The following is a 57,671-nucleotide window of genomic DNA, read 5'->3' on the forward strand; positions in this document are numbered from 1 at the left end:
AGTCACCACAGAGCCGTCACGTTGGGAACCTCAGCAATCTCAGATATGGCAGATATATCAGCAAGGGAAGTCGGCCACCATTGAGCTATCTATCTCATTCCCAGATACCTCAGATACATCAGTCATCTCAGTTTCACTACTTACGGACCAGCTATCAGTTATCTCAGATACCGTAGTGAGATGCCGTGTTTACGGGAATAGTGTTAGATGCGTCAGATATCTCAGATACACCAGATAGGTTCCTCCCAAGAACTTCTCAACCTGTCTCATCCCTCGATCAATCTTCTCAGATACGTCAGATACAGCAGGTACGTCTGACAAACAATTATATCAGACGCCTCAGATACATAGGTCATATGACGCAGATAATCGCCATCTCAAATCAAGCAGGTGGGGTCGGAAAGACCACTACCACCATCAACCTCGGTGGTGCGCTCGCGAACCAAGGCCACGATGTCCTCCTCATCGATGCCGACCCGCAGGGAACCCTCACCGAAGGCACGGGCTTCCGTGACCTCTACGATCAGAAGATCCCGTCTCTCCACCAAGTGATGGTCGAACCAACACGCACCGAGGAGATCAATGAAATTATCGAGCATCACGACGAATTCGACGTCATTCCGTCCAATAAAGCAATGGACGGGCTCAAAGATATGCTCGTCACTCAGGTCGCAAACAGCGAAATGCGACTCAAAATTGCCGTCGACGAGCTTGACCACGACTATGACTTCATCCTCATTGACTGCCCGCCTGATCTCAGTCAAATCCTTGATAATGCCCTCCTCACTGCCGAACAAGTCCTCATCCCCGTTGAACCAACCCGACGTTCCATCCGTGCGATCGAGAAGATGAACGAAGAGATCGCCTATCTCTCAAACAGTTTCCCGGGCCAGATCGATACCATCGACATCCTTGGGATTGTCATCAACGCTGTCGAGAGCGTCCAGAACAACGATACCAAGCAGATGATCGAGTTCTTCAATGACGCTCCATACGACGTCTTCCAGGTCCCTGAGCGCGTCGCTATCCGGCGTGCTTGGAACAACGGCGTCTCTATCTTCCTTCACGAGGACGACGCGAAGACCGAGGACGCACGCGAAGCCTACACCGAGATCGCGAAAATGCTCGAACGTCACACTACGGAGGTGGAAGCATGAGCAGCAATGACGGCGACGACGAACTCGAGGAGCGGAAAAGCGACGTTTGGAGTATGGACGAAGTTCGAGGCGGCGGTACAAAGACGAAAGACACAGAAGATACCTCAGATACAGCCGACGAAGAATCGGCATCCATTACGTCCAATACTGCGGAAGACGCAGACGCCCCAGATACGTCAGATACTTCAGATATAGAAGATACCTCTGACGACGAATCCTCGTCCGCCACGTCCGATGTCGAAGATGCTGAAGATACGGCAGATACCTCAGATATACCAGACACGGCAGATGAGATCGACGACACTGCTATGCAAGCCGAGGGGGAGACTGTCCGGCAGATGGCCCTTGACGCAGACGCGAAGGGTCTTGTTGTTCGCGACCTTCACAATGTGAACGTCTATCTCTACGAAAGCGTCTATCAGGAGATGCGTGTGAAGTACAAGGAGCTCGATACCGAGTATTTCGCCGCACATGGCGAGGATCTCTCGAAGAACAAGGACTTCTTCAACGCCGTCTTTCGGGCCGGACTCCAGAGCCCTCAGCTGAAAGAAGAACTAGAACTCGACTAACTGTCGCCGGCACTGCTTTTTGGCAAAGCAACAAAAGGGATTCAGCCGGTATCCCTCAGACCAGCGAGTCCGTATATCGGCCAAATAAATAGACTATCAGACAGATATTTACGGATTTAACGAGTTAGTACCTCATATCCGATTATGGCCAATCCCAACCGTCTGCTGCTGTTTATGATAGCAGTAGAGGTATTTGGCATTCTTTCGATTCTTGGTGGTATTATGGATCTTCTCCCAGATAAAGGCCTGATCAGCGCGTCTGTTTTGATCAATATAGGCGCGATCCTCATAGCACTCGGTGGCCTTGGTGTCGCCAAGATCTACGATGGAGAGACGTTGCTTGGAGATGGTGGCTACCCAGAACCAACGGGTGGCACTACATCTGGTACTCCAACACATACTCCTGCAGAAGTGGACGCCGAAGAAGGTGACGAGCAAGAAATTGAGGAGGAGAACCTCAGACCATATGAGGAAAAGCAGTCCATCTCCTCAGGGTCCGGCGCAACTCCGCGATTTGTGGTTAAAGCCGCCGTGAAGGAGCAACTGGCTGGTCACAACGTGTCCGCTGACTTCTACGAGGCCCTCGATGAGGAAGTAGCCGAACTGATAGAGCAAGCTGCGCGACGTGCAGAAGAAGATAACAGGAAGACAGTCCAACCGAGGGACCTTTAGAAATCCATCACCACGAGTGCGGCAGCCTCTTCCAATAAGAGATTGCAGGGTGGATCAAGCTCGACATCGACAGTTGTATCGGTCTTAGCGGTTCTAAAAGCGAGAAGAGAAAAGCTGGGAGAATGTGTGAGTACTTATTCCGATCTCTATTCGTCATCGACCAACACCGCCCCTGCGAAGAGGCCCTCAAGATCCTCTCGCATCTCCTCACGGCGATGCCGGCGCTTCTCCGCTTCTGAGAGGTAGTTATCCAAGACGACTTCCGCCGACTTCGACCCCTGCTCCTCAGCGACATCCGCAAACCGCTCGGCCACCCGGCGTACCGCCTCTCCGTACGCCGTGTACCAGTATCGTCGCCCCATCTTCGGCGTCGGAACCTCCCCATCGACAGTCACTCCAGCGCGTTCTGCGAGGTTCTTGAATCGACGTCGAACCGTCGACGTCGATAGGTGCCCGCTCTCCGCAGATGAAGACGGGAACACAGAGCCCATCCAGTCGTCGCCCGCCTCCTCAACGACGGTGTCGATCCGTGCGGTTGCATCTTCAACACCCGTGAGGAGTGCGACCGTCCCGGGTCCGTTTTTCCGCTCACTCCCGAATTCGATGTACGGTCCGGCCTCAGTGTCGTCTTCTGGTGGATCGAGAACCAGCTGGTCAACGCGTAGCGACGCAACCTCGCTCGGTCGAAGCCCCCACCCGCAGACCCCAATCACGATGAGGCGGTCGACCGGATCGGTGGCTGTCTGATAGAGTGTTCGTATCTGATCAGCCTCAAGAGCCTGATTGTCCCACTCAGGCGTCGAATCCCACCCAAAGCGACGTTCCAGCTGGTCGGTCGGGTTGTGACGTGCGCCTTTGAACGTCACCTGATGGGTGTAGAACTGCCGAACTTCTTGAACATACTTCCGTCGCGACGCGTGCGTTGTCAGCGTATCCTCGCGGCGACGCAGGACGTCGAACGTATCCGCGACACGATCCATCTCGTCGGCCCGCGCAGCGTCGTCGTGAAGTGGTTCGAGCAGATCATCGGTGCCATTGACGTCCTTGTACGTCCGGACGTACAGGCGGAGCGCAGAGCGGCGTGTGGCGACCGTCGACTCCGCCCGTCCCTGCCGATCGCGCAGCTCGACGAGATAGTCCTCGAGGGCTGCACACGTCTCGTCGTCGTCGACGAAATCAAACGGCCCCTCCTCCGGCTTGGACTCAACCGGAACGTCGATCTTCTCGTAGAAGTCACCCGGTGAGAGGTCGAATCGCCGCGAGAGATGTTTGATGAACCCCGGAAAGTGCGATTCGAGCCACGAATAGGTAGGGGCTTCGTGCTCAGGAGCAAGTGCCTCAGCGCGCATCTGCGGCGTGATCTCGTCGTGGTAGAAGGCCTCGGCGTCCTCGAGATCCATCGTGCTGTAGCGTGGGGTGTCGGTCGCCTCGGTCATTGGTGTGGGTCAGGGACTTGAGCCGCTCATACACCATCTTCGCGAAATCGCTTCACAGTCACGTCGACGTCGTCGAAATCGTCGTCAGCACCCGTGTAGGCTGTCGCCTCTTTCATCGCTGCTGTGGCTAGCGTAAAGGCGTCTCCGAGTGCGACGTTGTAGTCGCGTTTGTAATCGGCGGCCGATTCCCAGACGTCTTCGGCGGTAACGACATCACACCAGTTTCGAATCCGAGTTACGTATGCCTGCGCCGTCTGCGGGTCGTCTCGTCCGCATACGTATCGCACTTCGGTGCACGTCACCGTATTCACTGACCCCTTCAGCTGGCCGTCTTCTACGCGGTCGATAATCGCTTCGACGGCATCACTCCCAGGCTCGTCCCAGTAATAGGCAATCAGCGGTTCTGCGTCGAATACGACGTGATCCATTAGTTGTCTCTCTCGAGGCGTTGACTTCGCTCCTCGTCGGCCTTCCGCTCCTCACGAAGGATGGCCGTCCCGCGCTCTGCCGTGGTTGCGGCTCCACGGAAGTCTTGGAGGCTGGGGAGTGGTTCAACGACGATCTCTCCCTGCTCGTTTTCGCGGATGCGGACCCTGCTGCCCGGTTCGATTCCGTGCTTCTCTCGAAGTTCTTTGGGAATCGTCGCCTGGCCTTTCTGACTCAGGTTCACGATTCGGCCTTCGTTGGTTGTACTCATTATAGTATTACTATTCGATGTACTACCTTGAACCTTTTCCCAGTCGTGTTTTGAATCTCGCTCATCCCCGCTCGGCGTTAACCGCCAGTAGGAGCGGACGTGCTCCGTGCGGTAGCGATTCTAAGTCAGGTGGTTTCGGTGGATAGAGCGTTTCGTTCGATTTACTTATAGGTTGTCCTGTGCTGTTTTCTGCGTGAGAAAACGACAACCGGACAGTAACCACCAGAATAATGTTCTGTGGGAATAAACCATATACCGCTATATCTAAATTCAGCCCTGTGGTTCCCACAGTTTCGGAGGATAGGCTAGATTTGGCTCAAATCTTCGTCGACTCGTGATTCTTCTCACGGTTATGGGTCGATATCGAACCTTCACGGGCGCAACTAACGGATAGACGTGAGAAATTGCATGGGTTCACGCGCTGCTGAATAGTGTCGCCACTCCTAAGCAGCAGACTCAACGAGGACTCAGCCGGTTAGTCGGGTGGGATCAACACCGAAACGACGATCTCAACACACTCACCTGCCGTCAGTACGGGCGCGTAATTCATTTCTCCGTCGACGCCCGCTTTCAGGAGAAAGTCCGTCAGCCGCCAGATGTTATACAGCAACACCGCGAACACGAAATAGAACAGCCGTACACGATAGTCCTTCGAGGACGTCTTCGCAAGGAAATCACCCTTGATGCTCTTGTACTCGTTCTCGATTTGCCAGCGACGACTGTACCGGCGACAGAACGTTTCGGCTTCATCCGGTCCTACTCGTAGGTTCGTTGCGAAGACAGTAGTTCCCTTACCACTCGTCGACGGGACGTACAGGAACTGGATCGGGTGTGACCCTGCCTCCACATGGACGGACGCCGATTCAACAGCGACTTCCTGATCGTCCTCGTCCATCTGCTCTATCACCTCGCGTTCGGCGCTGGTGATCCGCTTGGGAATGAGATAGTTGACATCAAGGTTCGAGAGAGTCTGGAAGACGCGCATGGAATCGAACTCCCGGTCACACAGGACCGTCTCGATGGGAACGTGCTCTTTCGCCCGCTTGACAAGCCGACGGACGACCCGGTGAATTTGGTTCGGCGGGTTCTCGTCCCACGCTGAACTCTCTCGCACCGGCTCGACAGCCAGGACGAGTGGGATATTCCATCCGACAATCGAGAGTGTGGCGAACTTGAACGCGCGACTCCCATCATCTTTCGTCCCGCTCACCATCGGCATCTCCTCGACACCGCCGTAGTACGGAATGGTGGTGATGTCGATCGCAGCGGTCACTGGCCGGCGGAACGAGGCTTCCGAGGCGATGACCGAGAGCAAGCAATCAGTCGTCTCATTGAATCCGGTCACGAGTTCCTCGGGAGCGAACTGTTTGACTGCACGGAGGTGGGTATCGCCATGCGGGCCGTAGTCTGCGCCTCGTCGATACTGGAAGCGGGCAGCGCCTTGGGCGGTTCCACATCCAACCATCCCCATGAAGGTCTGTAACTCGAAAAACCGCGTGTCCTCGTAAGATGCGTTCGCGGCCCGGCCAGACTCGAAGTAGCCAAAAGCGTGATCACGGGCGAGTCGCGTCGTCTGAAGAATCTCGTCCTGGGAGAACGACTCTTCTTCTACTGAGTCCTCCTCTACTGAAGGCTCGTCGACGATTTCTGCCTTGGGGCGCACTTCGGGTGCAGGGATGTCGAAATCGTGGACCTCTTTGACGACGAAGTGAGCCGCAGTCTGCACGTATTCCTGGACAGCATCGTCGAATCGATTGCGCCACGCCCGCGAGAAGGCCGAATCATCAGGCACACGGCTGAACCCAAGAAGATTGACTACTTCCGGTTGCTGCTTCAGTCGTCGGGTGAAGGCTGCGTACGAGTCGCCCGTGATCTCCATGAAGATGAACGAGAGCACCATCGCGCGTAAGGAGAGTGGGGCAGGATGCCACGCTGGATACCCGTCTTCGATAGCATCAATCGACTGATCGAGGTTCTCGAACGCCGTAACGAGGTCGGTGCCTTCGAGTTCATTGCGGATGGCAATCCCAAGTTGGTACGCTTCACACAGGTAGCGCATACGAGGACTCGAGTTAGTACGGGGGGTCTCAGAACCACTCATACAAGACTGCGATAGCGATGACAAAATCAGCGTATCGAGATCTTGATGATGGTCAACAGCTGGTCTGGAGCTAAGCGTTTCAGGTAACTGTATTGCCCCTCAGCAGAAAATTATGGAAACTACTTACGATCAAAAAGAGTGGGAGTTCAGTACTGCCCCGCAACAACGCCCCTTCGGGAGATGAGATCGACTGCTCAATGCGTGTGATGACAGTCGCTGATCTGTGAGAACAAGATGTGAGCGTTAACCACCCTGACTGTATCGAAATCCCAGAGGCGATAGACGAGCGCGTGGATATGGGTAGCTCGTCCCACCAGAAGACGGCCTACAGACTCCATTCCCTGTCGTTGGAGTAGCACGTCGTCGTGATGATTCCCTGGAACTCATCGCGGACCACACCACGTCGAAAAATGAGACTAAGCGTAGGCTATTCGACTGGGATCGCGATCAAAGATATACCGCCATCGATAGCCGCCTCGAAGGCGCCACCGCCACTCGTTTGCGTTGTCCTGAAACACTTCGAATGTCGCGTTCTGAGCCATTGGTACTGATATTCTCCGTTCTAGACTAATAGAGCCTCACATACCACAGTCTGCTCTCTGTGAAGTTCCTTCTGCTCCTGAAGAGATATACAGCTAATGGACTCTATGACGTCTCGGGGGGTCAGTTGATGCAAAACCATTAGCGATGTCCCATCATAGCCCTCGGTACTGGACTATGTACGAGGACATTCTCTTCCCGTACGATGGGAGCGACGGTGCATCAGCCATCCTTGAGCACGCCGCTGACATCGCAGACTGGGTAGACGCCACGGTTCACGTCCTCTTTGTCGCAGACACGACGCGCGACTCCGTGACTGTCGTTGAGGGACGAACCGTCGACGCACTCGCACAGCAAGGCGAAACCACGGTCGAGGAAGCGGCGGATGCACTAACAGCCCGAGGTGTCGACTACGACACGGACGTCATCCAGGGGAACCCAGCACCGACGATTGCCGAGTATGCAGAGCGATACGACTATGACCTGGTCGTGATGCCAACGCACGGTCGCGAGGGTCTCTCTCGCTACATCATCGGCAGTGTCACCGAGAAAGTCATCCGTCTGTCTTCGGTCCCGGTCCTGACGGCACGGATGCAACCCGACGAACGACTGGCGTTTCCGTATGAGAATATCCTCATTCCAACGGACGGAAGCACTGGGGCGGTACATGCCGCTGAACACGGTCTGTCGCTCGCGGCGGCGGTTGATGCGACCGTTCACGCACTGTCGGTCGTGGACGACGCCTCACTCGGCTTGGACGTCCGCTCAGCAGCCTCTGAATCGGACGGTGAACAGGCCGCGACCGACGCTGTCGATGACCTGGGATCGGAAGCAGACTCGTATGGTGTCCGGAACACCGTCACGCACATCGAACACGGTGATCCTGCGGAGGAAATCCTCGAATGCATCGACTCGAATGACATTGACGCCGTCGTGATGGGGACCACGGGGCGACGTGGGACGGATCGAATCCTCCTCGGCAGCGTCGCGGAGAAGACAGCGCGGTCTGCACCGGTACCTGTCATTACGGTCGCTAGGGAGTCGTAAACCACGGCCTTCAGTTGTATAGCCGTCACCGGGCGTCGCCTCAGCGATCGTGATTTTTTGCGTCGCCAAAGCCACAGCTGAGCAATTGTACAGTATGCCCTGTTCGTTGGGGGTCACTCGATGGAAGGCTCCAGCTCGTTCTCACCCCGTCGGCTACCGATGAACCATATTCTCCCTCCTGGTGTAGCCGTCAGTCGCTCACGTCTCCCAGTCGTGACGATTCGCGTAAATACCCGTCTTAGATGATGGTGATAACTCCGCCAAAGAAGCCTATCGTGACGACAAGTCGGCCAAGACTACCGATGAACGTCGCGATTGCGAACTTCACATAATCTTCTTCGAGGATCGAAAACGCGTAGATCGACAGCGTATCCGGGAAGAAGGGTACACACAGCGCGAGCGCTAAGCCACCGTATCCGTACTGCCGAGCGAGCGTCATCGTCCGCCGTTCCGACCACTCGAGAATGTCGAACCGAGAGCGACGTAACCACCGAACGACGGGCCCCGCGTGTTTCACCTCCTGACCGAGGTGAAACGCAACGAGACTACCAACGGCCTTTCCCGTCGCGCTTACGCCCATGATGACACCCAACCGAGTCCAGAGGGGTAGCCCGAGATCGAGTGGTGCCGCAAGCACAACCTCGCTTGGGCCGGGAAGCGCGAATGCAATCAAAAACGAATAGACGAAAATAATCCCCAATCCCGGCCAGCCCGTCGCGCTATCAATGGCGGCGTGGCCGTACTCCAGCAGTACGGTTGTAACCTCACTCAATGAGATGTAGAGTGGGCGCGGATTCGCGGAAAATCGGTTCACAACGGTGAGTGACGGATACATCTGGTTACTCACCGGTCGAACGCTCGACGGACAGTTTTTCTCGGGATTCGGTTCCGCCACGCGATTGGGTGTCCACCTCTCCCGTTTGAATCCGAACTTGCGTTATGCGGGTCTGGTCAACTGATTCGACCCGTAGTCGAACCTCATCACAGTCGAACGTTTCTCCCTGCTCGACTAACCTGCCCGCCCGATTAAACAGGAGTCCCGCGATCGTCTCGAACTCTTCCCCATCCGGCAGTTCTAGTTCGAGCGTCTCGTTGACCTCGCCAATGTCGACGTCTCCACGCACGAGCGCCGTCGTGTCGTCGAGTTCCGTAATCGGGGCTTGTTCCCGGCCTTCGAGGATTTCACCGACAATCTCCTCCGTGAGGTCTTCGACCGTCACGAGTCCCTCCGTCGTCCCGAACTCGTCGATGACCACCGCCATCTGCGTTCGCGACGTCTGCATCTCTTCGAGCAGTTCGTCGACGGACTTACTCTCAGGCATATGCTGGGGCGGGTCCAGTAGTTCGAGGTCGCCAACGAGCGTCTCTCCGGGAGTGCCACGCTGCTGTGCCCGGGTCAGTTCGTGTATGTCTGCAGTTCCGACGATGTTGTCGAGCGTTTCTGCGTAGACAGGGAGTCGCCTGTGCCCGCTTTCGAGACACTTGGTAATCGCATCGTGGAGCGTCTCCGTCTTCTCGATTCCAGTGATGTCCAACCGTGGAGTCATGACCTCCTTGGCGATCGTGTTTCGGAAGCGGAAGATACGCTGAAACATCTCTCGTTCATCTTCGTCGATGACGCCCTCGCGCTCGCCCGTCCGAATCATCTCCTGGATCTCATCGCGAGTCACGTACGAGTCCTCGATTGCTGCTCGTCCGCCCGTCACGCGATTGACGAGCCGTGTGAGGTAATCGAACACGATGACGAGTGGGAACAAGATGTACTCGGCGAGTTTGAGCGGGCGTGCGATCCGGAGCGCCCACGATTCGGTGTTCTCGACAGCGTAGGATTTCGGGGCGCTTTCGCCGAATAGCAGAACGATTGCCGTAATCCCGAACGTTGAGATGAGCACCGCAGGACCCGGGTCGAAGTAGAAGCCGACGATGGCGGTCGATATCGAGGACATCGCGATGTTGACCAGATTGTTGCCCACGAGAATCGTCACAAGTAGTCGGTGGGGGTTCGACTTCAGATCGGCAACCGTGGTGGCACCAGGGCTGCCTTTTTCGACCAGTGCATCAATGCGGTGCTTGGCAAGCGAGAACAACGCAATTTCCGAGGACGAAAAGAACGCAGAGAGGACGAGGAGCACGAAGAGAACCACACTTCCAATGAGCGTGATCGACATCTCGGAGTAGAGATTTCTGGAAGTGGCCTGGAGAGCATAGAATCCAATATCGAAGTGGGCTGTGTCGAGTGACGCTACCATATACCTACGTTGCTCATTGTTTAACAAGCTGGTATAGCCCTTCTGATGGATCAAACGTGAGAGGGTGCCATTAGTTTCAATCACCGAATTTCGCTGAGATTCCTGTGCTTATATACCACCTGATCCAGTAGCGTGGGGTAATGACCCCGCTTGAGCTGACGCTCCGCCTAGTTGCTGGCGTTCTCCTCATACTGACCAACGGCTTTTTCGTAGCGATCGAGTTCGCGTTGACACGAGCGCGTCAATTTAGTGAAGCGGAATTCGTCGACGGAAATCCGACTCTCGAACGGGCCTGGGAGATGACGAATAATCTGGAGATCTATCTGACCACGTGCCAGGTTGGTATTACGGCCTCCAGTATCGCAGTCGGGATCGTAGCCGAGCCGGCTCTCGCCGCGCTCTTCGAACCGTACTTTGCCAATACCGCACTGGCGTCCATCGGTGCAGGTGCGATCATCGCCTTTGCGATCATCAATCTCCTGCATCTCACCCACGGCGAGCAGACACCGACGTATCTCGGCGTTGAACGCTCCCGGATGGTGTGTCGGTACGGGGCCACACCTCTGTACTGGTTCAATTGGCTTATCTCTCCGCTCATTACATTCGGCGACTGGATCGCCAAGGCCACGCTCAAGCTGTTCGGCGTCGAGATGACCGGTGCGTGGCTCGAAACCGAAGAAGAGGTCCTCGAATCACGAGCCCAGCTCCGCAATCGCCTGCACTCGCTTCTCGAAGAGGGCGAACTTCCGGAGGAGCGCCGCGACGAAGTCCTTGGCGCACTCGACATCGACGAACTCTCGATCAGCGAGATTATGGTTCCAGCAGACGACATTATCTCCCTCTCAACCACCCGCTCAGTCGACGAGAACTTTGATTGCATCCGAAACACGCCACACACCCGATTTCCACTAGTTGGTGAGGAGCTGACCGACTTCCACGGAATCGTGTACGCACCGTCGATCATCGACCACTATGAGGATCTCGTAGACAGCGACATCTCCTTCAAAGAGATCGCGGCCCCTCCAATGACACTCGCGGCGGAAACGAACGTCAGCGATGCATTCGATCAGTTCCAGGCCGAGGACCAGGAACTCGCGCTCGTCCTCGAAGATGGTGACGTCGTGGGACTCCTCACCGCAACCGACGCTCTGGAAACGGTAATGGGCGAACTCGAAGACCCGCTCGACCAGCAGGTGTCGACCTGAACTGATATAACGGAGATGTGAAGGTCGTTAGAACCTCCTTGCCGTACCTACTCGATCTCGAGACTCCCAGAGTTGCCCTCGCCGCCCTTACTGTTCTCGTCCCATTCAAGTTCGAACTCGATGCTCAATTCTCCAGGGCCATCAGTCGGTCCTTCGCGTTCGGCTTTCACTTCGAATGTCGGCCGTGCTGGAGGATCCATCGTGACGGACTCTGCCCCCGATTTCAGGGTGATCGGACCTCCCTGTTCGAGCTTTTCGGCGACGCTCCGGAGGTACGACGCGATTTCGTCCCGGCTCTGGGCGCTTTCGGATTTGAACAGCACTTCTTCGGGCATACACCACGCTCTACATTTCCTGCTCGGATAAGTGGCCCTCTCATCTAGCAAAGGGAATCCGCCGCCCTAAGCCAGATGTGACACGTCTTCTAGCTCCTCGAAGTCGTCAAACTCGCCACACTCGACCGGCTCCCAGTCCTCTCTGGGTGCTGGACTCCACCAGTCGACCTCGTAGGCACCCGGTGCGCCGAGGAACTTCACTGACGTAGCAATAGATGATCTAATCGTTATGTAGTAACCGGGTTTATAAGACTGACTTCGTAACCAACCCGTATGAGACATTTCGGGCTCAAGATCCGGATGGCATTCGTCGGTGCTATCCTCGCAGCGTTCTATCTCGTCGCTGTTGCTGTCGCGATGGTGGTGTTCGGCCAGGGAATCCTCCCGATCGCCATCGTCGGCAGTCTCCTCCTCATCGGCATCCAGTACAAAATCGGGAAGTGGGCTGCCTTACGAAGCGTCGGTGCCGAGGACCTCTCCGAGACCCAGTACTCGCAGATTCACCAGTTCGTCGAGCAGGTCTGCCGCGACAAGAATATGAAGAAACCGTCGCTGAAGATCGCCAGCATGGGCGTACCGAACGCGTTTGCGGTTGGCCGTCGCGGCAACGGTACCGTCGTCATCTCTCGGGAACTCATCCAGCTGCTCGACCGCGACGAACTAGAGGGCGTCATCGCCCACGAAATCGCCCACATCGACAACCGCGACGTCATCACGATGCAACTCGGACAGGGCATCGCCTCGATCGTGGCGATCGTCGCGCAGTTCGCTGTCCTGTTCACGGGCGACAACGACCTCGCAGACTTCTTCCTCGCCATCGTCGTCGGCAACAAATCTGTGATGGTGGCATTAACCAATCCACAACTGGCAACGGAGGGGATTGCTGAGAGTGATAACTACCGGCTTGCCACAGAAACAGATATGCGTGCACGCGAGCAGGAATGTCTCCGAAGTTCATACTTTAGACAGGAGTCGAAGGCGAACGCCTCAAAACTCCGCAACCGACTCGCAGAAGCCATCATTGAGGGGAACCTTCCGAATCCACATGCGTCCACCAGTACGAGTACCGTTGCTGACGAACTGAAGACTAGTGGCGAAGAATACGCATATCTGACGAACTTCTACAAGTTCGCGACAACTGGATTTGATGGCGATTCCTCGCCAAATCTCTCCGGACATGTCGACTGGTTCGACGCAGAACTCTCAGCACTGAATTCCGACTATCTTGTTGGGCTTGGTGCTCCACTGTGGGACAACTACCTCAGGTCCAGAGTTGAGCCCCATGCTGCGAGCGCAAATCTCGATAAATCGACCATCGAAGCTTCGAGTGTCAGTGACGAGATAATCATCGGCAATCGATTTACCCTACCAGCGCACGATGTGACCGTCATTCCGGGTCGTCATCCGCAGGCAATGGAGACCGGAGAACTCGTCTAGCGCTGGGTGCGTGTAATAATTCGGTTTGTCACCGTAGGGTAGTAGAAGACTCGCAATGTCGGTTGACACCAGCTGGGAAATTAGGTGTTTAGTATGTTTGTTCTATGGGAAGAATACTTGCGTGAACTCCCTCGTGGAAAGCGCTCAAGATACCTGAGCTAGTTCCTGTGCAGGAGGGTGTCGAACAGCGATGTCGTTCCGGTGCTTGGAGATACACTCAACTCCGCTGGTGCCACTGACCTAAGCCACTCGGAGAGAGGAGATCTCGGATTTGTTGTAGTGACACGTGATGTGTCACAGCAGCCATGTAGCCCATCGCTTCATCGCGCTGGCGGAGGCGATGCCAGCTCGCGGCCAGATCCATGTCGGCCAGTCGCTCCACCGACCCCGCTGCCGTTCGCGCGACCGCCCACCGATACCCGTCGGTGATGATGCCAATCTCACCATCCTGCGGATTCCAGAGGTGGGCCGATTCCCCGAGTGCATCTCTTACTTGCTGCCAGCGAGCGGGCGAGAGGCAGGTGACGGTCACAGTGCATGTCTCGTTGGTGTACGTGACCGTCCACTCCCGGACGTCTCGGTCGCGCTGCCACTCCTCCCATCCGACAGCGGTGAGAACGGGATGAACGAGGTGAAGCCAGATCTGCCACGGTGTTGTCGGGCGTGTGGGTGCGGTCGCGAGCGCGACCAGGAGTCGCGCTCGCGTGGCCTGTCCACGCGTGGCCGAGGATCGTACGACGGCGATAAACCGCCGGTGTTTACGCTGGCCGATCGTGGTTCTGGCGACCGGTACGTCGTGCCAGCGAAATCCGCCGACGAATCGACGATTCGACTCCTGCTTGCTGACCACGACGAGGAGTCGCTGACCGTCTATACGGACGGATTTCGGGCCTACGATCCGCTCGAAGAAGACGACGCTTTCACCCGCAAATACGTCGTCCACGGCGATGGAGAATACGCTGACGGCGACATCCACGTCAATACCTGCGAGAGCCACGCGTCGCTGACGCGACGGTGGCTCTCGCCCCACCGAGGAGTGTCAAAAGACAAACTAACACCGTATCTCAGAGCCTTTCAGCTCCGGCAAGAACTCTACAGAAAACCAGGTGACGAAGCACTCAAACATGCTCTCGACGCTGCCCTCTGAAAATCAACAACGTGCTTCACAAGAGCGTTCCTTTTTTTTTTTCTCCCAATTCAAAGAGTACGTCACCGCCTTCCACGCCGAACATATCATGCTTATATTAAGTGAAGAGTTCGAAGATGACCTGCTCGTGGTGCTGGATGAAGCGCTGTACTTCTAGGCGTCGGCCGTCACGGACCTAACCACCCGTGACCCCGCCTTCGTGACGTTACCGGCTATTCGCTAGAACTGAACCCGGTCGGAGAGTGCTGGAGACAGCTTCAAGCGTCTCTTAGCAACCGCCTCTTTAAGTCACTCGACGAGCTGACAACAGCGATTGATACAGCTCTCGACCAACTCTCTATTCCAAAAGTGAGTAGCTATTTCTAATGACTACTATAGTGATTGGGTGAGACGCTCCAGTCGTTCGGTTAGTGTTCACACTGGTGAATTACCTGTTGCGGAATCTGTGGCTGATTGCCCGCTGGGGCGGGCGAGCACTATCCGTCTGCTTTGAGGTATTCTGGAGGTGGATCGACCACGCCCTCGATGAGATGCTTCGTCGGAAGTGGGAAGTTCTGACCGATGGTGTTGGGGTTCCTACGATATATAGCCTACTGAACGGGGGGTCAGTCACTCCACATCCAGTTGTAGCTCTCTGGAGAGCGACCGCTTTGACTCTCACATGTGACGACTGTGCTCTCACTACTGTGAGACAACCATCTCCGCATCCGTCGTCCAAGTTTCTGGGAGGACCCAACCTCTCTTCCCCGGAAAATCGAGTTAGCCGTCAGGAACGATGTGAACTAACGATAATAGAGTTCGACTTCAATAACATTTGCGGCCTCTAACAAAGAGTCAATAATGTCCTTCTGGTGTGACTTCTTAGCAGGGACATACATTGATATTGCGCCCGCGACTTCTCCACTCTCTGAGTCAGTGATTGCTGTTCCTATTCCTTGTAATCCGATACCAATCTCCTCGCGATCAATTGCGTATTCTTGGTTTCTTATGTTTCTCAGTTCGCTTTGTAACTCATTTTCATCAGTAATAGTCTGGTCAGTAACCGCTGCAAGCCCCCGAGATTCAATTATGTCCTCTACTTTTTCTTCTGGGGAATGGGCGAGAATTGCTTTTCCAGGTGCAGCTGAATGAAGAAGAAAATGTGTTCCTTCGTGGATTAGTGCGTTCTGCATATTCTCTCCGCTTACTGTATAAAGGACAACACCGTATCCGCGTTCTTCGATAGTCAGTACTACTGGTGCACCTTTTGAGGTAGCGAGATCTCTAAGTACCGGTCTAGCCGTTCGAAACAACTCATTTCGTTTCCGTCGGTTTCCTCCCAGGTTCAAAAATTTGTGACTCAGACAATATTCACCATTCAAATTGATGACATAACCTTCCTCTGTGAGGGTCCGTAAATAATCGTGGACAGTGCTTCGGTTCATCTCTAGCTCATCAGCAAGCTTCGTAGCTGTTAGATTGCTGAACTCCGAGAGTAGTTGGATTATATCGAATGCGGTTCGGACCGACTTTATCGATTTTGAGGAGGTCATGTGGAATTCTATCAGTGGTGAATATTTAAGTGTTGATGATGTCGACAAGGCAGTGTTTAGATACTTGAGTTCAAACGCTGGATGATTATCAAATATACTAGCAACAGCAGACGAACTTATACTGGTCACACTATCGATGTTCGGTTAACACTGGCAGTAATATTTCCAAGGTGGATGCCACCCTGACCTCAGCAGCTGAAATCGGTAGTGTTCAGATAAGTTGGTTCCATGCGAAAGCGAACGCTTGAAGCCAATTTTCGACGCTGCTTGCTTTGGAGTGGCTGAAGCAGTTTGAGAACTGGTTTGTTCGTCGTTTTAGTTCTTGAAAGACACGTTCGACGCTGTTCCGATTACCATGTTTTTCGTATCTGTAATTGAGGCCGTATCGGTGCAGTGTTGCTTGCAGCCACGGTGCAGAATCGACGAGAACGACCGCGTCGTCGACGAGATATTTGTCGCGGAGTTCAATAAGAAATATCTCGATAATCGCTTGATTTCTAGTCGGAGAAAGCTTGACGTTCAGCAAGCGGTTCGTGTTGGAATCGACAGCAGCGTACAGCCAGGACCGTTCGTCGTTCAGCTGGATCACGGTCTCGTCAACCGCGACATGATCCGGGTTCGCGCCATCGAGCGGCTGTAGTTTGGCCTTTTACACCCAGTTGTGAACGGTTGTTCGACAGCGTTTGACACCCAATATGTCAAGAATTGAACTATAATAGAATGTGATAGTCAGGCCAGATGGAGTCGGATACCGAGCTTCTTCGCGGGTTCGGGTGTCGCCTCTCGCTCCAGAAAATCTAACTCGAAGCAGGCGCTACCTCTGATGAGGCGGGCGATTTCTGGCATTGACCACTAGAAGTTCGCTCCGCCTCACTCTTCATCCTTATTCGAACACCGCCTAGAATCTTGCTTTCGGCTATTTGGTCGCCTGCAGTTAGAGTTCGAGACTTGGCAAATCGGCACTTACTGCCTTAATCCTACTTCGGGGGTTTAATCTTGATCCGTCCGAGCCACTGTAAAATCGATCGAATGTACTGTATCCACCGAGCTGAGCAACTGACGTTTGCCCGAGCGAACACATCTGTTGAGCGGAAGAAATACCCGTTAGTTTGCTGAATGACTGGTACTGCTTCGGACGGCAAGCGGCATCTTTCGTTCGGATACGGCTGAATCACGGTTCTATCGCCTATTTGGACTTGAGTAGCTGAACCGCGGAAGTAAGATTAACCGAACACAAATGGCCAGCTCCGGGAATCATCCTGGTGTTCGCCATCTCGAACACCGAACCGTTGTTTGAGCTTCTATAACCGTGACTTAACAACTATTCAACGCAGCACGACAATCTACGAGAAAAAATTCTAACGGTTACTATAGAACGGATGGCCCCCATCTTGTCCCAACAGAAACTCACGGCTTCATTTATTAATGGAAAAGTTGCTCTGCGATGGTGTTCCGGAGGACCTCGCTGGTGCCCTCGTAAATCTCGTTGAGCTTCGCGTCGCGGTAGTAGCGCTCCACGGGGAAGTCCTTCGTGTAGCCGTAGCCGCCGTGGATCTGGATGCCCTCATTGGCGACCTCGCGGCTCACCTCGCTCGCGTAGAGTTTGGCCTGTGCGGCCTCCTTGATGAAGTTCTCCCCGCGAATCTTCTTGTCGGCGGCGTCGTGCATCAGCAGGCGCGCGGCGCGGGTCTTCGTGTCCATGTCGGCGAGTTTGTGCTGGATGGACTGGAAGTTCGAGATGGGCTGGTCGAACTGCTCCCGGTCCTGGCTGTACTCGAGGGCGGCGTCGAGCGCGGCCTGTGCGATGCCGACCGAGCGGGCAGCGATGGTGATGCGCCCGCCGTTGAGTGTCTTGAGCGCGTGGACGAACCCGCGGCCTTCCTCGCCGAGCAGCCGGTCCTCGGGAATCCACATGTCGTCGAACCGGAGTTCGGCGGTCGGACAGCCCTTGTCGCCGACCTTGTCCTCCGTCCCCTCAACGATGAAGCCGTCGTCCTCCTCCGGGCGGACGACGAACGAGGAGATGCCCTTGTTGCCGGCGTCGGGGTCCGTCTTCGCGAACAGCGTGACGGTGTCCGCGACCGAGCCGTTCGAGATCCAGAGCTTGTTGCCGTTGACGAGGTAGCCGTCGCCGTCCTTCTCGGCGGTCGTCTCCATCGCGGGGACGTCGGAGCCGGCGCCCGGCTCGGAGAGAGCGAACGCGCCGATGTCCTCCCCCTCCGCGAGCGGGGTGAGGTACTCCTCCTTCTGGGCTTCGTCGCCGAAGGCGTACACCATGTTGCCGGCCAGCGAGATGTGCGCGGCGACGATGGTGCCGAGGCCGCCCGAGCCCCGGGCGATCTCCTCGAGCGCCATCGGGTAGCTGTGGTAGTCGAGGCCGGCGCCGCCGTACTCCTCGGGGAACGGCATCCCCATCAGCCCGAGGTCGGCGAGTTCGTCGACGAGGTCCCTCGGGAACTCGTCCTCGTGGTCGATTTCCGAGGCCCGCGGGACGACCTCCTCGTCCACGAACTCGGAGACCATGTCCTTGATTTGCTTCTGCTCCGGCGAGAGACTGAGATGCATGAATCTAAATGCAGAGGGCTTCATGATATATCTTAATATAACGTCGAACGTGTGATAAACTCTATCAATGCTTTGAGCATCTCCCAGCCAAGTTTTCTCCGCGTTCATAGTTGGTGATTGCGACGACGAGTCGAAAGGACAGCGTAAGAAACCGGCAAGCGAGTCGAGTGTCACGTGCATCGCCCTCTTCTGAGGCTTGTTTGCTCTCGGTGACCTCGGCTGCAATCAGACTGGTCGATCCGGTTGAACGATTGGAGAGCTGTAGAGCGTGTCATAGAAAGCGTCACGTACGAAGTAGCAGGGGGCGCGAAGTGTGTCCAACACAAGCGCAACCCTGCAAGACGTAGCTTCGGTAGACGACTTCTTGAATGTCGCGGCTACCGAGACGGTACCGCTGTTCGAGCACCTTGAGTTCGAGTTTCTGCTGGAGTACGATGTGTTCGCCCCCTCGAAGCGTGGGCGAACACGAGTTCACCAGCCACCAGACCTCTTTCGCGGCTTTCTGCACTGCTACTACAAGGACATCTACGGCACACGTCCGGTTGCACGAGAACTCCAGCACGGCCTCGTCTGGTACTACTGCAGACTCGACAAACCACCATCCAGAGACACGATTGACCGGTTTCTCACTGACCTTGAACACGTCGTCGACGATATCTTTGAGAGGCTCGTCGAGCAGGCCGCCGCCCGCAGCCTGCTCGACTCGACGTACTCCATCGATTCGGCGCACATCGAGGCGGTCCAGTACAACGACGCTGCCTCATGGAACTACGATCTAACAACTGAAGAGTACTACTACGGCTTCGGCTGTACGATCGTCTCAACCGGTTCAAAGATCCCAATTGCGGCGGAGTTCACACAGGCCAAACAAGCAGACCAAGAGACGGCGATGCGCGTCACGTGTGACGCGCTCGCCGTCGATACACCGATCTGGATGCTTGGAGACAGCGCCTACGACATCCTCGATTGGCACGACCACCTGCTGGCCGCAGGGGTCGTGCCAATCGCTCCATACAATCCGCGAAATCCTGACGACCCGAAAGCCATCGAGTACAGGGTCGAAGACCAAGTCGAGGATGTTCAGCTGAAAATCCATCTTGGACGAGACGTATAACAACCGGATAGGGGTCGAACGAACCAGCGACGTAGTCAAGGACTGCGGCCTCGGGCTCGCGCGAGCCCGAGGCCGCGTCCACGCACGAACAGAAGTGTTCCTTGCGCTGTCCCTCGGACTCGTTGTTGCGATCACAAACTCCGAGCGAGGAAACGAACCGGGCTGTGAGAAGCTATGAGATGGATTCTATGGCACGCTCGTAGCTGTTGATGATATCGACAATAGTAGCTTAGAGATTTCTCATCTATGGGCATAGAATAACAAATGTACTATTGTTATTCCACAGATTCACCCCCCGACCATAGCTGGTGTTGATAATATCAACAATCTAGGGTCCGACCATTGTTGTAGTGAGCCTATTCGCTGCCATCAGACGATGCGCAAATTAGTCTTTAGTAATACGAAGGGGGTGCGACCTGATGCGGTATTCAATCCACCCCCTGTGGTATTAGTTAAAATGGCTGTGATGAATCGTCGGACGTAGTTTAATTTCACTATGCCACCGCCTGCCTGATGTTGTGAACCGTACATATCAGGTCGAGTTCGCGGAACTTTCCGTATATTTTTCGTGAAGCGGGGGATCTTTGACATAATCATCGGCGGTTTCCCGCTTTATCTCCCTAGTTCTAACGGTAGAAACCGACGCTATCCAGCGATTCACCGGGACCGAATTCGTTAGTATCCACCAGTCAATATTCGTGCAGTTCCGTCGGGGCCTCTCTATCGCTTCCAGTCCGCTTCGCGTTTTTCGAGAAACGCCGCGAGTCCCTTCTCAGCTTCTTCCGACTGCGTCCGTTTGACGAGTCGGTCCATCGCCTCGTCAAACCACGTTTCCAGCAGATCGTCTTCCATCCCTGTCCATAGGTCTTTCATTTCGCTAATAGACTTCGGTCCCGATGCAGTCGTCGAATGAGCGAGTTCACGAACGATATCTTCTACCTGCGTTTCATCAACTGCGTAATTGACGATTCCCATCGATTCCGCTTCAGTAGCGGTGAATTGATCGCCTGTCAACGACATTTCCATGATCTCTTTCTTTCCGAGACTCATCCGACCGTATGTGAGTCCGATTGGCGGGAGCGCCCCGATCTGTCCTTCTGGAAGCGCGAAGCTACTGTTCGTAGAGGCGACTGCAAGATCGCAAAGTAGAACGAGCTCACACCCCCCGCCGTTAGCAGCTCCCTCAACTGCCGCAATTATCGGTTTCGGATGATTGCGAACCGTTTGTACCGTCGGGCCTAGGACCTCTTCGAACATTTCCCTGGCGTCCTCTGTCGACTCAAGGCTTTGGATCTCCGCGATGTCGTCGCCAGCACAGAATGCTCGTCCTGCTCCCTGCAGAACTGTCGCTCGCACTTCGTCGTCATTCGCTGCCTTCTCGAGAGCGGCCTTCAGACCGTTCCAGCTCGACTTGTCAAGCGCGTTGAGTCGATCTGGTCTGTTGAGCGTGATCCATGCAGCGTATTCGCGTCGCTCATATCTAACCGTCTCGAACTCCGCCTGCTCGTATTCCCACTCGTAGAAGCCGGTTCCTGTCTTCTGCCCGAGTTCCTCGTTCGCCACCAATTCACGAAGGGATGGGTTGGGTTCATACTCATCCCAACCCGACCGGGCATGCAATTCTTCCAGCGTCTCGACAAGTCGGTCAATCCCGTACTCGTCAGCCATCTCGAGGAGGCCTCGCGGCCAGTTCATTCCGATTTGCATCGCCTTGTCGATCTCTGACTTCGTGGTCACGTCGTTCGCCAGCATCCACGCCGCTTCGTTAACAGCAGGCGCGACGAGATGTTTCGGATCGAAGTCATTGCGACGCTCCTGTGGAATCTCAACACGTGAGTACTCCCCTGGTTCTGGATAGGTGTAGAAACCCTCACCGGTCTTCATACCGTAATTCTCGGCCTCCTCCTTTTTTTCAAGCAGATCGGGGATGTGCAGGTCGACCCCTCGATCTTGCATCGAGTGGGCAGCCATGGTAGCGACATCTATACCACTGAAGTCGAGAACCTCGAACGGCCCCATTGGAAGGCCGATTCGCCGGATCGCGGCGTCTATTGTTTTCCTGTCTCGCCCCTCTTGGTCAACCTGACGAACTGCCTCAAGCCAGAATCGGAGATTGATCCGATTGATAAGGAATCCAGGGATATCCTTCTCAACGAGTACTGGGGTCTTGCCAATCGCCTCGCTGATTGTTTCAGCCGCCTCAAATATATCGTTGGCCGTTTCCTTACCCCGGATAACCTCGACGATGTCCATAAGCTGAACGGGATTGGAAAAATGCAGGCCGACGACCTTGCTCGGTCGATCCGTCGCGGACGCAATTTCGGTGATCGGGAGAGTACTAGTATTGGTCGCTAGAATCGTTCTTTCCGGTGCGTGGTTATCGATCGTACCAAAAACATCCTGTTTCAAGTCGATGTTCTCAGGCACTGCTTCGACGACAAGATCGGCATCACCGTAGGCTTCTTCCTCTGATGTCGTCGTCTCGATCTGTGCTAATACGGCATCCGGATCCTCAGTGAGTTTCTCGAGACTTCCTTCGATTTTTTCGAGAGCGGTTTGCAAGACGTCCTCGTCGATGTCGATAATCGTAACGTCGTATCCAGACATCGCAAAGGTTTGAGCGATACCATGGCCCATTGTTCCGCCTCCGACGACAGTCACAGTCTCTACACTTTCGGTTAGTGACGCACTCATTTTTTCACCGTGATTAAGATGTCTCCGCCGGCCTTGTTATAATTTTCCCTAGTCTCTAATGCTTCATCGGTCATTGGTTGGCTCTATTGCTCTTCCGAGGCCTCTCACAATACCATAGGAAAATCACGTTCTAGTGGTTTAATCTCATTCGAGGTACTACCGGGTGCTGCTGGTGATGTAGTGGAAAGTGCGATCTTCGGTGGGCTTCTAGAGGGCATGAAACAGCCGGCAGAGAAGAGGACTCGACGCGCTAGTGTCATTACCGCTAACCCACTCGATTCACGACGGGATACGAAGCTACGAAGGGACGCAGCTGGCCAAGCCGCGTCCCTGTCCACACTACAGGGGAAGCGATTACCGCAAACATGATTCACGCCCACGGCGCTTCGCCGTCCTCATCACTGAGGACGGCTTTGAGGACGTAACGGTTACCATCCAGCGATACTGGTGCAAGCAGTACGAGAAACGGGTCGACGCAGAGATGTCCGAACGGTTCTACGAGGACTGTCTCTACTGCAAACCAATCGTCGACCTCTGGCTCTACCATGCCTCGGAGAATCTGTTCAACCGGAGTAAACGGATTCCCCACATCCACTACGGCATCCAGGTTGACCGGGATACAATCCAGCGGTACGCTGAACTGTTTAGTGGCCGAGTCAACGACCATCACGGTAGTAACTCAGACATGATCTTGAGGAACCGTGCCCGTAACGCAACGTTAACGACTTACACTCACCAACTCAAAACGACAATTTCTCAAAATGTTTCCTACATCGATAGGGTGACGGTCGCCGACGAACCACTCTCGCTGAATTTCCTCTCGCTTCTGTTTGGAACGGAAACCGCTGTGGAATTCTGTGAGTAGTATGCCGACGAACTGGCCGCCGAAGACGTGGTCGGTATCGTCGGGGTTGCGGACGAGACTACCCTGGCTAAGAAGGGAGCGAAGAAGCCATCGCGCGAGGAGCACGCCAAGCAAAAGACACCCGGAGAGCCGAAGAAGCCGTCCGGCAACGGCTTCTGCGTCGCCGGCAGCTATCTCCCGCAACTGGGCTGTATCGCCAGCCTCTAGTGTCGTAACACCGACTTCGCGTGGCTGCTCACAGCCATGCTTGTCGCCTCCACTTGAGGGAGTTGACTAATGGATTGCCAGTGGTGAATCTAGCTACAACGACACGGTTGCGCACAAAGAGTCGTGTCTCGTCCACGAGTTGCGACAGTTCGTATAATCGGACGGGCTGTCGTAGCCCCCAGAGCTGTCAAGAGGTTCAGAAGTACCACAGCTATCTCCCGGTAGTGTAAGAAGAGTTGTACGCGGAATGAGTCATGGTCTTCCGCGAGAAGTACCCGGCGTTGTGGGACGAAAAGATCGAGACGTTTAGTGGTCTGGTCAGTACAAATGCGATTGAGGGCAGCAACTGGCGGTTGAAATACGGGACTCCGAACGCCGTACACGCGGTACCAAACGTGCGTACGGCTCTACTCGCGCTCCACGCGATGTACGATTTGTTCCGCAATAGGCGTCCTCAGGTAAGTTTCACCCAATGATTTGGGAACTTCACCTGCGAGGATGTGATGAGCCAGTCGGCGTCACCGACTGGCCCGTCTCGTCAGCACGGTCTCTCGAAAGGAGCAGCATAGCGTCCCGAAACGAGCAGAAACAGGGCGACTGCGCGTTCCCCCAATGGATACTGCACCACCGCATTACCGGCCAAACACTTATATGCACAGCATCAATTTGGGAGCGTATGCGACAAGTGCATCCCGACTATAATGAGTCGTCGGGACTCGTCGTTGACGGGTCGATTCGTATTGCCGCCGATGACAATCCAGTGCTGATAGGGACCGAATGTTCCGAGTGCGAGTACGTTGTCTTTCCATCTCGGCCGTTTTGCCGCAATTGTCTTTCGGACAACGTCTCTGATGTCGAACTTGCACGAACAGGACAACTCGAGACCTACACCGTCGCACATACTGGTCAAGAAGGAATCGAACCGCCGTACGCATTCGGCTTTGTGAACCTGGAAAACGTACAGATTTACTCCCGTTTCACCGAGTGGAAAGAAAGATCACTCGAAGTTGGCGACCAAGTGGAACTGGTACTTGAAAAAATCAAGACAGATACGGAGACCGGTGAACCGTTGTTTGGCCATATGTTCCGCCCCATGGAGGAAGAACAATGACTGAAAACGAAGTAGCTGTCGTCAACGTCGGTCAGTCCGACTTCGGCGAACTGGAGGGACAGCGCGTAACTGAGTTTGGGAGCAGAGCCGTTCGTGAAGCGCTCTTGTCTTCGAGCGTTGAACCAGATGATATCGAGGAAGCGTATATCGGTAATGTCGCTACTACTGCTCAGGATCAAACCAGTGTTATTGGCCAAGCAATACTCCGAGAAGTAGGGGTAACAGGTATCCCGATCATCCGAGTTGAGAACGCGTGTGCCAGCTCAACCTGTGCATTCCAAGAGGCCTATAAGAGAGTTCAATCAGGCGAATCCGATATCGTGCTCGCTATGGGTGTTGAGAAAATGACTGGTGTCCCGACGGAGGTTGCTCTCAAAGATATGGCTGGTGCGGCGGACGCAGAAGTTGAGGGTGCAATGGGGATGACGTTCATGGGTCTCTACGGGATGCGCGCTAACGCCTACATGAATCAGTTCGGTAATGTACGCGAGGAATTGGCCGACATCGCGGTCAAAAATCATGACAATGGGCTTAAAAATCCACGGGCACATCTTCAGCTCAACGTTGACCGCGACGACATCCTTGAATCCCGCCCAATCTCCGATCCTATCCGGCTGCTTGATGCCTGTCCAATGTCAGATGGAGCAGCAGCAGCAGTCATCGCACGCACCGAAATCGCCGAAGAGTTGGTTGAAGAACCAATCTACGTCGATGCTGCCGAAATGTTGAGCGGCAATTACCTTGAGGAGGTCGAATTCTGGCGTGAAGAACTTGACGAACGCGTGGCCCAAAAGGCCTACAGTGAGGCTGGTATCGGCCCGGATGATCTGGATGTTGTCGAAGTTCATGATGCGGCTACCATCGGCGAGCTAATGCATTATGAAGGACTCGGGTTAGCGGATCAAGGGGAAGGTGCTTCACTCGTCCGGAGTGGTGACGTTATGCTCGATGGTCGTACTCCGGTTAATCCAAGTGGTGGACTCAAGTCACGCGGTCATCCCGTGGGAGCAACGGGGGTGGCCCAGATCTGTGAACTCGTCTGGCAACTCCGTGGCGAGGCGGGAGCCCGGCAGGTTGAAAATCCGTCTATTGGATTAGCCCAGAACTCGGGTGGCGCACTTGTAGGTGAAGGCGGCGTATCGACAGTAACGATCCTCAGTAACCGCTGAACTTTTTTCGTTTTTACTAGATATTCGGTTTCACCTTCCTATCTGAAGATCTGTCGGTAGACACCTCTGAAAATTGTTTCCCAATCGGCAACAGCAGAATAGGTTGTTACCCCGAACCTATATATATGGGGGCACATAACAAGAATTCATGGAGGTCATAGATGGATTCCCATCGACTAGTGGAGACGAATATCCGCTCAACACGACAAGATTCATCGAGGCGGCAGCACGAAACGTTCCTGATCGGGAAATCGTCTCAGGGACAGGTGAAGACCAGTTCCGGTACACCTACGGAGAGGCGTACGAACGGATGCAGCGCTTGGCCAATGCCCTCGAAGAGTTGGGTGTTGAGGCCGGAGATCGCGTAGGTGTACTTGCGTGGAATGATCACCGTCACTATGAATGCTATTTCGGTATTCCCGGAACCGGTGCCGTTTTCCTTCAGCTCAATCTCCGACTGCATTCAGATCAACTACAGTATGTGTTAAATCACTCGGAACCGCGATTCTTAGTGGTCGACGAATCCCTTCTGGAAGTCGCTGAAGGTGTCGCCCACGAGGTCAGTTCCATAGAGGGATTCGTCGTCATGACTGATAACGATCTCGACGAGGTCGAAACCGATCTCGAGCCGACGTTCTCCTATGAAGATATATTAACTGAGGCGGAGCCGGAGTACGATTGGCCATACATCGACGAAACATCGGCATACAGTGCCTGCTACACGACTGGAACGACGGGGCGTCCCAAAGGAGTGTACTATTCCCACCGGAACATCTACCTACACACGATGCAGTTGGCGAACTCCGTCGGTATCTCACATGAGGACTCAGTCGCTCAAATCACGCCGATGTTCCATGGACAGGGCTGGGGACTGGCCTACGCTGCGACGTACGCTGGCGCAAAGCTCGCGTTCCCGGGCCGATATCAGGCGGAAAATCCCGAACCGCTGGTTGATCTCATCCGTGACGAGGACGCGACCGTAACAAACGGGGCACCAGCTATTTTTATGCCGATGCTCGATTACATTCGAGATCTCGACGATATCCCGAACTGGAACGATCTACAGATGATGTCTGGAGCAACAGAGCCGCCGCTGGACATGATGCAGGGATACAAAGAACTCACGGGGGCAGAGATCGTCCATGCATATGGCGCAACTGAGACGACCCCGCTGGTAACGATGAACTTCATCAAGCCGTCGCTTGAAGAAGACCTCTCTGAGGAAGAAAAGCTCGATATGCGGCGCAAGCAGGGACTGACTGTCCCGGGTATCGAGATGAAAATAGTCGATCCTACCACAGGCGAGGAACTGCCACACGACGGTGAATCCGCCGGAGAAATTCTCATCCGTGGTCCATGGGTGACAAGCAGTTACTATGACGACGACCGAACGGAACATTCGTTCACTGACGATGGGTTCTGGGAAAGCGGCGACGCCGGGGTAATCGATAAGGAAGGATATCTAAAGATTACTGACCGTATCAAGGATGTTATTAAAAGCGGTGGGGAATGGATTTCGTCTGTCGACATGGAAAACCTCCTCATCGAACACCCGAATGTCAGAGACGCGTGCGTTGTTGGCCTTGAACATCCGGAATGGGAAGAGCGCCCATTCGCACTTGTTGAGGTCGAAGACGATTTCAATCGTGAAGAACTCGATGAAATTCTTTCCCAGCGGTTCGCCGACTGGCAGCTCCCCGATGAAATTGAGTTTACCGATGAAATTCCAAAAACAAGTGTGGGGAAAAACAACAAGAAAGTAATCCGCGAAGAGTACGAAGGTCGATATCTCGATTGACAGCATCTTAGACGACATTCAAACAGGGATATGACAGGCATTAATTTCGACGTTGACGAAGAGACGCAGCTCGTATTGAACAGCCTTGATGAGTTTATTGAGCGTGAGGTCGCCCCCTTAGCGAGTGGCCTTGAATCGAAACTTAACAATCCCACCTTGGGTCGACGAGCAAACGGTCAACCCACCGAGGAGATACTCGAAGCGATTCAGAGTATTCGTCAAAAGAGTGGTGAGGCGGGGTTTTACGCCATGCATATGCCCGAAGAGGTTGGTGGCCAAGGGGTCTCAAAAATAACGTGGTACGCAGTGAAGCGCCACGTCGCTTCGAAGGGACGAGGGCTCTCTGAGCATGTCCTCAAGGGGCCGGAGGGGCCAAATGCGCTATTGGGTCTTGCTGAGGGTGAACAGGTCGAACGGTACCTCAAGCCAGTCGTGCGTGGTAAGAAATCGACTGCATTCGGTCAAACTGAACCCGATGTCGGTTCTGACTCACCCTCGATGTCGACCGAAGCTGAAAAGAACGGCGACGAATGGATAATCAACGGCCGAAAGCAGTGGATTACGAACGCGGCATTCTGCGATTTCGCCCTTGTGCTGGCTCGGACAAAGCCGCTGGCGGAGGTCGATCGGCGATACGATGGTATCACTTGTTTCATCGTCGAACGCGACGAGTTCGAAGTCGGATCAGTCAACAACGCTATTGGCTTGGAGGGTTGGCAAGCCGAAATCCTTCTGGACGACGTTGCCGTATCTGAATCACGCGTTCTTGGCCCCAAGCATGGCGCATTTCGAGATGCAATGGAACTATTGACGATGGGTCGACTCGAACTCGGAGCAGAAGCTGTTGGCTACTCGCAGTATCTGCTTGAGAAGAGCAGGGAGTATGCACGGGAACGTGAGGCGTTCGGGGAGTCCATCGGGTCATTCCAGCAGGTGTCAAGCATGTATGCACGAGGACGTGCAAAAACGTATATGGCAGACGCTGGGGGCCTACGAACTGCATGGAATCTGGATCAGGGTAATGACATCGTTGAGGATGTCTCGATCTTCCATTGGTTCGCGACTAACGCTTTCTGGGAAATTGCGGACAACGCGGTCCAGATTCACGGCGCAAACGGCCTATCAGAGGACAATCCATTTGTTGATCATCTCCATCTAGCTAGAGTGCTTCGGATCGTAGAAGGAACTGACGAGATCCAACTCAACACGATCGCTAAGCAAAATGATCTCCTATAGACAAAATAAGATGGATTATAAATATTACGACGATTTCATCGTCGGCGAAACTCACAAAACCGATGATGTCGAAGTCACCAAGCAGGAAATCCTTGAGTTCGGGCAGAAATACGATCCGCTTCCGTTCCATATTGACGAAGAGGCAGCAGCGAAAACGCCGTTTAATGGCGTAATCGCCAGTGGACTGCAAACCTTTGCACTCTCCCAGAAACAGGTTGTCGATAGTTTCTTTCGAGAAAGCCACCTGCTGGGGAGCGTCGGTTTTGACGAAGCAGAGTTCCCGAATCCTGTTCGTCCCGGAGATATACTTTCCACGACACTTGAAATCCTTGAGAAGCGCCCATCAAAATCCAATCCTTCCCGAGGACTCGTGACGATTATGCGGAAGGTCGTTAATCAACACGACTCCGTTGTCCTTCGGGTAACCAATAATGTTCTAGTAGAACGGCAATAGGAATAGCATGGTTGGTCCACCGTTCTATTCTGAAGGACGGGGTTGTTTAGACACTCGTCAAAATACGGTTTAGCGGTCCTATACTCAGCTTTGCACGTTAGCGTCGGCGGTTGAGTGAACGAAGAGGTGGTCGATCTCTTCCATAAGGGCCACAATCATCGTTGTCTCGAACCCACGAGAGAAGGTTGTACACTGCTTCCTTCAGGGAATGTTCGAGGTTCGCTCGAAGCGGATAGACTGTTTTGTCGTCAGCGTAGAAGGCGTAGATGAGGTCTTGGCCCCAGACAGTATCACCTTCAGCGTGATCGTAGAAGCGGCCAATGCGGGGGACTTCGTCCCCGGCTTTCTCGGTGAAGGTGTCGTCAAGGATGATGTAACCATCCTTCGACCAGCGCGTTTCACCGTGTTTTTGGAGTTCTTCGAGGCGTTCGTGGTTGAATTGCTGTTCATCCCAGTTGTATTCAGTCACCGTCTTTGTGAAATTCTTCACTGAGCACTACTATCTCGGCCTCTACCCGACAACGGAATTCACCAAAGATGGTCAAGAGTTAGTTTCTGGACACCGCAAGAAGTACCTCTCAGATCGGTTCAACCCGGGGAATTTCCCACAGAACAATCGAAAGAGCAGCACCGTCGAAATCTGGTTATCAGAGCTGGCCTTGGAACAATCTCTAACCCGATTCAAACTGCCGAGCAACCTCCAGACAGTACAAATCCAGCGGGTTGAGGATCTCATTCTAGAGGGCGTTCGACCGCCGGAATCAGGTGATGAGCGAAATCAACTCGTTGAAAATCAGTTGAAAGGGGCAATCAATCCGGAGGATACAGAATGACAGAGCAAGGTACCTTTGAGATCACTCGTCTGGAGGAGCCAGAGATCCATTTCAACGGAGGCTCGGACGTTTCTCCGAAGCGTGGGTTGATGGAATACGGACCTCGATTAAAGAATAACGAACATCAAGCAATCAACGTAGCTGCCATCGGTGATGCCGAATCTATTCGATTGCTTGACGACCTATTCCTTGATTGGAGCACTGTCATTCACCCCGATTTAGACGACGATAAGATCCGTCCTTGGCGTATCCCATTTCCTGGGTTGAATTCTCGATCCAACCTGAACACATCAATCGCCTTTCCTGAGCGGTGGCGTTACCGTATTCTGAAGGGCGAGATCCGGTCGGTGCAGGCACATAATACGAAGGAAGGGAAGTTCCAAGAGTTCCTGAGTTTAGTTCGAGAGGAGATCGATTGGTTATCGGATGATGACCCGACACCCGACGTCATCGTTGTGTGCATTCCAGACGGAATCATGGAGGAATTACGAGACGGCAAACACGGTGACGTGATTGTTGGTGGGAAAAACCTCCATAGCCAAATCAAGATCGCCGGGATGGAGAATAGCATCCCGACACAACTGATCAAGCCAGAGACGTTGAATACAACGTCTCCGCAGGACAGAGCGACGAAAGCATGGAATCTCAGTCTCGGATTGCTCTACAAGGCACAACGAGGGCACCCGTGGAAAACTAAGAAGATGGACCACGGTACCTGCTATGCTGGGCTCTCGTTTTACCGTGACAAGGATGGAGATGGGAACGTTGTTCGTGCGGCATTAGCGCACGTGTTCGCCAGGAAAGATTATAACATCATCCAGAGCGAGCCATTGAAAGACATCTCAGAGGACGAAAACGGGCAACCACACGTCTCGAAAAAGGGAGCTGAGAACATCGCTGAACAGATTGTCAACTACTACAAAAAACGGAACCGCGGCTCGGTTCCTGAGCGGATAGTCATTCACAAGTCCTCTCCGTTTTGGGACGAGGAACGCGAAGGCTTCCAGGCCGGTGCGGAAGAGGTCAGATTGCACGATTATGTTCACATCAGAACCCGTGGGACGGGAGTGAGATTATTCCCGGACGGTGACTTCCCGCCACTTCGAGGAACGTTGCTTTCCGTTCCTGACGACGACGTCCACTACCTCTACACCACGGGGTATGTCCCAGAGGTGGCGACCTATGAAGGGAGTAACATTCCTGAACCGATTGAAATCAGACCAGATATCCAAACCGAGAGCGACTATAAAACACTCTGCGAAGAAATCCTCTTCCTGACGAAGTTAGATTGGAATACATCCGATTTCGCCGTCAAGGAACCGATCACTCTCAAGGTTCCGCGGAAAGTTAGCAACGTAATCTCTGAACAAGGGATTGACCCTGTTGAAGCCGACAAGCAATATTACTACTATATGTAAATTCGTCAAACAATAACAGAATCAATATAGACGTTACTGTTCGTGATAGATGGTCACCTGCTTCTGGAGATGTTCGAACACATCTTCAGCGATACCAACGTCAGAGGCACCTGTGACAACTACCTTTCCGTTAGCAAATACCAAAAGGACAGCTGGGTAATCGGCAGGCCGATAGATGAGACCCGGGAATTGTTCAGGCTCATATTCGACCGATTCCAGACCTAACGCGATAGAGAGCGTATTCAAATCTACCGGATTATCCAGCTGGGCCGTACAGACCACGTTCTGTACCGTGAATCCTGTTTCAGTCTCTGCGTCTACGATGTCCAGGTCGGATAGTGACATGAGGAAGGTGTCGTTCGTCTCGTACAACTGTTCGAACGTAGAGCACCCACTGATGATGTATTTCCCACTCCGATAAACCGTGATAAGCGGACCACCCTCAACAAGCCGGAGGTAGAGACCATGGTAGTTCGAAGGGTCGTATTCGGTGTACGGCAGATCCAAATCGGACTCGACCTCGGCGACGTCGAGTTCCACACCCAAATCTCCCGACCCGACAGCGTTCGCAATAGAGATCATTCGTCCTTTGCCTCTGTAGGAGAGACGACGTACGCCGCTGTTACTAGTTCCGGTTCTTGGGGAGTAACGTGCTTCTCTTCCTCAAGCCTGGATAGCTCCTCTTCACGTTCTCGTCGGAGACTCTCGAGTTTCTGCTTCGCGTTCCCAATCGGCGCAGACATATCCGCACCATGCTCAGCCCGCTGTTGGTACTGCTCTAACCGCTCCTCCCACTCTTCGATTTGCTCTTCGAAGTATCGCTCAGCGTGCTCACGTTTGATTTCGATCTCCCGTTCTCGTTCGGTTCGGGCCTCTTCAGCAAACGACTCAACGTGCGTCCACGCCTCCATCTCTGCGGCATCGTAGAGGTCCTCAGCCATACTCGAGAGCCGATCAACCTCGTGCGACAACGAGACGTCACTGGGAGCGACCGTCTTCGAGAGTTCGGGAACATCCGTCGTTACACTGCCATCCGGGCGAGCGTAGAGGCGAACGAACTTCTCAGTCACCACGTCGCCGGCACCGGAGACGTAGCCAAGGCGGTAATTAAACAGGATTCCAGGGGTTCGAGACGCCGTCGCAGCGACCTTCGTCGCAATTTCACCCTGGATCCGGTCGCTGTCCAAGCAGAACTCGATGAGCGACTCGACGAGAGGATGGTCAAGCGAGATGAACTCGACATCATCCTCCTCCATCGCGATATCCTTGGTAAACGTGGCGCGTGGGTACTGTCGTGCTACCTGATTTCCACTCAGCACCTCAGGGACATCCAACTGGAACACGTCCCCTTCCATCCGGGCCGGTCCGGGTCGAACACCCTTAATAGAGCTGCCGAATTCGTCGAAGAACACACGCACGAGCGTCTCGATATCGTCCTCCGACACCTCGCCGTGCTGACTGCGTTCGATCACGTCGAGAATCTCATCGTCTTTGCCGGAGAGGTCGAAACGGTCGCGAATCAGGAACTCGTTTTCGACGGTCTGAATCGCTTCGCGTTTCTCCTCGATGGTCGCCTCGATATCGGCGACGACACGTTCAGTCGGCTCCCCTTCAGCGATGGCCGCCATAATCGTCTCGTCCAGGTCGACGTCCTCGAGGACGCGACCGAGGACATCTGAGCGCATCCCGAGGTCCGACTCGATCTGGTTCGTCTTCTCGATGAGCAGGTTGAGGATCTCGCTCTCGCGGGTATCGGCGAAGAAGAGATTCCGAATCTCGACCGTGTGCTCCTGGCCGTAGCGGTGGAGCCGCCCCATCCGCTGGTCGATCCTGATGGGATTCCACGGGAGGTCGTAGTTCACCATGATGTGGGCGAACTGGAGGTTGAGTCCCTCCTGTGCGGCGTCGGTGGCGAGCATCAGGTTGGCCTCCTCCTCGAATTTGCTCATCTCTTCCCGTCGACGGGACTGCTCGAGGTCGCCGTACACCTGGGCGACGTCGTGGTCAGCGAAGACCCCGTCACGTAGATACTCCAGCGTGTCCGTGTACTCGGTGAAGATCAGGATTTTCTCGTCGGGGTCCTCTGAGAGAATACGGTCGACGAACTGCCGGAGCAATCGGGCCTTCGAGTCCGTCTCGATGTTCTTGGCCTGCTGCCAGAGCTGTTTCACGCGGTCCAGTTCCTGCTGGACTTGCGACTGATTGAGCGTTATCGTGACCGTTTCAAGCGCTTCCTCAACCCGAGCGCGTTCTGCATCGGTCAGCGTCTCCGGTTCGGTACTATACCGCGGAATGAGGTCCTGAACCTCATCGGGGAGGTCCTCGGCAACGGCGTCGTTCTGAATCGCCCGCATCCGGTTTTCGAGGGACTTCCGAATCGCGTAGATACTCGAGACCAGCCGCTTCTGGTAGATGACCATCGTGAACCCCGCCGCCTGGTTCTCCTCTTGCTGGGCGAGGTTGTAGTACTCGCGGATGTACTCGGTGACGTCGTCGTACAGCTTCCGCTCCTCGCGAGTCATCTCGACCGGGAGTGCCTCGATGTTCTTCTCGGGGAACATTCGGGTCCCGTCGGTCTCGTACATATCGTCCTTCAGACGGCGGATCATCAGGTCCTCAAGCGCCTCGGGACTGATCTGCGACTCGTGGCTGAAGCGATACGGATCGAGCAGGCTCACGAGGAAGTAGAACTGGTCTGATTTCCCCTTGTGCGGGGTCCCGGTGAGCAGCAGCAACGCATCGGAGTTGTCAGCGACGGCCTCACCGACTTGGTATCGCTGTGTCCGCTCGATTGAGTCGTCGCTCGACCGTCTGGCTGTAAGGTGATGGGCCTCGTCGAAGACCGCAACGTCCCACTCCTCGTCGAGATTCTGGAGGGCATCGAGGACGGAGACGCGGTCCGACTCGGGGTCGTCGGTGGTCTGCTTCGCGAAGTCGATGGAGGTGATGATGAGGTCCTCTTGCTTCCAGACGTTCTGGTTGGGATGGGACTTCCGGTGTGTACGGACCGTCTCACGGTCGTAGATGACGAAGTTGCGGTCGAACTTTTCGCGCATCTCCTCCTGCCACTGGACGGTCAGCGGGGCCGGCGCGACGATGAGCACCCGGTCGGCGCGGTCGCGGGCGATGAGCTCCTCGATGACGATCCCGGCTTCGATGGTCTTCCCGAGGCCGACCTCGTCGCCGATGAGGTAGCGGTGGTCGTAGGAGTTGAGAATCTCGTAGGCGGCTTGGACTTGATAGGGTTCGATCTCGATGCGGTTGCTGGTCAGCGAGAGGAATCGGTCGTACTTGTAGGCGAGATCGAGTCGGATCGCCCGCTCCCGAAGATCGTAATGGAGCGGGGCGTCGGATTGGCCGGCTGCGAGCCGGTCGACAAGCGAATCGAGTTTCTCGATGTGAGGGAGGCCGCTGGGGAGTTTGCGGAGCTGGCCCTCCGAGGTGTAGACATGGAGGAGGTGCCCGCCGTTGGGCCGTTCCTCGATTTTCGTGATTTCTCCACGTCCGCCGGCGTACTTGACTTGATCGCCGACCTCAAAGTCAGTCATCCTCTAATGTATTTTCAATCCGTTCGACCGCATCCTCCTCAAACCCATAGAGAGTATAAACAATACGATTTACAAGATTATCTGATTTCTCAATTTTGTCCTTCAGTTCATCAGCTCGTTCCTTAGTCGTAAGATATCGATCTAAGCCATCGGAAATATCAGATAACTCGGGGAGTGTGAGACTTTCGAGCCTATCAACAGGCGAGTTGGTTTTCGTTGCCGTCTCACGGAAGCCAGCGAATCCGTCACCTCTCTCAATGGCCACAGGAACGAATTCCTTGATTAGAGTCGCTTTCTCCTCAGTTAAGCCTACAAATTCCATTGCCGAATAGTAATCAGTCTCTGTGTACCCCCACTGATCGGTTTCATATTCCTCCGGTTCTTCGGGTTTGTACCGTGCAGTAATATCGATCGTAATCTTGGAACCCGACTCCTTGACCCTCACGTCTTCAGCCCTAAGGCTGTCCTGTGTCTCAGTGGTCTCCGAAATGATTGAATCGCCAACTCCAGTCGGAGGTTGATACTCAGCGAGTTCACCTAATTGATCTCCGTCTGAATAGGAGCCAAAGTAGTCTAAAATATTCAGATTCAGCTCATGGTGCTGGTTTTTAAGACGGATTATTTCCTCAACCAGGAAGCCGAGGAAATCATGGGTGGCCCCACTACTAACTTCAAGCTCATCCGTCAGCACCGGACATCTCACCTGAGTACTGCCCTCAACGAATTCGTCATACCACTCGTGGCACCGACTCAAAGCAGCCTCATCTGCATCAGTTGAGATCTCTGGGAGAGAGAAGGGATTGAGGTAGTTGGTCTTGAAGGTAAAGTATCCCCCTCGCAGAGTATAGCCCGTGTTACTTAGGAAGAACCAGAGAACGGGGCTGTTCAAGACTGCTAATATGTACTCTGGTGAGAGCTGTGTTGACTCCTGCGTGAGGAGGCCATAAACCTTCGTAGTATGGTAAGTCCCATCAGGATCGTACGTGAAGTTGGGGCCATAGCTGATCTCTGGCGTGACGATCTTTTCTTTCTGGAACTCCGTCAGATTTTTTGGATAGACATAGTCGTACCACCGATTATGGTCCATTTTGCCACCCTCCCTCCCTCTAAGATCCTCCTCATGTCGCTTGAGGTACTCGTAGGTCCTCGGATACTTCTTTTCCAATTCATCTTCTTCAACAAATTCTGAATTGTCGCCATCGATATGATACGGGAAGATCACCCAGTATCGCGGATTCAGAGGCTCATACCGATGTACGTCCTCTCCTTTAAGAAACGGTTTCAATAGATCAGGTTCAAGATGCCACGTCTCCTCATCAACTTGATCCACTACTTCGATTAGCCCATCATCTGTTGTCTCTCCAGTTTGCTCTAAGAGGTAAATACGGTCTGCGCTTGTCTGTAACCCGACAAATATGTCCGTAGTTTCCTCTAACGTTGGTCCTGCCTGTTCTATGGTATCCAGTACTTCCTTAACTTCCTCAGTACGGAATATCCATGGCTCTTCTGAATAATCTGCGGGGATTTCTCGGTGTTCAACTGACTTGTCTGTAATCAGCTGTTCAGGGTTTGTTTGTGCGTATTGGAAGGTGTCGTTATTCCCCTTCCTCAATAATAGGATACAGGTATAGACGGAAACTTGATCCCATACTTGTTTGTGACCAAACGAAGTGACTTGATAGAGTGCCTGTTCTTCAGAAAGGTAACTTCGAAGGCCCTCACCAAAGTCCCCTTGGAAGAATTTGTGAGGTTCAATATAACCCAATATACCGTCTTCAGAAAGGAGGTCGTATCCCTGTTCTGTGAAGTTAACATAAATGTCAAAGTTCCCAGTCGCAGATTCGTAGCGTGATATATAATAATCGGCAACATCAGGATTTGCCTCTCTGATCGTTTGAATCCGCATATACGGCGGGTTCCCGAGAACAGCATCAAACCCAGGATCATCAGCATCTTCCCCATCCGCAGTATAGAATACTTCTGGGTATTCTAACTTCCAATGGAAGTAGTTATCAAGATCTGCCCACTTTTGAGCATCTTGATACCATTGCATTTCAGCGAGCGTGTTCCATTCCTCATCATCTTCCAGTGAAGCTGCCATTCTTTCGTAGGCATCATCTGGAATGTTGTCTAATCCGAAGTCTTCCGCTGTACGGACATTCGCCATAGCCTCAAGCCGCTGTCGAAGCTTATTCCGCTCAAACTCGTCGTACTTGGCCTCCATCTGCTTGACATCAGCGAGATCCTGGTTCTCGATGGCGATGAAGTCCTGATAGATTCGCATTAGCTGTTCGATGGTCCCCTTCCGGGCCACACCGAAGTCAGCGAGTGTCGCGTTCTGCCCGTCACCACCAGCATCGGACTCCAGTTCCTCAATTTCCTCAATGTCGCTCCCGACCAACGAATTCCCCGTCTTCAGGTGGTGGTCCAGGAACGCGAGCGGCTGTTCAGCAGCGAGCGTCCGAAGCCAGAGGGACACTTTCGCGAGCTCGACGGCCAGCGGGTTTAGGTCAACTCCGTAGATGCAGCGCTGTGCGACCTGCCGACGGGCCCAGTTGATGTCGTGCTCCTCGTCGACAGTCTCGATCCCTTGCTGTGCAGCTTGCCGCTCCTGAGCATCGATGATCTCACGAGCGAGGTAGTCAATTGCGCTCGTCAGGAAGTGGCCGCTTCCCATCGCAGGATCGAGGATTTTGAGGTCGAAAATGCGCTCTGCGAATTCCGCTGCAAAGCCACGCTCACCTCGGGCACTCTGTGCCATAAGGTCGTTCCGGATGTCCGTGACGAGCGGTTCCAGCGTCTCCTCGACGATGTACTCAACGACGTACTCCGGCGTGTAGTACGACCCCGTCGCCTTCCGTTCCCCAGACCCGGTCGTAAGGTGGACTTCCCCCTTCTCGACGATCACCTCGTCACCCTCGTCGGCGGGAACGTACTCACCGTCCTCCAGCGCGAGCGGTTCGTCGGCGACGTCAAGCTGATACTCGAGAAGCCCTTCGTAGATGCTCCCGAGGTGGCGGACGTCCAGCGACGAGTAGTCGACGAAGATCTTCCCGCCGCCGTTGCCGTTCTGACTCCGGGTGAGCAGTTCGATCACTTGAGCGAGGTAGGCGTCCCCGACCTGGTGGGTCGCGAGGAACCGGGCTTCGACGCTGTCGTCCTCGTCCGGGTCAGTTCTGAACAGTCCGCCGTTGTACGCTGGGATGTAAAGGTCCTCCTCAGGGATACCGCGCGACTGACTGCCCTGGTCGATGAGTTTGAACAGCTCGTCCAGTCGGTCCCAGAGGTTGTCTTGCCAGTCGCGATACTTCGGATTCGGGCTGTCGAGTTCTTCAGCGACGTCCTGCTTGAGTGTATTCAGACTGTAGGATTCCTCGTAGATCTCGTTGTTCGTATCGAGCAGGTCACGACCCTCACTCTCTGCGTAGAGCACGAAGATGAGCCGGTAGAGGTAGATGAGCGAACTGTCGTGAATGAGGTCGAGATCCTCTTCGGAGAGGTCGTTGTCCGGGTACTGCATGAATCCCTCCGAGAGCACCTTGATCGCCTCGTAGATGTTGTCCTGGAGGTCCGCTCCCAACTCCTGGGCGAAGACATTAGACTCGTCGTAGACTTCGTCGAGGAAGCACTCGCCGCTGGAGTCCTCGAGGAATGCGCCGTGCCTGAAGAAGAGGTAGAAGTATTTGAAATCTTCAAGATCGCCTTTTTCGAGGACGGTCGGCAGGTCGATTTCGTAGTAGGAGTCGAGGCGGTGGCTCGTCGGACCGTAGTAGAGCCGCCACTTCTTCCCGTCAGTGAGGACGGCCCACCGCGCCGGCGTCTCCTGCAGGTAGACGTGAATCTGGTAGCTCGGGTTCTCGAAGTCCCGCTCGTGTTCCCCGCTCCCGCGGGTATCGAGCGGACGACCCCAGCGCTTGGCGTCCGCGACGGCGACGGCGTCCTTGTAGAAATCGCCACCTTCCTCGCGGCGCTCGAACGCACCGCGTGCGGCGTCCTCGGTCTCGAAGAAGCCATAGTCGGGACGGCGCTGGGTCCGGCTGGTACTCTCTTCGACCTCGAAGGGGATACCCAGTTTCCGGAACATCGGCCGGATAAACTTCTCCTCGAGCTGGGACTCGTTACGCTTGGGAGCCGTACCCTTCTCGCGCTCCCACAGGTCCATGATGTCCGCTTTCGCCTCGCGGAGGTCCTCGTCGCTAAGCTCGTCCCACACCTCGGTTTCGGGGAGGTGCTCGTCCAGGTAGTAGTTCGAGAACAGGTCGCGATTCGTCCGGTAGGTGAGTGCCGTTTGCATACGTTATAGTGGAGTGACGATGAGGAACTGGTCCGTGTCCTTGCTGTCGATGATAGCGTGAGCGACGTCCTTCGTATCGGCAACGTCGACGTCGACATCGTCGCCGATCCCGGCTTCAAGCATTTCGAGCTCAGAACCCGAGATGTTCACCCGCCCGGAGTTGCCTGAATTCCGGGCGATTGTTTTTCGAGTCATTCGCGATGCTTTGCCCAACTGACCGCCATTATATAGTCTTTACTTAGACTATTCCGTCTCGGTTGATACGATTACCAGCATCGAAGTCACGTCAAGCAGGCCGGAGATCACGCCAGCGCACGTCGACAGTTTCGCCATCATCCAATTCAACGCGAAAGAGATACCCCTCCCGTTCATCATCGGTCACAGCTCCTGCATCGTCAGAAATGATCTCAACAACTGTTCCGCGACGCCCATGGAGTCGATCGTGATCAGGATCCGTCTCATCAGGGATATCAATTCGAACCGAATCACCGGTGTCGAAGCGTCTCATAGTGGTTTCAGCGGGTTTGAATCCTAAAGAAGATGGCTAAGCCGATTAAGAGGACGCCACCAACACCAAAACCAACCATCGATGGGTCCGGTAGTGATGGAATGAACCTCTTCACCTGAGGAGTAAGAATGAACCCGCCGGCATATCCTCCGACGGAGATGTATCCAGCAGCCAATAGGCGGACGAACCACTGTTCCACAATTGTATGCGAGCGGTGATCAGCATCTTCAGCTGGACGAGGATCAACGATTTCTGGGTCGGGTTTCTCTCGCTTCAAGTATCGCCATTCATCGAGATACATGCGAACAGGGAGAACCGATTCGATCTCATTCAAGATAGCATACCGCGCTTTGTTCAGCCGGCGGTATGATTGAAGACTTTGATACCAAAAGTAGCAAATCAGACTACCGAATCCTGATGCGAAGAGAACGATCGCAGCGTTAGTGGTCGTGAGATTGCCGCGGGCGAGGGCAAAGAGACCGGCCAGTATCGAGGTTAAAATCAGACCGAAAAAGCGGTTCATCTGGACTCGCTGATTGGCTGTCTCGATCGCAACCTCCCCGTAATGTATGTACTGCTCCATCAGTCGATTCTTCTCGTCCTCACTTAGATTAGCCAGCGGTCCAGTTGTAACATCTTCCTCCTCAGATGGCTCAGCAGGGTCCCCTCCGGTGACCTCTTCAGAGTGTTCAGGTTCTGTTTCGGGCGTGTCTCCATCGTCAGTATCGGCGCCATCCTCTGAGAGATCAACCGCCGCTTCGTCGGTTGAATCAGGCATATTCAGCGAGTGCGTCGACAAGCGAGGCCTTTCGCCATCCTACCTGAGTATCTGCGACTTCTTGGATTTTCTCGGGGACCTTCGATTGTCCCTCTGGAATGATTGCGATCACCGGCTTGTCCAGTTCATCGGCGAGTTCCAGCTCCTCCGGGATCCAAGTGCTGTGAGCACCGTACATTCCACTACTTACGACGACAACCGACGCCGTTTTCATCTGGTTCCGGAGTTCAGAGCGAAGGGCAGACTCGGTATCCACGGGCAGGGGGTCAGTTGAGGGGACACTATGATTCTGCCACTCGAGCGACGGAACCTCGTCAAGGAAATCAACGATACGCTCGTAGTGTTCGTCGTACTCCCACGAATGGGAGACAAAAACGTTGTACCGCTTGTCCTCAAGTCGAGTTGCAGCGCGTGCTAAGCGAGGGAGTGATTTCCCAGTATTTCCGCCTGAGGAGGAAGAGGACTCTTGAGTCGACGAGCCTGCAGAGGCCAAGGCTTCCAGCCCTTTGTAGGCACCATATAGGAGCAAAGCACCGCCAGCGATTTTTTGCCCAGACGAGAGCCCCTGCTGGTTCTGAGTATCGGTAGAACTGCGGCTCAGGGAATCGTCGGTCGGGACAAGGCCCGACTGTTGGTCATTCGGCTCGAAGAGCGACGGTTGAGAGGAACTGAGCTCAGGGAGACTGTTATCCCCAGATTGCGTGACTGTATAAACGGGGCCGAGTTCTCGAACTGTGAACTCCTTTCCGAGATCGTTCCCTTTATAGGTCGGTAGTAGGCGATCTCCATCATCGCGATAGAATCCGGTAGGTAGACCGTTGACGGCTGACTTCAGAACGAATCGAACAGCTAATTCGGGGTTTGGACTGCCACGAATATCATCAAACGCAGCCTCCCAGGTGGTTTTCAATGGGGAGGAGGTGTCTTGGCTCATAACCGTATGAACAATCCGTTTTTAAATAGTATAAGTTCTTCCCCCCTGGAATATCGGCAGATTTGGATTCCGCATCAGAGAGGACCATAGTACTAAACGGGTAAGCCGTCAATAATTCGCATATAGTTATGAGCTTCAACAGCAGATCCTCAAGCAACCGTCGGAGCGAATACCGACTGTTCATCTCGCACTCTTGGGAGTACAGCGACGAGTACAATCGGATGGTAGAACTACTTCGCGACTACCCGAATTTCAGTTTCCGGAATTACTCAGTACCCGAGGTGGATGAGATAGATGCTGACACCGAAGAGGAGCTGGAACAGGCGCTCCGGGAAGACCAGATCAAGCCAGCTACGGTCGTAATAATACTTGGAGGGATGTACGTAGCTCACAGCAAATGGATCAAGAAAGAAACTATTTTAGCTGAAATCGAAAGCAAGCCAATTCTGGGTGTTACACCGCGCGGAAACGAGCAGATGCCCAATTTCGTTGAAGACCACGCAGATCAGATTGTGGGTTGGCAAGGAGAGAGCGTGGTAGAGGGGATTCGAAATCTGGCTGATTAAATCGGTGAGAGTGTGTATGAACTATTGAGGAAGAGTCTGGCTGGCATCAAGACTGTTCCCAACGCCGCGAATCGGGTAGAGTTCAATCGCTTCGTACTCACCATCACCGTCAATATGCCCCAGTTTTGAAAACAGAGATCGGCTCTTGTCGTTCGGTTCGTCGATGGAGTAGACACCATCCTCGCAGTACTCCTGGCACCAAGTCTGAATTAACTCCTCAGCAATCCCCCGGCGCCGGTAATGATCCCGGACATACAGCTGTCGAAGAACCTGTATTCCATCCAGCTCTTCCCAAGTGACGTATCCAGCCGCGTCGTCATCTCGAATATAGAGCAATCCCTGGTGGTTTTCAGGGATATATCGGGCAAAAGAAGAACTCGTGTCACCACCATAGCTAGTCATCGCGCCGATGACTCGTTCTGTTTTGTCTATTGGTCGACCATCAGAATACACGAGAAATGAATCTTCGGCACCGATCTCCACGATGTCATCCGGAGTCGAATTCGTGAAGAGCCACTCAGCACTGAACACCTCATCAAGATCGATTCTACGACCCTGATACTCGATACCGTATAGGCTCATACAGTTATGGCAGCGAAATTCTGCTGATTCCTCGATTTCGGACATTCCCGGAACACGCTCAATTGACGGGTCGTCAATCCCTGAGCAATTGCAGTCCTGTCTAAGTTCCTCAAATTTGTCCCCCTTCCCAGATTGACTATACGGAACAAATCCCATCATCCAATGCTCCTCTAACTTCTCACCGAGTTCCTGAGCGAGTTTTTGAACGACTCTCGCGTCTGTTCCCACAAATGCAACGACAGCATCAAGGAGATCGTCTACGTGAATAATCGGGTCCTCGGACAACTCATATTCTGTGAGCAATTGCCAACCACCGGGTGCCCGGTAGATCATCCGAAGATCATCTTCACAGAGAAGGGAAACAGCGACGACCTCAATCCCGTCATCAGCTTCGATATAGAGAGGAATCGTTTGATTAATCTCCTCACGTTGAGCAAGAGTTTCGAGCCAAGCATAGTCCCCGAGACCCGCAGGAAGTGGAATATTCAAACTCATTTCCGTATCAGAAATCGCTCTGTGACGTTATAAATGATAGGCGACCACCACTATGTAGATATATAAAACCAGCATACCACAAGACGGAATATGGAAACCAAGCGGATCGCTGAGGTCGTGGAAAACATAAATTATTCTTATCTCTTACCCGCGATTCAGCGGGAGTTCGTCTGGGAAACGAGTGACATCGTGGATCTGTTTGATTCCCTGTTACGGGACTATCCAATCGGTGCGCTCCTTCAGTGGAACCTCTCGGCTGAGGAAGCACAGGCTCAGCCCAAATATCGCTTCGTCACCCATTACGTCGACGAACCGAATTTTCCCCAGTCACTCACAACACCGACCCATCGAAACCCCCCGCACAATTCTGAAGACCCACTCCCGTCACCGGTGAAACTAGTCCTCGACGGCCAGCAGCGACTGACCGCGCTCAATATCGGTCTGACCGGATCATTCTACGAGCGGAAACACAACCACCCTCGGAACAAGGCCAGTTCGTGGGTTCAGAAGCGACTCTATCTCAACCTCCTCTCGGACCCGCAGACAGCGGACTCGGAACTCGGCAATAAATACGACTTCTCCTTCCGCTCTGAGAAGTCCGCAACCGCGAATGCATACTGGTATCCAGTCAACCGAATCATGTCCATCTCTGACAACGACGATTTCTATGCAGAACGCCAGGAAATTGAGGGAGAGATCCAGGAGCTGGTCGAGAACCACCCCGAGATAGAGAATTCAGATAGTCTGATTCTCAACGCTCAGCGTAATTTCGAGGATCTCTATCGAGCGGTCCACAAGGACGAGAAGCTCCACTTCTTTACCGAAGACGAGAACGACATCACCCGTGTTCGCGACGTCTTCGTACGGATCAATCAGGGAGGGGTGACACCGAATCGTGCCGAAATCCTCCTGTCGTTGATGACTAGTAGCTGGCAACAGGAGCCGCCGGAAATCAACGCACGGGACGAGGTGCACTCGATGGTCGACGAACTGAACGGGATCATCGACGGTGGGAACGCTCCTTTTGCTACGAAGCACGTCCAGAAGGTACTGCTCGCAATCAACGGCAACGAGATCCAGTATCGGTTCGACAACTACACACTCGACTTGCTGCGGAATCTGAAGGAGATCTGGCTTACCGATACGTTCTCGAACACGATGGAACAACTCGCTGAGCTTCTGAACAGTTACTATCCGACGGTGACCTACATCCTCAGTCCCGCCCTCTACACACCTATCGCCTACTACCTCTACCAGAACGAGAATCCATCGCTCGATTCGACCTCTATAAAAGGACGCGGGCGACGTCGTGACATTCTCTACTATATCTGTGCGGCCCGACTCAACGGATTCACCAGCCAATCATCGAACCAGATCGCAGAACTCGTCCGGGATGTTATCCGAGAGGAAGAGGAGACCTCGGAATTCCCACTTGAGCGGATCAGTGATGAAGTGGCATCCAGTTACGGAACCTCCCTCCGTTTCACCGAAGAAAAGTTGACCACGCTTTTCGAGGAGCTCCAGTACGGGAAGCGCGACATCGAGTTCCTTCTGCAGCTGTCGCACTATCCCGATGAACCGGCACGGGGCAAAGACTACGATATCGACCACATTATCCCGAAGTCAGTCCTCCCGGAGGAGGCAGATGCCGACCGAGTGGGGAACCTCCAGCTGCTGATTGACAAGACGAACAAGATGAAATCCGATGACGACTTCGAGGACTGGATGAACTCCCGAACGGACGACTACAAGCAGACTCACCATATCCCAGAGGGCGCCAAGGAGATGATCTTTGAGGAATTCGTTGATGCTCGGGAGCAGCTCATTATGGAGCACATCCTCGAACACCAACCATTTTAAATATGCTTTATTCTGCATCCAAGTCTCGTGCGTCGAGATCGCCGTTGAGGTACTGTTCACCCTCACTGGTGATATCGTAGACACCGTTGCCTAAGTGGACGAGAAGTCCGTAGGTGACGAGTGTTTTGCACCGAGCGTTGATGTGTTGGCGAGAAAAGCGAACGCGGTCGCTATCTGCCATTTCCTTCGGGGTATCAGGTCCCTCCTCAGAGAGATGTTCTAGAATCCGATCATCAGCTCGAGACATCCAGTCCGCATCAAAGCGCATAATCGCTTGTGGTTGCGCCGGTGCTATCCCAAACGCGCTAAGTCAAGCAGAAAAGCGACGAGATTCTGCAGTTGACTCACAACCTTTTAAATTGCTTCCATCCTAAGCGTAGAGCATACCGATGAATTCCCCACCACCAGACAGTCCGGACCGAACGAGTGACCGCCTCGTTGAAATTATTGAGACACTGGAAACGCGTGGGCTCGAAGACGACGACTATAATTTACAGGATTGGGTGGACGTCGATGCACTATTACAGCTCCTCACCTCATCAAAGGGAGACGTCTCGGTTCGGTTTACTGTTCAGAACGTAGAACTCATCGCGACACCCGACGACATTCGAGTACCGGCCGAGGGTTCTTCGAACCCAGACGAATCATAGAACACCCAGCATCGGAAGCCATAGAAGTACGTACCCCCTCCCACACCTAGAGTGAGAAATGACGCCCAGTTTCCAAATCATACGAATTAACGATCTCTTTCCGATTATTGACGGCAGATGAGAGGTTTGTATCGTCCGATACGGAGGTGGTCGATTGCCTTCTCCGGACTTCTACTTTTCATCTGTACGCTTGGCTGGGTCCTTATCGATGGAGACGATGCCGTAGTCGACTTTCTCGAAGTAGCACTACCAGCCACAATCGGGATTTGTTTGCTTATCGGCGGGATTTGGCTCGAACGAACTCACCAAGAGTCCCGAATCAGTCAACTGGCACTCTGGACAGGTGGTGGGGCGATCACTGGTGTTGCGGTTATTATCTGGTTCATTTTCGTTATCTCGCTCGAACATAATCCAGCCGCTGAGCCGGGGCAACTCGCCCTCAATGGAGCAGGGATTTTCATGGCAGCAGGCATCCTCCTGGGCTACTACGCAACTGGTTTACAGCAGCGCGAACGGGAGCTGGCGCGGTCTGAGGCACGGTTCCGAGCATTGACGGAGAACTCGTCGTTGGGCGTCGTGACTATCGACGAGACGAGCACAATACGGTATGCGAACGACGCTGTCAACGAACTCTTCGGATATGAACAGTCAGCAATAGTTGGCGAACCACTAACGAAGCTAATGCCCGAGGAGTTGCGGGAATCGCATCAGAATGGGCTGGCCAAATATCTCTCAGAGGGGGAACAAACGTTCGACTGGAACGGACTCGAGGCACACGGCCTTCGCGCCGACGGAGAGGAATTCCCGATCGAGATTAGCTTCGGGGAGTATCCTATTGACGGGGATCATCTCTTTACGGGGATCATTCAGGACGTCTCAGATCGGAAAGTGGCAGAGCAACAACTCCGTAATCACACCTCGAAGGTGACACAGCTCCACGAGCTCGCTACCGAAATCACTAGAGCGGACTCGACGACAGCGATACGTCAACACGCTGCTGACGGCGCAGTCAAGTTATTCGATGCTGATGTCGCCCACCTCGCAGTAGTAGAAGGTGACCAACTGGTTCCGGTCACCAGTTCAAACCCTGGTAGTGTAGATGGTTATGACCCGGTACCAACCTCCTTCGGATACGCCGGGGAGAGTTACCAATCGAACACGGTTGTCCGGGTCGACGACCTCGGGGAGACTCGGGGAGTTACGGCGTCGCCAATCCGCGATGGTGGAGTACACCCCGAACCACAGGTCAGCAACGACCCTCGCGCATTGTTGAGTATTCCACTCGGAGAATATGGTGTACTACAGGTGTTTTCGTTTGAGGCGAACGCGTTCGCCGAGCGCGACGAGGAAGTCGCGGAGATGTTATCGACTCACGTCGTGACAGCTCTCGAGCGACTGTCCGCAGAGGCGACGATTCGGCGAGAGCGTGACCGGCTGGAGGAATTTGCCGGTATCCTTTCGCACGATCTCCGGAATCCGTTGAACGTCGCCCGAGGACGGCTCGAATTCATCGATAGCACCGATAACAGTGAACACTTCGACGCCATCGAGCGTGCGTTAGACCGTATGGAACGCCTCATCAAAGATATGCTCACACTCGCTCGACAGGGAGAAGCAGTCGGCGAGACAGAGACGATCTCCCTCAATACTCTTGCTAAACAGGCTTGGCGAAACGTTGATACGGACACTGCGACACTCAAAGTCGAGACGGATCTGCGTCTCAACGCTGATCGCAGTCGCCTCCTCCAAATGTTCGAGAACCTCTATCGAAACGCGATCGACCACGGCGGCGAGGCCGTCACGATTCGTGTTGGAAGCCTTGAGAATGGTGATGGCTTCTTTATCGAAGACACCGGACCAGGGATTTCGACATCCGATCGCGAAGATGTATTCGAGAGCGGGTACACAACAAACCAAGACGGTACGGGTTTCGGGCTCGCGATCGTCAGCCGAATTGTGGAGGCCCACGGTTGGTCGATCGAGGTCACCGATGGCACAGACGGGGGCGCTCGCTTCGAAATTCGGACGTGAAATCCGCTACACAACCACGCTGAAATAGGCCAGTCAGCAGGATCATACGTTGTGTCGCTCACTGTCGATTCCGTCGAAGTAGTACTGGACTCCGTCACCCAATTTTGAGAGCTTAATTATTTGATGAATGAGAATTAATCACACAATGGGATGGTGCGCTACTGCACGAACCCAGATTGTCGTCGATACGACCGCCCGCTCCCCCACGACGCTGGTCCCTGCCCGGACTGTGGCACCGCAGAACTGCGGATTGATGTGGATATCCCCCTCCACGTCTGTTCAGCCTGTGGCACCGCAAATGCCGGGGCGACAGGAGATTGCTGGTCGTGTGGAGCTTCACTCGACGACCAGGTTCGCAAACTCTGACCAAACACAGACGTACAGATCAGTCGGGTCATCAACCACGGCCCGGTAATTACTAACAAGTTTCCAGCATTATACGCAATTGATGACGGACTGGCGATGGGTGACTGACACTGGCGCGGTGGGCGAAATGCCCGTCAGAGTCCTTCCAAATAAACAGGCCGAGTTCCTTGATCTTGATTTCTTAGAGGCCGTTCAAGAGGTCCAAATTAGATATGAACAGGCGGTCAAGACACGAATTGCTCCAGGCGACATGTGTATCTTTACCGCCAGAATTAGTGATGTCAACACCGAGACGGAGCCAACGATAATCACGGTGGAAGTGCTGGACGCCGAGTTCATCCAGCAAGATGAGGAGAATCGCACCGAGATTGATGAAATGATGGAGCATCTTGATGAAGCACGTCAGCGACGGCAGGAACAACGGGCCAACGAAACCTGTGACAATTGTGCTTCAATTGAGAGCGACACCCGATTGTCTGTGGAGCGAAAGCAAGGGGGACGCGATCTACATTACTGCGCACAGTGTGATCGGTTGCTCTCTACCGAAGAGTATCAAGAGTGGATAGAGATTCACGATTAGCTCGAATTGAGAAATCCGTTAGTGACAACGGCGACTCATCGGCGATCAGATTGATCCCGAAACCCTCCTCGGCTTCAAGCACGTAGTCAACATCTTCTTCCAGCATCCCTACCAGCGTTTTTCGACCCCTCAAGAAGTAGAGGACAGAACAACCGATGATCGACATGGATAGCCCACATTCGGTCGAGCAGCTCCGCGACCAATTCGAAGACGAGTGCGTCCTCACCGCGCTTGATCAAGCAGACTCTTCAGAGGGCAAGACCTTGGAAGTTCTCTTCCTCGATGATGAGTCTGGCCGTATCTACCGAGTCCTCAACGCAACTCGTGGCGCACCTGACTCAGGCTGGTTCGTCATCGCCCTCGCAGGACCGAACCCTCAAGACGGTTTCGAGCGCCAGCGTCGCATCCACGACTCCGACACCCACCGAGTCCTCACCACCCAGGTCAAGAAGAACGACCAAGAAACGGGAACTCGATCTTCAGAACCTTGCTCCGAAACACCCGAATAGCGTTCTCGACTTACAGAACGCCCTCAAGAGCATCGTCAGCCAGCACAAGCATAGATTAGCGATCAGAGACGTGGGCGTTTTTCACTCCCCTGCCAGCAGGTGGAGGAATCGCATCGTGAGTTCACACTCCACCGCATCGGCCAGGGACGCATCCGACTCGTCCCCAACGCTGCCTCAGAGTACTGACCGACGTGACGAACGCGCTCGTAATGAAACGATGGATGTCGCGCTCCTCAAGCAGGGCGGCATCTACTCAGTAACCGGCGAGTCCGGGGAGACCTACACTATCGACCTCATCGACGAAACGTGTACTTGTCCGGATTACCAAGATCGCGATCCAGAGGGCGGCTGTAAGCACGTCCGACGTGTCGCTATCGAAGTTGAAGAAGAGACGGTCCCCCGCCCCGACGGGAAACTCCCGTCATCGGCACTCACCACATCAATCCAAGAGGACGACGACAACGACGTCCGTGAGGACGCTGACTACCAGCAGGCAGAAGCCGCCATCATCGACGCCATCCAAGACCGCGAGGAAGAAATCGCCCGGCTTCAGTCAGAGATTGAGGCGCTCGAATTCGTCACCGACACGCTCGAGGCCATCCGCAACCCTGACGAGGACTTTAGTCTCGACGCGATTCGAGACCAGCGGTAGATCACCTACAGCTCCACACCTATGAATTCGTCCACTCACCACGATCGAACGGTAACCATCGACGTGCAGATTCCCCTTGGTGCAACAGAGGACCTCGACGAATCAATTCCAGCCGACATCTACCCCGACTGGCTTCAAGAACGCCTCAATGAGGCGCTCTCCGATCTCTCTGCCACCCCTGACCATCCCGGTGTTCTCGGGGTCGACGTCGACGCCATCACGGTAACCGAAGTCACGAGGCACGAATCGGGCCCCGCTTACCGCCCCAAGTAACTACTATTTCGAGCCCAATTTTTTCTCCTCCGTTACAGAGGCGAAGAGGTTTCAAAAACAGATGACAGACAGCACTCGAGACGAGGACGCCGTTGCCTCGCTCCTCGTCCCTGACGACACCTCACAAGCCGCACTCATTGATCTTTTCGACACGCTGGAACGTGCCGGCTTTGGTATCGCCCTCCGCGATGGCTACGACTCCCAAGACGCCATCGCGTACGACCTCACCACGACCAATTCGCTCACGACATTGTTCCTTCTCCCGGCTCGCCCGAAGACTACGACGCTGCCTATCGAGAGATGCAAACATACATCCTCAGTGGCCCAGCCTTTGAAGCTGCTATCACCGTTCTCGCAGCCCATACGGCAGTCGCAACGCAACACCTCATCGACGGCGAGCGCGCAGATCCAGACATCGACGATCTAGATGAACGCTCACTCGAGTCGGCAATCTCTGAAACCGAGACGCAGATCACTGATGCCCTGTACGAACGGGCCCTAGAGAACGTGGAGGTCGACGTATGACGTCTGAAAAGAACACGCCGGTTCCGATGGCCTGCCCAGAGTGCGGCGGCCGGTCGTTCTCTTGGATCATCGAAGAAGTCCAGTTCGGCGACATCCAGAAGTACGAGAACGATACTTTCGAAGAGGTCGGTATGAAGCGCGGTGAGGTTGTCGGAAGTGACGTTGAAGAGGAAGGCGTCTACTGTACGAATTGCGATGAGCGCCGCGATCGCGACGAGCTCGTTCCTGCCGACGAGGAGACCGCCATCAACCAAGAGAGCGCGTGATTATCCCTTTCATCCCGTCGCCGGAGTAGTCCTGACTCACCAACACCCCCGGACTTCCGTCGTAACCTGATCCGATACTATGTCCAACGCATCCACCACGCCATCCGACGACACCGATTCGGCCGCACCGTTCACCACTCTCAGCCGGCTTGCGTACGCCCACGTGACGCACTCCCCGCTCCACGAACGCTATATGCCCTCGGGCAACTTCGAGGCTGTCGGCGAACCCGGCGAATTCGGCCCGATCGACCCCAAGACCGGGGCTGAATACCGCGCTCTCGGTGGCCTCAACCATCAGTACAACCGCGACTACAAGGTCGGTAGCTCATATCCAAAGACAGTCTTCGTTTACGCCGAGGATGCCTCCGGTGAATCCCTCTCCCACGATACACTCGAAGCCATCCTTGATGATCGGAATCTCTGGTCGGATGCACTTACACCCGTCCTCCTCCCGAAAGGTATCGAAGAAGACCAAGCAACCTGGTACTCCGCGTTCCAATTCCGTCCCCCGGAGCGTGCCCCGAGCCTCCGCCGGGTCAAGCGCCAGCTTGACCGCGTCTTCGACGACGCCGAGATCTATCGCGAAGGCCCGTTCCTCGATGCTCGAATCTGGCACGAGTAGCCGCACCACCTGTTGTTTTTCACCTCCATCTGAAGTGAGGTGCACAAAATGCGATCGTTCCTTCCACCGTCAGAATTCGCTCTCTCGGACCTGCCTGAGAGACTCGATGTCGAACAGCAGCTCAAGAACCGACAAGGAGTCCATATGGCGTTTGCGACGACAGCTCTCACGGTCGACATACTCGGTCGTGATCAAGGCGAACGCCACGATGCCCTGAAGGGACTCGTCCAAGCGTGGGACTACATCGCCCGCCAACACGGCGAGGACGTCCACGTCGAGTACACCGGGAAGCCGTGGCAGTCGCTCAACATCAATGTCATCGATCGCCCCGGCGAGCCCGAAGCAGGAGACGAAATCACCCAATACGGTGTGCTCAACACGGAACGAGACATCCTCCTCAAGCTCGGTCAGTTCGGCCCGACACTCACAACGAACCGTGAGAAGGCGGCCAAGCAGGCACAAGCGGACAGCCACCTCGAACTCGTCGAGGTCACGAGTATTCCGCTCGATCAAAGTCTCTCGCACTAACTAAAAGTGAGTATGACCTCAGAACCCCAGCGCCAGCTTCCCACCGAAACGTCCGACGCCGTCTCCGCACACATCGCCGCCAGTGAAGAGGCCAGTGACCTCACCTTCCAAGACGCCATCGAGGCACTCCGCGAAGGGATCGATGGCTACGGGGACCGGGTTCACGCAACCGCCGAAGTCCTCCGCGACGTCGACGACCTCGGAGTTCCGAACAACATCCTAACCCACCCCCGCATCGAACAAGGTATCTGGCGATACAGCCACGACGCAGACACCGTCCGCCGCGAGATCGAGATCACCATCGAGCGCGAGGCAGACGACGACATCACCGTCGACGAGATTGTCGCCGCGTATCGCGTCGCCGCCGCCCGTCTCGACACGCCTATCGACGTGGACTAACCCACCACGTCCAAATCCGCTAGTAGCCCCGCGGGGTGTCAAACCAGGCAGCTCTCTTCTCAAGCCCTCCATGACAGTCATCGTCATCAACATCAAAGAAGAGCGAATCGACTCCGAAGATCAATCCCCCTCAGACGTTCTTAAGTCACTCCTCATCCCCACCAAATCGCCGGACGATGATACTGTCTGTCCCGAATACGTCCAGAAACTCCTCCGTCAGCTTCCGTCCGACGCACTCAAAATCCGGCAATCAATTCACGAACCAGAGTGGGGATTCGGAGAGCCCTGTCCCATCTGTGGGACCGAAGCCCTGAGCGCCATGACGGTCAGTGAAGACATTTATAACTCGAGTCACGGCGAGTTCGAGTACGTCAAGACTGGCGACGCGAACGGTCCCGTCCTCTCGGTGATCTGCCCCGAGTGCCGGACGTACCTCTCGCACGTCCCGTACCAAAATCTGACCACCTGACCGATGGCATCCATCGACACCGATCCCGACTTGCTGTCGGATACTCACGGCCCTCGCCAAACGCCGTGTGGTGCTTCTTCGACGAGATAGACGATGTCCCAAATCTGGCCGCCGCCGAAGAACAGGGAGAGGCGTGGGAGGCCCTTCTCGACGACGACCGACTCGGAATGGCAGTCGTCGATACCGTCGAGATGTCGTTCGTGAGTCGACTCGCCGTCACACCGATCGCACGACGGGTAGGCATCGCGACCGCAATTCTGGACAGATTCCAAGACGAGTATTCGCGCCTCCACTGTCGCGTTCACAAGGAAAATCTGGCAGGTATCAGACTCGTCGAATCCACCGCGTTCCACCGGAAACAGGAGGGTCGCCACGGCGAGCTTCGGTGGTACGATATACAGGTCAACGACGTCGGGGAGGGAGACCAATTCGACATGGAGAGCGACACTACCGCAGTATCCTCAACGTCCGCTTCAACGGCGTCCCGATCAGGAGGTAACCGATGATCGACCACGACACCCGTATCAACCCCGATTGGACCGTTGCACAGCTCCTCGATCTCTACGACGGCCATACGTACGAGACGAAGCACGACCATCCCGACCGCTTCATCTGCGACTTTTGCGCCGCTGGCGTCGCCTATTCGAGCACTCCCCGTGTCGCACAGTACGTTACCGACCGCGTCCTCAATCCCGACCATCCCGTCTGGCAGTCCAAAATACGCGAGCATCCTGGGAAGCGCCCGCTCACGCCACTCGCGACCTACTGCGAGGACTGCGCCGCGCGCCGCCTCTACTTTCCGTGTGAGGGCTTCAACGAGGCCCGAGTGTTCTTCACCCTCGAAGAGGATCGCACGATGTCGAATCCCGAGGTTACGGACGTCTCGTCGGCCGACGACGGGATACCCTGGAACCCCCGTGAACTCTCCGAAAAGATCACAGGCGTCCCTTGGGAGGCGAACGCCATCCTTGCTGGAGATGAACTCTGGGGGCCCGAAAATATGGTCACAGTCTTTCTCTCGATGGGAAGTGGTGTCGACATCCGCGAACTCGTTAAGTGGGACGGATCACTCGATCCGCAAGTCCTCGGCCACGCACGCTGTGAGTATCGCGCGTTCACTCGGAAGATGCTCGAGAAGGGACAGACTCGAACTGCGTTCCGTGACCACGTTCGCGGAGACAACTGACGTTTGGCACTGCCGGGAGGTGGAGTTTTTTCGTCGCCGATAGACAGCGAGCGCCTCTTATGACCGACTCAACCAGAACTCCTCAAGCGCAGCTCACGGGGCTCGACTACAAGGGACACGTCCTCGAACAACCTCCTGCGGAGCGAGTAACGGCTTCCGTGGAGACAGCCGAAGACCTCTACGCGGCAGACGAAGGCGACCTTCTCTGGATCGATGGCACCGAATACGCGGTCGTCAAGCGAAACTTCGGGATCTTCCACAGCCCGCTCTCAGTCGTCGCCGAAGACGGCACACAAGGGCGGCTCATCGGGGGCACCATCAACCAGCAGTCGTCGATAGCCGGCATCGCGTGGACACACGACCTCCCCGAAGACGACGACGATCGCGCCCCGCAGCCGAGTGACTTGCTTGCGCGGTTTGACCGCGTCTACCGCCTCGAGGAAGACCGCCTCGACTGTCTCCACACCTGGACGCCCGATAGCGATCATCGCGTCTGCCCCGCGTGTGAAGAACGCAGTGGCGAACCGATACGTATCGAACAGCAGGCCGGAAAGGCCGTCGAACTCCGACAGTGTACGAACACCGACTGCCAACACATCTATCGGTACGTTCGACCCTTCCCGGAACCGGATACCGCAGCCCTCCTCATTTCTACGGGCACAGTGGACTCTCCCGCGCTCGGATCGGGATACACCACGAGTGAAACCGTCGACGAGTATGAACTCTCAGGAGTCTTCCGCTGTACCGAGCAGGACGATTTCAAGTTTCCCGTCGAGACGAACCGTGGTCGCGACGACGGCTTTTACTCAGCCTCTGAAGTCGCCGCGTTCTGCAACCCAAAGCTCGATCACGACGATCCCGACAACCGCTTCGGTACCGTCACCGTCGACACCAACGACCGCACTGGGGGAACAGTCATCCGATGGCGCGACGCACCAGGGAGTCAAGCGAGGATGACCGTCGAGTTTCAGGAGCTCGTCGGCGGAACGGGCTCGCCCACGCCGGACTACGACCGCGCTCTCGGCTGGAGCCTCAACCGAGACGCGTTCACCGCAATTGTCGACCAGACTGGCCCAACCTGTTCCGACACGTATCCTGACATTTCCTCTCAACAGAGCGAACCCAACGATTACACAACTGCCTGAATCACCGACCGTTAATACCAGCGAGCCTGCAACCGATACACACGACGCGAATAGCGATGGCCACAGATAGTACATTCGAAGAGGACGTCATCTACCTCTGGCGAACGCTTCGCTCCATCGTCCTCGTACTCGTCTTCATCTTCGGCGCGATCATTACCAGTCTCATCGTCGGCTATGTGGGCATCGTCGTTCTCGATCAGGCCTCCCCAGTTGCCCAGCAGTCAGAGACGGCACGCTTCCTCGCCTCCGCCGCGTTTAGTGAACTCGGATATGCGATCTTTGTCAGTGGTCTCCTCTACTGGAAAACGGACCTCCTCCCCGCAGGCCTTCGCTTCCGTCGTCCGACCCACCGCGACGCCCGCTGGATACTCGGCGGCATTCTCGTGATGATTGTCACAGAATACGTACTCACGTCCCTCTTCACGTTTTTCAACGCTCCAACTGCACAGAACGCGGCTGCGATCGAGGCCACCAAACACGCCTCCCTTTCGATGTTCGGCGGGCTCATCGTCCTATCCCTTCTTATCACTGGACCCTGCGAGGAAATCCTGTTTCGCGGCCTCATTCAAGGGTATCTCCGCAGGCACTTCTCTGCCATCGGAGCAATACTCCTCGCCAGCCTCTTTTTCGCGAGCGTGCATCTCTTCGCCTTGCAGGGATCTTTGAGCGGCATCCGAAATGTCCTCCTCTCACTCTTTGCGCTATCACTCATCCTCGGCTTCGCCTACGAGCGTACCGACTCACTCTTCGTCCCGATCCTCATTCACGGTAGCTATAACGCTATCCTCTTCGCCAATCTCGGCCTCAGTAACCTCTACTAACGGCCGTCCCGGTCTCACCCAAGCCATCCCGCTGTTCACACCTATTCTACCGGTATTTTTTAATATCGGATATACGACGAGTGGGCTATGCGTTTCGCATTAGCAGAAGCGAACTGGGGAGACGACGACGGCACCACGTCGCTCGCAATCGTGACACCAACAGACCTCGATCGGCCCTCAGAGTACGGCCGGGCCGCAACGGGCTATCAAACCGCTGAAATCGGCTACGAATTCGACTCCACATACGATCCAACCGTCAACGACCACCCCGATCCGACTCCCGTCGTCTTCTACCCCAACGAACTCCGCGACATCATTACGGAAGTCCGGAATACGCTCCCCGTTGATCCATTCTCACCCGCGAACTTCGATGTTCTCGCCGATTGGGCTGACAACCAGGAGGGTGGAGAAGGGCTTCTCGCGGAGATCGGTACAAACGAAAAAGGAAAATGGTGTAAGCAGCTCAAGATGCTCCGAAACGACGGCGGCCACCCCTATCTCAAAGTCCAGCGCGGCGCCCACCACACTTGGCTCCGCGGATCGCCGACCCTCGGTCGCAAAGAATTCGAGGGCGTCTTCGGAAACGTCACCGTCATCTAATCACCAGGATCAGTCCCCCTTCGGATTGACAGGCGCGATATACTCGTTCTTCCAACTGTCACCGTCTCGCCATTGCCAATAATAATACCTGTATCCCTGTTTCGGTTCCTTCACCGTGATGTAGGCCCCTGTAGCGGGGACATCATCGTAGTCGTCGGGATCCACCGAGACACCCTGCCCCTCGAGGTCCTCGACGACATCATCGTCGACGGCATCCTCTGGAGCGGTATCTGGAGACGCAGGTAGTTGCTCCCGCTTCCAATTGGCGAGAGCCTGTGCGTAGTCAGCCAAGTCCTCCAGCTCCTCGACCGATAATTCGTCCACCGTGTCTCGAACGTGTGCCGGAAGATTAGGTCCAGAGGGGCGCTCAGTGTCGTCCGTCATTAGTTACCCCACAGAGGGGCACATCCATAACTATTGTGGGGTAACTCGCGATGAGCACTCTCCGGTTGCTTTCTCGCCCCCCACAGGAGGTGGAGGTAACTACGGATGTCTACCCACCAGATCACCCCGGCGGACGAGCACCTCCCACCGCTCGAACTTCCCCCAGGCGCGCTCGACGCATCACACCCAGACTATGAGAACACCACGGGTAGTGACCCACCGGAGACCGAACCGATCGAGCACCGCATCCGTCTCGACATCATCGAGGCTGGCGGGCTCTTGTCTCACGACACCCACGCCCCCACCCCGCTCGCCCGGCAGTACATCCAAAAAACGCTCGTCGATACTTACGAAAGCGAACGCCGGTTCTTCCCCTCCTACGACTGCCTCGATGACTTCCTCGACGAGGCTCCTGCCTTCCTCACAGGTGAGCTCGAACCCCATTACCACGAGCTCGAGCAGATTCGCGCCAATCGCCGAAAGTGGTACACGGAACTCATCCCGAAAAATCT

At 54.7% G+C, this 57,671-nt stretch carries 53 protein-coding genes and 7 pseudogenes (1 of these 60 running past the window's edge); 35 read left to right on the forward strand and 25 right to left on the reverse strand.

Annotated features, from left to right (window positions below; translation table 11 throughout):
• Positions 1-356: 356 nt before the first annotated feature.
• The 3 genes from NLF94_RS20065 to NLF94_RS20075 all read left to right on the forward strand — a co-directional run bounded on the left by NLF94_RS20065 (position 357) and on the right by NLF94_RS20075 (position 2,398).
• Entirely contained in the window at positions 357-1,157 is an 801-nt protein-coding gene (locus NLF94_RS20065; protein ID WP_123538933.1) for a ParA family protein, read from the forward strand.
• Entirely contained in the window at positions 1,154-1,726 is a 573-nt protein-coding gene (locus NLF94_RS20070; RefSeq protein ID WP_254841512.1) for a DUF8160 family protein, read from the forward strand. Before NLF94_RS20065 ends, NLF94_RS20070 begins: the two co-directional genes overlap by 4 nt.
• Positions 1,727-2,242: 516 nt before the next feature.
• Positions 2,243-2,398 (forward strand): DUF1931 domain-containing protein, encoded by a 156-nt coding sequence (locus NLF94_RS20075; protein ID WP_254841556.1) that lies wholly within the window; start codon positions 2,243-2,245, stop codon positions 2,396-2,398.
• Between the two features lie 146 nt (positions 2,399-2,544).
• Here the strand turns inward: NLF94_RS20075 and NLF94_RS20080 are convergent, their stop codons facing one another.
• From NLF94_RS20080 to NLF94_RS20095, 4 genes are all read right to left on the reverse strand, one after another.
• Positions 2,545-3,834: a tyrosine-type recombinase/integrase gene (locus NLF94_RS20080; RefSeq protein WP_254841513.1), complete on the reverse strand. Its 1,290-nt coding sequence runs from the start codon at positions 3,832-3,834 to the stop codon at positions 2,545-2,547.
• Positions 3,835-3,860: 26 nt separating this feature from the next.
• Positions 3,861-4,262, reverse strand: coding sequence for a PIN domain-containing protein (locus tag NLF94_RS20085; RefSeq protein WP_254841514.1), 402 nt, complete (start codon positions 4,260-4,262; stop codon positions 3,861-3,863).
• Complete coding sequence (locus NLF94_RS20090) at positions 4,262-4,531, reverse strand: AbrB/MazE/SpoVT family DNA-binding domain-containing protein (protein ID WP_254841515.1); 270 nt, start codon at positions 4,529-4,531, stop codon at positions 4,262-4,264. Before NLF94_RS20090 ends, NLF94_RS20085 begins: the two co-directional genes overlap by 1 nt.
• 475 nt (positions 4,532-5,006) lie before the next feature.
• Complete coding sequence (locus NLF94_RS20095; protein WP_254841516.1) at positions 5,007-6,590, reverse strand: transposase; 1,584 nt, start codon at positions 6,588-6,590, stop codon at positions 5,007-5,009.
• A 759-nt stretch (positions 6,591-7,349) separates the two neighbouring features.
• On the opposite strand from NLF94_RS20095, the gene NLF94_RS20100 reads away from it, so the two are divergent.
• Positions 7,350-8,219, forward strand: a complete 870-nt coding sequence (locus NLF94_RS20100; RefSeq protein ID WP_254841517.1) for a universal stress protein — start codon at positions 7,350-7,352, stop codon at positions 8,217-8,219.
• Positions 8,220-8,457: 238 nt separating this feature from the next.
• On the opposite strand, the gene NLF94_RS20105 is transcribed toward NLF94_RS20100, so the two are convergent.
• Both NLF94_RS20105 and NLF94_RS20110 read right to left on the reverse strand, forming a co-directional pair.
• Positions 8,458-9,066 (reverse strand): YqaA family protein, encoded by a 609-nt coding sequence (locus tag NLF94_RS20105; RefSeq protein WP_254841518.1) that lies wholly within the window; start codon positions 9,064-9,066, stop codon positions 8,458-8,460.
• Positions 9,059-10,387, reverse strand: coding sequence for a hemolysin family protein (locus tag NLF94_RS20110; RefSeq protein ID WP_254841557.1), 1,329 nt, complete (start codon positions 10,385-10,387; stop codon positions 9,059-9,061). The genes NLF94_RS20105 and NLF94_RS20110 overlap by 8 nt, the downstream gene beginning before the upstream one ends.
• A gap of 221 nt (positions 10,388-10,608) precedes the next feature.
• Here NLF94_RS20110 and NLF94_RS20115 point away from each other — a divergent pair, with 221 nt between their 5' ends.
• Positions 10,609-11,673 carry a CNNM domain-containing protein gene (locus tag NLF94_RS20115; RefSeq protein ID WP_049987555.1) on the forward strand — a complete coding sequence of 355 codons (1,065 nt, stop codon included), beginning with the start codon at positions 10,609-10,611 and terminating at the stop codon, positions 11,671-11,673.
• A gap of 47 nt (positions 11,674-11,720) precedes the next feature.
• Here NLF94_RS20115 and NLF94_RS20120 read toward each other — a convergent pair whose 3' ends face one another.
• Positions 11,721-12,008, reverse strand: coding sequence for an amphi-Trp domain-containing protein (locus tag NLF94_RS20120; RefSeq protein ID WP_049987556.1), 288 nt, complete (start codon positions 12,006-12,008; stop codon positions 11,721-11,723).
• Between the two features lie 66 nt (positions 12,009-12,074).
• Positions 12,075-12,209, reverse strand: a pseudogene (locus NLF94_RS20825) (DUF7567 family protein); the annotation flags it as partial.
• 99 nt (positions 12,210-12,308) lie between these two features.
• Between NLF94_RS20825 and NLF94_RS21095 the strand changes: the two are divergent.
• The 3 pseudogenes from NLF94_RS21095 to NLF94_RS20135 form a co-directional block, all read left to right on the forward strand.
• Positions 12,309-12,902 (forward strand): annotated as a pseudogene (locus NLF94_RS21095) (M48 family metalloprotease); the annotation flags it as partial.
• Positions 12,903-14,118: 1,216 nt separating this feature from the next.
• Positions 14,119-14,592 (forward strand): annotated as a pseudogene (locus NLF94_RS20130) (IS1595 family transposase); the annotation flags it as partial.
• Positions 14,593-14,629: 37 nt separating this feature from the next.
• A pseudogene (locus NLF94_RS20135) lies at positions 14,630-14,958 on the forward strand (transposase); the annotation flags it as partial.
• A 416-nt stretch (positions 14,959-15,374) separates the two neighbouring features.
• Here the strand turns inward: NLF94_RS20135 and NLF94_RS20140 are convergent.
• From NLF94_RS20140 to NLF94_RS20150, 3 genes and pseudogenes are all read right to left on the reverse strand, one after another.
• Positions 15,375-16,124 (reverse strand): IclR family transcriptional regulator, encoded by a 750-nt coding sequence (locus tag NLF94_RS20140; RefSeq protein ID WP_246989506.1) that lies wholly within the window; start codon positions 16,122-16,124, stop codon positions 15,375-15,377.
• Between the two features lie 211 nt (positions 16,125-16,335).
• Positions 16,336-16,970 (reverse strand): annotated as a pseudogene (locus NLF94_RS20145) (IS6 family transposase).
• Positions 16,971-17,546: 576 nt separating this feature from the next.
• Positions 17,547-18,689, reverse strand: a complete 1,143-nt coding sequence (locus tag NLF94_RS20150) for an acyl-CoA dehydrogenase (RefSeq protein ID WP_246989507.1) — start codon at positions 18,687-18,689, stop codon at positions 17,547-17,549.
• A gap of 313 nt (positions 18,690-19,002) precedes the next feature.
• Between NLF94_RS20150 and NLF94_RS20155 the strand changes: the two are divergent.
• Positions 19,003-19,981 (forward strand): annotated as a pseudogene (locus NLF94_RS20155) (transposase).
• A gap of 542 nt (positions 19,982-20,523) precedes the next feature.
• Here NLF94_RS20155 and NLF94_RS20160 read toward each other — a convergent pair.
• Together NLF94_RS20160 and NLF94_RS20165 are read right to left on the reverse strand one after the other, a co-directional pair.
• A complete protein-coding gene (locus NLF94_RS20160; protein WP_255152960.1) occupies positions 20,524-22,497 on the reverse strand; it encodes a 3-hydroxyacyl-CoA dehydrogenase/enoyl-CoA hydratase family protein in 1,974 nt (657 codons plus the stop codon).
• Between the two features lie 370 nt (positions 22,498-22,867).
• On the reverse strand, positions 22,868-23,044 hold the full coding sequence (locus NLF94_RS20165; RefSeq protein WP_247421552.1) for a hypothetical protein: 177 nt from the start codon (positions 23,042-23,044) through the stop codon (positions 22,868-22,870).
• A 345-nt stretch (positions 23,045-23,389) separates the two neighbouring features.
• Between NLF94_RS20165 and NLF94_RS20170 the strand changes: the two genes are divergently transcribed.
• The 6 genes from NLF94_RS20170 to NLF94_RS20195 all read left to right on the forward strand — a co-directional run bounded on the left by NLF94_RS20170 (position 23,390) and on the right by NLF94_RS20195 (position 29,337).
• Complete coding sequence (locus tag NLF94_RS20170; protein WP_246989444.1) at positions 23,390-23,569, forward strand: hypothetical protein; 180 nt, start codon at positions 23,390-23,392, stop codon at positions 23,567-23,569.
• A gap of 676 nt (positions 23,570-24,245) precedes the next feature.
• A complete protein-coding gene (locus NLF94_RS20175) occupies positions 24,246-24,680 on the forward strand; it encodes a Zn-ribbon domain-containing OB-fold protein (RefSeq protein ID WP_246989445.1) in 435 nt (144 codons plus the stop codon).
• Positions 24,677-25,849, forward strand: a complete 1,173-nt coding sequence (locus NLF94_RS20180) for a thiolase C-terminal domain-containing protein (protein WP_246989446.1) — start codon at positions 24,677-24,679, stop codon at positions 25,847-25,849. The genes NLF94_RS20175 and NLF94_RS20180 overlap by 4 nt, the downstream gene beginning before the upstream one ends.
• A 148-nt stretch (positions 25,850-25,997) precedes the next feature.
• A complete protein-coding gene (locus tag NLF94_RS20185) occupies positions 25,998-27,647 on the forward strand; it encodes a long-chain-fatty-acid--CoA ligase (protein WP_246989447.1) in 1,650 nt (549 codons plus the stop codon).
• Positions 27,648-27,677: 30 nt separating this feature from the next.
• A complete protein-coding gene (locus NLF94_RS20190; protein WP_246989448.1) occupies positions 27,678-28,883 on the forward strand; it encodes an acyl-CoA dehydrogenase family protein in 1,206 nt (401 codons plus the stop codon).
• The gene (locus NLF94_RS20195; RefSeq protein ID WP_254841519.1) at positions 28,870-29,337 is read left to right on the forward strand and encodes a MaoC family dehydratase; all 468 of its coding nucleotides are present in this window, start codon (positions 28,870-28,872) and stop codon (positions 29,335-29,337) included. The genes NLF94_RS20190 and NLF94_RS20195 overlap by 14 nt, the downstream gene beginning before the upstream one ends.
• A 214-nt stretch (positions 29,338-29,551) precedes the next feature.
• On the opposite strand, the pseudogene NLF94_RS20200 reads toward NLF94_RS20195, so the two are convergent.
• Positions 29,552-29,812, reverse strand: a pseudogene (locus NLF94_RS20200) (IS701 family transposase); the annotation flags it as partial.
• A gap of 1 nt (position 29,813) precedes the next feature.
• On the opposite strand from NLF94_RS20200, the gene NLF94_RS20205 reads away from it, so the two are divergent.
• Together NLF94_RS20205 and NLF94_RS20210 are read left to right on the forward strand one after the other, a co-directional pair.
• Positions 29,814-30,170 (forward strand): hypothetical protein, encoded by a 357-nt coding sequence (locus tag NLF94_RS20205; protein WP_254841520.1) that lies wholly within the window; start codon positions 29,814-29,816, stop codon positions 30,168-30,170.
• Positions 30,167-31,588, forward strand: a complete 1,422-nt coding sequence (locus tag NLF94_RS20210; RefSeq protein WP_254841521.1) for an argonaute/piwi family protein — start codon at positions 30,167-30,169, stop codon at positions 31,586-31,588. The genes NLF94_RS20205 and NLF94_RS20210 overlap by 4 nt, the downstream gene beginning before the upstream one ends.
• A gap of 33 nt (positions 31,589-31,621) precedes the next feature.
• On the opposite strand, the gene NLF94_RS20215 is transcribed toward NLF94_RS20210, so the two are convergent.
• From NLF94_RS20215 to NLF94_RS20245, 7 genes are all read right to left on the reverse strand, one after another.
• The gene (locus NLF94_RS20215; RefSeq protein ID WP_254841522.1) at positions 31,622-32,170 is read right to left on the reverse strand and encodes a TATA-box-binding protein; all 549 of its coding nucleotides are present in this window, start codon (positions 32,168-32,170) and stop codon (positions 31,622-31,624) included.
• Positions 32,167-35,136 (reverse strand): DEAD/DEAH box helicase, encoded by a 2,970-nt coding sequence (locus NLF94_RS20220; RefSeq protein ID WP_254841523.1) that lies wholly within the window; start codon positions 35,134-35,136, stop codon positions 32,167-32,169. The genes NLF94_RS20215 and NLF94_RS20220 overlap by 4 nt, the downstream gene beginning before the upstream one ends.
• The gene (locus tag NLF94_RS20225; RefSeq protein WP_254841524.1) at positions 35,129-39,430 is read right to left on the reverse strand and encodes an Eco57I restriction-modification methylase domain-containing protein; all 4,302 of its coding nucleotides are present in this window, start codon (positions 39,428-39,430) and stop codon (positions 35,129-35,131) included. The genes NLF94_RS20220 and NLF94_RS20225 overlap by 8 nt, the downstream gene beginning before the upstream one ends.
• A gap of 3 nt (positions 39,431-39,433) precedes the next feature.
• Entirely contained in the window at positions 39,434-39,625 is a 192-nt protein-coding gene (locus tag NLF94_RS20230; RefSeq protein ID WP_049908457.1) for a hypothetical protein, read from the reverse strand.
• Positions 39,626-39,716: 91 nt separating this feature from the next.
• On the reverse strand, positions 39,717-39,938 hold the full coding sequence (locus NLF94_RS20235) for a DUF8139 family protein (protein WP_082226615.1): 222 nt from the start codon (positions 39,936-39,938) through the stop codon (positions 39,717-39,719).
• A gap of 7 nt (positions 39,939-39,945) precedes the next feature.
• A complete protein-coding gene (locus tag NLF94_RS20240) occupies positions 39,946-40,716 on the reverse strand; it encodes a RipA family octameric membrane protein (protein ID WP_144050371.1) in 771 nt (256 codons plus the stop codon).
• Entirely contained in the window at positions 40,709-41,650 is a 942-nt protein-coding gene (locus NLF94_RS20245; RefSeq protein ID WP_254841525.1) for a TIR domain-containing protein, read from the reverse strand. The genes NLF94_RS20240 and NLF94_RS20245 overlap by 8 nt, the downstream gene beginning before the upstream one ends.
• A gap of 128 nt (positions 41,651-41,778) precedes the next feature.
• On the opposite strand from NLF94_RS20245, the gene NLF94_RS20250 reads away from it, so the two are divergent.
• The gene (locus NLF94_RS20250; RefSeq protein WP_254841526.1) at positions 41,779-42,216 is read left to right on the forward strand and encodes a TIR domain-containing protein; all 438 of its coding nucleotides are present in this window, start codon (positions 41,779-41,781) and stop codon (positions 42,214-42,216) included.
• A gap of 21 nt (positions 42,217-42,237) precedes the next feature.
• On the opposite strand, the gene NLF94_RS20255 is transcribed toward NLF94_RS20250, so the two are convergent.
• A complete protein-coding gene (locus NLF94_RS20255; protein WP_254841527.1) occupies positions 42,238-43,293 on the reverse strand; it encodes a GNAT family N-acetyltransferase in 1,056 nt (351 codons plus the stop codon).
• Between the two features lie 90 nt (positions 43,294-43,383).
• Here NLF94_RS20255 and NLF94_RS20260 point away from each other — a divergent pair, with 90 nt between their 5' ends.
• Positions 43,384-45,153, forward strand: a complete 1,770-nt coding sequence (locus tag NLF94_RS20260) for a DUF262 domain-containing protein (protein ID WP_254841528.1) — start codon at positions 43,384-43,386, stop codon at positions 45,151-45,153.
• Between the two features lie 7 nt (positions 45,154-45,160).
• Here the strand turns inward: NLF94_RS20260 and NLF94_RS20265 are convergent, their stop codons facing one another.
• Complete coding sequence (locus NLF94_RS20265; protein ID WP_254841529.1) at positions 45,161-45,421, reverse strand: MarR family transcriptional regulator; 261 nt, start codon at positions 45,419-45,421, stop codon at positions 45,161-45,163.
• Between the two features lie 841 nt (positions 45,422-46,262).
• On the opposite strand from NLF94_RS20265, the gene NLF94_RS20275 reads away from it, so the two are divergent.
• The 4 genes from NLF94_RS20275 to NLF94_RS20290 all read left to right on the forward strand — a co-directional run bounded on the left by NLF94_RS20275 (position 46,263) and on the right by NLF94_RS20290 (position 49,941).
• Positions 46,263-47,834 carry a PAS domain S-box protein gene (locus tag NLF94_RS20275; RefSeq protein ID WP_254841531.1) on the forward strand — a complete coding sequence of 524 codons (1,572 nt, stop codon included), beginning with the start codon at positions 46,263-46,265 and terminating at the stop codon, positions 47,832-47,834.
• Positions 47,835-48,300: 466 nt separating this feature from the next.
• Complete coding sequence (locus NLF94_RS20280; protein ID WP_254841532.1) at positions 48,301-48,780, forward strand: hypothetical protein; 480 nt, start codon at positions 48,301-48,303, stop codon at positions 48,778-48,780.
• 155 nt (positions 48,781-48,935) lie between these two features.
• Complete coding sequence (locus NLF94_RS20285; protein ID WP_254841533.1) at positions 48,936-49,289, forward strand: hypothetical protein; 354 nt, start codon at positions 48,936-48,938, stop codon at positions 49,287-49,289.
• A 217-nt stretch (positions 49,290-49,506) separates the two neighbouring features.
• A complete protein-coding gene (locus NLF94_RS20290) occupies positions 49,507-49,941 on the forward strand; it encodes a hypothetical protein (protein ID WP_049984721.1) in 435 nt (144 codons plus the stop codon).
• Positions 49,942-50,043: 102 nt separating this feature from the next.
• Here the strand turns inward: NLF94_RS20290 and NLF94_RS20295 are convergent, their stop codons facing one another.
• Positions 50,044-50,184, reverse strand: coding sequence for a hypothetical protein (locus NLF94_RS20295; protein WP_254841534.1), 141 nt, complete (start codon positions 50,182-50,184; stop codon positions 50,044-50,046).
• 330 nt (positions 50,185-50,514) lie between these two features.
• On the opposite strand from NLF94_RS20295, the gene NLF94_RS20300 reads away from it, so the two are divergent.
• The 11 genes from NLF94_RS20300 to NLF94_RS20350 all read left to right on the forward strand — a co-directional run bounded on the left by NLF94_RS20300 (position 50,515) and on the right by NLF94_RS20350 (position 56,775).
• Positions 50,515-50,739, forward strand: coding sequence for a hypothetical protein (locus tag NLF94_RS20300; protein ID WP_254841535.1), 225 nt, complete (start codon positions 50,515-50,517; stop codon positions 50,737-50,739).
• Complete coding sequence (locus NLF94_RS20305) at positions 50,736-51,005, forward strand: hypothetical protein (RefSeq protein WP_211087428.1); 270 nt, start codon at positions 50,736-50,738, stop codon at positions 51,003-51,005. Before NLF94_RS20300 ends, NLF94_RS20305 begins: the two co-directional genes overlap by 4 nt.
• A 79-nt stretch (positions 51,006-51,084) precedes the next feature.
• Positions 51,085-51,627: a hypothetical protein gene (locus NLF94_RS20310; RefSeq protein ID WP_254841536.1), complete on the forward strand. Its 543-nt coding sequence runs from the start codon at positions 51,085-51,087 to the stop codon at positions 51,625-51,627.
• Between the two features lie 48 nt (positions 51,628-51,675).
• A complete protein-coding gene (locus NLF94_RS20315) occupies positions 51,676-52,155 on the forward strand; it encodes a hypothetical protein (protein WP_254841537.1) in 480 nt (159 codons plus the stop codon).
• A 12-nt stretch (positions 52,156-52,167) separates the two neighbouring features.
• Positions 52,168-52,554 (forward strand): hypothetical protein, encoded by a 387-nt coding sequence (locus tag NLF94_RS20320; protein ID WP_254841538.1) that lies wholly within the window; start codon positions 52,168-52,170, stop codon positions 52,552-52,554.
• Between the two features lie 70 nt (positions 52,555-52,624).
• Positions 52,625-53,023 carry a hypothetical protein gene (locus tag NLF94_RS20325; RefSeq protein WP_254841539.1) on the forward strand — a complete coding sequence of 133 codons (399 nt, stop codon included), beginning with the start codon at positions 52,625-52,627 and terminating at the stop codon, positions 53,021-53,023.
• Positions 53,024-53,088: 65 nt separating this feature from the next.
• Complete coding sequence (locus tag NLF94_RS20330; RefSeq protein ID WP_254841540.1) at positions 53,089-53,529, forward strand: N-acetyltransferase; 441 nt, start codon at positions 53,089-53,091, stop codon at positions 53,527-53,529.
• Positions 53,526-54,209 (forward strand): hypothetical protein, encoded by a 684-nt coding sequence (locus tag NLF94_RS20335; protein ID WP_254841541.1) that lies wholly within the window; start codon positions 53,526-53,528, stop codon positions 54,207-54,209. Before NLF94_RS20330 ends, NLF94_RS20335 begins: the two co-directional genes overlap by 4 nt.
• Before the next feature lie 59 nt (positions 54,210-54,268).
• Entirely contained in the window at positions 54,269-55,354 is a 1,086-nt protein-coding gene (locus tag NLF94_RS20340) for a hypothetical protein (RefSeq protein ID WP_254841542.1), read from the forward strand.
• Between the two features lie 56 nt (positions 55,355-55,410).
• A complete protein-coding gene (locus tag NLF94_RS20345) occupies positions 55,411-56,175 on the forward strand; it encodes a CPBP family intramembrane glutamic endopeptidase (RefSeq protein WP_254841543.1) in 765 nt (254 codons plus the stop codon).
• Between the two features lie 87 nt (positions 56,176-56,262).
• A complete protein-coding gene (locus tag NLF94_RS20350; protein ID WP_254841544.1) occupies positions 56,263-56,775 on the forward strand; it encodes a hypothetical protein in 513 nt (170 codons plus the stop codon).
• Between the two features lie 9 nt (positions 56,776-56,784).
• On the opposite strand, the gene NLF94_RS20355 is transcribed toward NLF94_RS20350, so the two are convergent.
• The gene (locus NLF94_RS20355; RefSeq protein ID WP_081926995.1) at positions 56,785-57,159 is read right to left on the reverse strand and encodes a hypothetical protein; all 375 of its coding nucleotides are present in this window, start codon (positions 57,157-57,159) and stop codon (positions 56,785-56,787) included.
• A 105-nt stretch (positions 57,160-57,264) separates the two neighbouring features.
• On the opposite strand from NLF94_RS20355, the gene NLF94_RS20360 reads away from it, so the two are divergent.
• A protein-coding gene (locus NLF94_RS20360) for a hypothetical protein (RefSeq protein ID WP_254841545.1) crosses the window boundary here: on the forward strand, positions 57,265-57,671 show its start. It continues 475 nt past the right edge of the window; only the first 407 of its 882 coding nucleotides appear in the window; the start codon lies at positions 57,265-57,267; its stop codon lies off the right edge, out of view.

This window comes from Natronomonas marina (genome assembly GCF_024298905.1).
GTDB lineage: Archaea > Halobacteriota > Halobacteria > Halobacteriales > Haloarculaceae > Natronomonas > Natronomonas marina.

Coding starts and splice junctions, on each gene's coding strand:
- NLF94_RS20305 (WP_211087428.1), top strand. CDS start 50,736: ATGACGTCTGAAAAGAACACGCCGGTTCCGATGGCCTGCCCAGAGTGC.
- NLF94_RS20165 (WP_247421552.1), bottom strand. CDS start 23,044: ATGGTAGAGCCAGAGGTCGACGATTGGTTTGCAGTAGAGACAGTCCTC.
- NLF94_RS20225 (WP_254841524.1), bottom strand. CDS start 39,430: ATGCAAACGGCACTCACCTACCGGACGAATCGCGACCTGTTCTCGAAC.
- NLF94_RS20315 (WP_254841537.1), top strand. CDS start 51,676: ATGCGATCGTTCCTTCCACCGTCAGAATTCGCTCTCTCGGACCTGCCT.
- NLF94_RS20220 (WP_254841523.1), bottom strand. CDS start 35,136: ATGACTGACTTTGAGGTCGGCGATCAAGTCAAGTACGCCGGCGGACGT.
- NLF94_RS20345 (WP_254841543.1), top strand. CDS start 55,411: ATGGCCACAGATAGTACATTCGAAGAGGACGTCATCTACCTCTGGCGA.
- NLF94_RS20065 (WP_123538933.1), top strand. CDS start 357: ATGACGCAGATAATCGCCATCTCAAATCAAGCAGGTGGGGTCGGAAAG.
- NLF94_RS20080 (WP_254841513.1), bottom strand. CDS start 3,834: ATGACCGAGGCGACCGACACCCCACGCTACAGCACGATGGATCTCGAG.
- NLF94_RS20325 (WP_254841539.1), top strand. CDS start 52,625: ATGACAGTCATCGTCATCAACATCAAAGAAGAGCGAATCGACTCCGAA.
- NLF94_RS20190 (WP_246989448.1), top strand. CDS start 27,678: ATGACAGGCATTAATTTCGACGTTGACGAAGAGACGCAGCTCGTATTG.
- NLF94_RS20355 (WP_081926995.1), bottom strand. CDS start 57,159: ATGACGGACGACACTGAGCGCCCCTCTGGACCTAATCTTCCGGCACAC.
- NLF94_RS20185 (WP_246989447.1), top strand. CDS start 25,998: ATGGAGGTCATAGATGGATTCCCATCGACTAGTGGAGACGAATATCCG.
- NLF94_RS20245 (WP_254841525.1), bottom strand. CDS start 41,650: ATGAGCCAAGACACCTCCTCCCCATTGAAAACCACCTGGGAGGCTGCG.
- NLF94_RS20215 (WP_254841522.1), bottom strand. CDS start 32,170: ATGATCTCTATTGCGAACGCTGTCGGGTCGGGAGATTTGGGTGTGGAA.
- NLF94_RS20235 (WP_082226615.1), bottom strand. CDS start 39,938: ATGAGACGCTTCGACACCGGTGATTCGGTTCGAATTGATATCCCTGAT.
- NLF94_RS20320 (WP_254841538.1), top strand. CDS start 52,168: ATGACCTCAGAACCCCAGCGCCAGCTTCCCACCGAAACGTCCGACGCC.
- NLF94_RS20350 (WP_254841544.1), top strand. CDS start 56,263: ATGCGTTTCGCATTAGCAGAAGCGAACTGGGGAGACGACGACGGCACC.
- NLF94_RS20150 (WP_246989507.1), bottom strand. CDS start 18,689: ATGCATCTCAGTCTCTCGCCGGAGCAGAAGCAAATCAAGGACATGGTC.
- NLF94_RS20180 (WP_246989446.1), top strand. CDS start 24,677: ATGACTGAAAACGAAGTAGCTGTCGTCAACGTCGGTCAGTCCGACTTC.
- NLF94_RS20095 (WP_254841516.1), bottom strand. CDS start 6,590: ATGCGCTACCTGTGTGAAGCGTACCAACTTGGGATTGCCATCCGCAAT.
- NLF94_RS20110 (WP_254841557.1), bottom strand. CDS start 10,387: ATGTCGATCACGCTCATTGGAAGTGTGGTTCTCTTCGTGCTCCTCGTC.
- NLF94_RS20100 (WP_254841517.1), top strand. CDS start 7,350: ATGTACGAGGACATTCTCTTCCCGTACGATGGGAGCGACGGTGCATCA.
- NLF94_RS20260 (WP_254841528.1), top strand. CDS start 43,384: ATGGAAACCAAGCGGATCGCTGAGGTCGTGGAAAACATAAATTATTCT.
- NLF94_RS20275 (WP_254841531.1), top strand. CDS start 46,263: ATGGCAGCAGGCATCCTCCTGGGCTACTACGCAACTGGTTTACAGCAG.
- NLF94_RS20255 (WP_254841527.1), bottom strand. CDS start 43,293: ATGAGTTTGAATATTCCACTTCCTGCGGGTCTCGGGGACTATGCTTGG.
- NLF94_RS20285 (WP_254841533.1), top strand. CDS start 48,936: ATGATCGACATGGATAGCCCACATTCGGTCGAGCAGCTCCGCGACCAA.
- NLF94_RS20085 (WP_254841514.1), bottom strand. CDS start 4,262: ATGGATCACGTCGTATTCGACGCAGAACCGCTGATTGCCTATTACTGG.
- NLF94_RS20115 (WP_049987555.1), top strand. CDS start 10,609: ATGACCCCGCTTGAGCTGACGCTCCGCCTAGTTGCTGGCGTTCTCCTC.
- NLF94_RS20335 (WP_254841541.1), top strand. CDS start 53,526: ATGATCGACCACGACACCCGTATCAACCCCGATTGGACCGTTGCACAG.
- NLF94_RS20090 (WP_254841515.1), bottom strand. CDS start 4,531: ATGAGTACAACCAACGAAGGCCGAATCGTGAACCTGAGTCAGAAAGGC.
- NLF94_RS20070 (WP_254841512.1), top strand. CDS start 1,154: ATGAGCAGCAATGACGGCGACGACGAACTCGAGGAGCGGAAAAGCGAC.
- NLF94_RS20250 (WP_254841526.1), top strand. CDS start 41,779: ATGAGCTTCAACAGCAGATCCTCAAGCAACCGTCGGAGCGAATACCGA.
- NLF94_RS20310 (WP_254841536.1), top strand. CDS start 51,085: ATGTCCAACGCATCCACCACGCCATCCGACGACACCGATTCGGCCGCA.
- NLF94_RS20160 (WP_255152960.1), bottom strand. CDS start 22,497: ATGAGTGCGTCACTAACCGAAAGTGTAGAGACTGTGACTGTCGTCGGA.
- NLF94_RS20120 (WP_049987556.1), bottom strand. CDS start 12,008: ATGCCCGAAGAAGTGCTGTTCAAATCCGAAAGCGCCCAGAGCCGGGAC.
- NLF94_RS20265 (WP_254841529.1), bottom strand. CDS start 45,421: ATGCGCTTTGATGCGGACTGGATGTCTCGAGCTGATGATCGGATTCTA.
- NLF94_RS20230 (WP_049908457.1), bottom strand. CDS start 39,625: ATGACTCGAAAAACAATCGCCCGGAATTCAGGCAACTCCGGGCGGGTG.
- NLF94_RS20340 (WP_254841542.1), top strand. CDS start 54,269: ATGACCGACTCAACCAGAACTCCTCAAGCGCAGCTCACGGGGCTCGAC.
- NLF94_RS20300 (WP_254841535.1), top strand. CDS start 50,515: ATGCAAACATACATCCTCAGTGGCCCAGCCTTTGAAGCTGCTATCACC.
- NLF94_RS20290 (WP_049984721.1), top strand. CDS start 49,507: ATGGATGTCGCGCTCCTCAAGCAGGGCGGCATCTACTCAGTAACCGGC.
- NLF94_RS20140 (WP_246989506.1), bottom strand. CDS start 16,124: ATGACCTCCTCAAAATCGATAAAGTCGGTCCGAACCGCATTCGATATA.
- NLF94_RS20175 (WP_246989445.1), top strand. CDS start 24,246: ATGCGACAAGTGCATCCCGACTATAATGAGTCGTCGGGACTCGTCGTT.
- NLF94_RS20195 (WP_254841519.1), top strand. CDS start 28,870: ATGATCTCCTATAGACAAAATAAGATGGATTATAAATATTACGACGAT.
- NLF94_RS20210 (WP_254841521.1), top strand. CDS start 30,167: ATGACAGAGCAAGGTACCTTTGAGATCACTCGTCTGGAGGAGCCAGAG.
- NLF94_RS20240 (WP_144050371.1), bottom strand. CDS start 40,716: ATGCCTGATTCAACCGACGAAGCGGCGGTTGATCTCTCAGAGGATGGC.